Annotated in this window: 53 protein-coding genes and 2 riboswitches (1 of these 55 running past the window's edge); of the genes, 31 read left to right on the forward strand and 22 right to left on the reverse strand. The window is 66.8% G+C overall.

Annotation, left to right across the window (positions count from 1 at the left end; genetic code table 11):
• The 5 genes from BKA23_RS00005 to BKA23_RS00025 form a co-directional block, all read right to left on the reverse strand.
• A partial coding sequence (locus BKA23_RS00005) for a hypothetical protein (RefSeq protein WP_145224347.1) occupies positions 1 to 471 on the reverse strand: 471 nt, incomplete at its 3' end.
• Positions 472 to 623: 152 nt separating this feature from the next.
• Complete coding sequence (locus tag BKA23_RS00010; protein WP_145224349.1) at positions 624 to 1,154, reverse strand: GNAT family N-acetyltransferase; 531 nt, start codon at positions 1,152 to 1,154, stop codon at positions 624 to 626.
• Positions 1,151 to 1,993, reverse strand: coding sequence for a hypothetical protein (locus BKA23_RS00015; protein ID WP_145224351.1), 843 nt, complete (start codon positions 1,991 to 1,993; stop codon positions 1,151 to 1,153). Before BKA23_RS00015 ends, BKA23_RS00010 begins: the two co-directional genes overlap by 4 nt.
• The gene (locus BKA23_RS00020; RefSeq protein ID WP_145224353.1) at positions 1,971 to 3,059 is read right to left on the reverse strand and encodes a hypothetical protein; all 1,089 of its coding nucleotides are present in this window, start codon (positions 3,057 to 3,059) and stop codon (positions 1,971 to 1,973) included. The genes BKA23_RS00015 and BKA23_RS00020 overlap by 23 nt, the downstream gene beginning before the upstream one ends.
• A gap of 186 nt (positions 3,060 to 3,245) precedes the next feature.
• Positions 3,246 to 3,893, reverse strand: coding sequence for a dihydrofolate reductase family protein (locus tag BKA23_RS00025; RefSeq protein ID WP_145224355.1), 648 nt, complete (start codon positions 3,891 to 3,893; stop codon positions 3,246 to 3,248).
• Positions 3,894 to 4,062: 169 nt separating this feature from the next.
• Positions 4,063 to 4,201: riboswitch (cobalamin riboswitch) on the forward strand.
• Between the two features lie 102 nt (positions 4,202 to 4,303).
• On the opposite strand from BKA23_RS00025, the gene BKA23_RS00030 reads away from it, so the two are divergent.
• The 9 genes from BKA23_RS00030 to BKA23_RS00070 all read left to right on the forward strand — a co-directional run bounded on the left by BKA23_RS00030 (position 4,304) and on the right by BKA23_RS00070 (position 15,286).
• A complete protein-coding gene (locus tag BKA23_RS00030; protein WP_145224357.1) occupies positions 4,304 to 5,980 on the forward strand; it encodes a prenyltransferase/squalene oxidase repeat-containing protein in 1,677 nt (558 codons plus the stop codon).
• A gap of 1 nt (position 5,981) precedes the next feature.
• Positions 5,982 to 6,911 carry an ABC transporter substrate-binding protein gene (locus BKA23_RS17540; protein ID WP_170226302.1) on the forward strand — a complete coding sequence of 310 codons (930 nt, stop codon included), beginning with the start codon at positions 5,982 to 5,984 and terminating at the stop codon, positions 6,909 to 6,911.
• A 6-nt stretch (positions 6,912 to 6,917) separates the two neighbouring features.
• Positions 6,918 to 8,075: a CbiQ family ECF transporter T component gene (locus BKA23_RS00040; RefSeq protein WP_145224359.1), complete on the forward strand. Its 1,158-nt coding sequence runs from the start codon at positions 6,918 to 6,920 to the stop codon at positions 8,073 to 8,075.
• Complete coding sequence (locus BKA23_RS00045) at positions 8,072 to 9,685, forward strand: ABC transporter ATP-binding protein (RefSeq protein WP_145224361.1); 1,614 nt, start codon at positions 8,072 to 8,074, stop codon at positions 9,683 to 9,685. The genes BKA23_RS00040 and BKA23_RS00045 overlap by 4 nt, the downstream gene beginning before the upstream one ends.
• Complete coding sequence (locus BKA23_RS00050; RefSeq protein ID WP_246104376.1) at positions 9,678 to 10,739, forward strand: ECF transporter S component; 1,062 nt, start codon at positions 9,678 to 9,680, stop codon at positions 10,737 to 10,739. The genes BKA23_RS00045 and BKA23_RS00050 overlap by 8 nt, the downstream gene beginning before the upstream one ends.
• A gap of 604 nt (positions 10,740 to 11,343) precedes the next feature.
• Complete coding sequence (locus BKA23_RS00055; protein ID WP_145224362.1) at positions 11,344 to 12,072, forward strand: GntR family transcriptional regulator; 729 nt, start codon at positions 11,344 to 11,346, stop codon at positions 12,070 to 12,072.
• Positions 12,073 to 12,225: 153 nt separating this feature from the next.
• Positions 12,226 to 13,488, forward strand: a complete 1,263-nt coding sequence (locus BKA23_RS00060; protein ID WP_145224364.1) for an extracellular solute-binding protein — start codon at positions 12,226 to 12,228, stop codon at positions 13,486 to 13,488.
• A complete protein-coding gene (locus tag BKA23_RS00065; RefSeq protein ID WP_211841545.1) occupies positions 13,485 to 14,387 on the forward strand; it encodes a carbohydrate ABC transporter permease in 903 nt (300 codons plus the stop codon). The genes BKA23_RS00060 and BKA23_RS00065 overlap by 4 nt, the downstream gene beginning before the upstream one ends.
• A complete protein-coding gene (locus BKA23_RS00070) occupies positions 14,387 to 15,286 on the forward strand; it encodes a carbohydrate ABC transporter permease (protein WP_145224366.1) in 900 nt (299 codons plus the stop codon). Before BKA23_RS00065 ends, BKA23_RS00070 begins: the two co-directional genes overlap by 1 nt.
• A gap of 361 nt (positions 15,287 to 15,647) precedes the next feature.
• Here BKA23_RS00070 and BKA23_RS00075 read toward each other — a convergent pair whose 3' ends face one another.
• The 3 genes from BKA23_RS00075 to BKA23_RS00085 are packed head-to-tail and all read right to left on the reverse strand — an operon-like array spanning position 15,648 to position 17,916.
• A complete protein-coding gene (locus BKA23_RS00075) occupies positions 15,648 to 16,496 on the reverse strand; it encodes a 5-oxoprolinase subunit C family protein (RefSeq protein WP_145224368.1) in 849 nt (282 codons plus the stop codon).
• Positions 16,493 to 17,125: a 5-oxoprolinase subunit B family protein gene (locus BKA23_RS00080; protein ID WP_211841651.1), complete on the reverse strand. Its 633-nt coding sequence runs from the start codon at positions 17,123 to 17,125 to the stop codon at positions 16,493 to 16,495. Before BKA23_RS00080 ends, BKA23_RS00075 begins: the two co-directional genes overlap by 4 nt.
• 11 nt (positions 17,126 to 17,136) lie before the next feature.
• On the reverse strand, positions 17,137 to 17,916 hold the full coding sequence (locus BKA23_RS00085; protein ID WP_145224372.1) for a LamB/YcsF family protein: 780 nt from the start codon (positions 17,914 to 17,916) through the stop codon (positions 17,137 to 17,139).
• A 56-nt stretch (positions 17,917 to 17,972) separates the two neighbouring features.
• Between BKA23_RS00085 and BKA23_RS00090 the strand changes: the two genes are divergently transcribed.
• The 4 genes from BKA23_RS00090 (at position 17,973) to BKA23_RS00105 (ending at position 21,523) form a co-directional block, all read left to right on the forward strand.
• The gene (locus BKA23_RS00090) at positions 17,973 to 18,674 is read left to right on the forward strand and encodes a GntR family transcriptional regulator (RefSeq protein WP_145224374.1); all 702 of its coding nucleotides are present in this window, start codon (positions 17,973 to 17,975) and stop codon (positions 18,672 to 18,674) included.
• A 136-nt stretch (positions 18,675 to 18,810) separates the two neighbouring features.
• Complete coding sequence (locus BKA23_RS00095) at positions 18,811 to 19,515, forward strand: DUF969 domain-containing protein (RefSeq protein ID WP_145224376.1); 705 nt, start codon at positions 18,811 to 18,813, stop codon at positions 19,513 to 19,515.
• Complete coding sequence (locus BKA23_RS00100) at positions 19,512 to 20,486, forward strand: DUF979 domain-containing protein (protein ID WP_145224378.1); 975 nt, start codon at positions 19,512 to 19,514, stop codon at positions 20,484 to 20,486. The genes BKA23_RS00095 and BKA23_RS00100 overlap by 4 nt, the downstream gene beginning before the upstream one ends.
• A 5-nt stretch (positions 20,487 to 20,491) precedes the next feature.
• Positions 20,492 to 21,523, forward strand: coding sequence for a DUF2891 family protein (locus tag BKA23_RS00105; protein WP_145224380.1), 1,032 nt, complete (start codon positions 20,492 to 20,494; stop codon positions 21,521 to 21,523).
• Positions 21,524 to 21,572: 49 nt separating this feature from the next.
• Here the strand turns inward: BKA23_RS00105 and BKA23_RS00110 are convergent, their stop codons facing one another.
• Positions 21,573 to 21,926, reverse strand: a complete 354-nt coding sequence (locus BKA23_RS00110) for a hypothetical protein (protein WP_145224382.1) — start codon at positions 21,924 to 21,926, stop codon at positions 21,573 to 21,575.
• Between the two features lie 345 nt (positions 21,927 to 22,271).
• A riboswitch (Fluoride riboswitch) is annotated at positions 22,272 to 22,344 on the forward strand.
• Positions 22,345 to 22,372: 28 nt separating this feature from the next.
• On the opposite strand from BKA23_RS00110, the gene BKA23_RS00115 reads away from it, so the two are divergent.
• Positions 22,373 to 22,855 carry a fluoride efflux transporter FluC gene (locus tag BKA23_RS00115; RefSeq protein ID WP_145224384.1) on the forward strand — a complete coding sequence of 161 codons (483 nt, stop codon included), beginning with the start codon at positions 22,373 to 22,375 and terminating at the stop codon, positions 22,853 to 22,855.
• Positions 22,855 to 23,220 (forward strand): fluoride efflux transporter FluC, encoded by a 366-nt coding sequence (locus BKA23_RS00120; RefSeq protein ID WP_145224385.1) that lies wholly within the window; start codon positions 22,855 to 22,857, stop codon positions 23,218 to 23,220. The genes BKA23_RS00115 and BKA23_RS00120 overlap by 1 nt, the downstream gene beginning before the upstream one ends.
• Positions 23,221 to 23,334: 114 nt before the next feature.
• On the opposite strand, the gene BKA23_RS00125 is transcribed toward BKA23_RS00120, so the two are convergent.
• A complete protein-coding gene (locus BKA23_RS00125; RefSeq protein ID WP_145224387.1) occupies positions 23,335 to 24,537 on the reverse strand; it encodes a benzoate/H(+) symporter BenE family transporter in 1,203 nt (400 codons plus the stop codon).
• Positions 24,538 to 24,602: 65 nt separating this feature from the next.
• Between BKA23_RS00125 and BKA23_RS00130 the strand changes: the two genes are divergently transcribed.
• The gene (locus tag BKA23_RS00130; protein WP_145224389.1) at positions 24,603 to 25,145 is read left to right on the forward strand and encodes a helix-turn-helix domain-containing protein; all 543 of its coding nucleotides are present in this window, start codon (positions 24,603 to 24,605) and stop codon (positions 25,143 to 25,145) included.
• Here the strand turns inward: BKA23_RS00130 and BKA23_RS00135 are convergent.
• Positions 25,111 to 26,031, reverse strand: a complete 921-nt coding sequence (locus BKA23_RS00135; RefSeq protein ID WP_246104377.1) for a pirin family protein — start codon at positions 26,029 to 26,031, stop codon at positions 25,111 to 25,113. The two genes, BKA23_RS00130 and BKA23_RS00135, sit on opposite strands and share 35 nt — an antisense overlap.
• A 349-nt stretch (positions 26,032 to 26,380) precedes the next feature.
• Here BKA23_RS00135 and BKA23_RS00140 point away from each other — a divergent pair, with 349 nt between their 5' ends.
• From BKA23_RS00140 to BKA23_RS00160, 5 genes are all read left to right on the forward strand, one after another.
• Positions 26,381 to 26,824, forward strand: coding sequence for a MarR family winged helix-turn-helix transcriptional regulator (locus BKA23_RS00140; protein WP_145224393.1), 444 nt, complete (start codon positions 26,381 to 26,383; stop codon positions 26,822 to 26,824).
• A gap of 120 nt (positions 26,825 to 26,944) precedes the next feature.
• Positions 26,945 to 28,396, forward strand: a complete 1,452-nt coding sequence (locus tag BKA23_RS00145) for a cytochrome ubiquinol oxidase subunit I (protein WP_145228020.1) — start codon at positions 26,945 to 26,947, stop codon at positions 28,394 to 28,396.
• Between the two features lie 30 nt (positions 28,397 to 28,426).
• Complete coding sequence (cydB, locus tag BKA23_RS00150; RefSeq protein ID WP_145224395.1) at positions 28,427 to 29,506, forward strand: cytochrome d ubiquinol oxidase subunit II; 1,080 nt, start codon at positions 28,427 to 28,429, stop codon at positions 29,504 to 29,506.
• Positions 29,506 to 32,832 carry a thiol reductant ABC exporter subunit CydC gene (gene cydC / locus BKA23_RS00155; RefSeq protein WP_145224397.1) on the forward strand — a complete coding sequence of 1,109 codons (3,327 nt, stop codon included), beginning with the start codon at positions 29,506 to 29,508 and terminating at the stop codon, positions 32,830 to 32,832. Before cydB ends, cydC begins: the two co-directional genes overlap by 1 nt.
• Positions 32,832 to 33,221, forward strand: coding sequence for a BlaI/MecI/CopY family transcriptional regulator (locus BKA23_RS00160; RefSeq protein ID WP_145224399.1), 390 nt, complete (start codon positions 32,832 to 32,834; stop codon positions 33,219 to 33,221). The genes cydC and BKA23_RS00160 overlap by 1 nt, the downstream gene beginning before the upstream one ends.
• 306 nt (positions 33,222 to 33,527) lie before the next feature.
• Here BKA23_RS00160 and BKA23_RS00165 read toward each other — a convergent pair whose 3' ends face one another.
• The 5 genes from BKA23_RS00165 to BKA23_RS00185 all read right to left on the reverse strand — a co-directional run bounded on the left by BKA23_RS00165 (position 33,528) and on the right by BKA23_RS00185 (position 40,190).
• On the reverse strand, positions 33,528 to 33,995 hold the full coding sequence (locus tag BKA23_RS00165) for an SRPBCC family protein (RefSeq protein ID WP_246104378.1): 468 nt from the start codon (positions 33,993 to 33,995) through the stop codon (positions 33,528 to 33,530).
• Between the two features lie 456 nt (positions 33,996 to 34,451).
• The gene (locus tag BKA23_RS00170; RefSeq protein WP_145224403.1) at positions 34,452 to 35,663 is read right to left on the reverse strand and encodes a hypothetical protein; all 1,212 of its coding nucleotides are present in this window, start codon (positions 35,661 to 35,663) and stop codon (positions 34,452 to 34,454) included.
• 143 nt (positions 35,664 to 35,806) lie between these two features.
• On the reverse strand, positions 35,807 to 36,694 hold the full coding sequence (locus tag BKA23_RS00175; RefSeq protein WP_145224405.1) for a M56 family metallopeptidase: 888 nt from the start codon (positions 36,692 to 36,694) through the stop codon (positions 35,807 to 35,809).
• 5 nt (positions 36,695 to 36,699) lie between these two features.
• Positions 36,700 to 38,721, reverse strand: a complete 2,022-nt coding sequence (locus BKA23_RS00180) for a hypothetical protein (protein ID WP_145224406.1) — start codon at positions 38,719 to 38,721, stop codon at positions 36,700 to 36,702.
• An 86-nt stretch (positions 38,722 to 38,807) separates the two neighbouring features.
• The gene (locus BKA23_RS00185) at positions 38,808 to 40,190 is read right to left on the reverse strand and encodes a cryptochrome/photolyase family protein (RefSeq protein ID WP_145224409.1); all 1,383 of its coding nucleotides are present in this window, start codon (positions 40,188 to 40,190) and stop codon (positions 38,808 to 38,810) included.
• A gap of 138 nt (positions 40,191 to 40,328) precedes the next feature.
• On the opposite strand from BKA23_RS00185, the gene BKA23_RS00190 reads away from it, so the two are divergent.
• Positions 40,329 to 41,804: a UDP-N-acetylmuramoyl-L-alanyl-D-glutamate--2,6-diaminopimelate ligase gene (locus BKA23_RS00190; protein WP_145224411.1), complete on the forward strand. Its 1,476-nt coding sequence runs from the start codon at positions 40,329 to 40,331 to the stop codon at positions 41,802 to 41,804.
• A 40-nt stretch (positions 41,805 to 41,844) separates the two neighbouring features.
• On the opposite strand, the gene BKA23_RS00195 is transcribed toward BKA23_RS00190, so the two are convergent.
• Positions 41,845 to 42,570 (reverse strand): hypothetical protein, encoded by a 726-nt coding sequence (locus BKA23_RS00195; RefSeq protein WP_145224413.1) that lies wholly within the window; start codon positions 42,568 to 42,570, stop codon positions 41,845 to 41,847.
• A gap of 178 nt (positions 42,571 to 42,748) precedes the next feature.
• Here BKA23_RS00195 and BKA23_RS00200 point away from each other — a divergent pair, with 178 nt between their 5' ends.
• The 3 genes from BKA23_RS00200 to BKA23_RS00210 all read left to right on the forward strand — a co-directional run bounded on the left by BKA23_RS00200 (position 42,749) and on the right by BKA23_RS00210 (position 45,178).
• The gene (locus BKA23_RS00200) at positions 42,749 to 43,582 is read left to right on the forward strand and encodes a glycerophosphodiester phosphodiesterase (RefSeq protein WP_211841546.1); all 834 of its coding nucleotides are present in this window, start codon (positions 42,749 to 42,751) and stop codon (positions 43,580 to 43,582) included.
• Positions 43,583 to 43,651: 69 nt separating this feature from the next.
• Positions 43,652 to 44,080, forward strand: a complete 429-nt coding sequence (locus BKA23_RS00205) for an ATP-binding protein (RefSeq protein WP_145224415.1) — start codon at positions 43,652 to 43,654, stop codon at positions 44,078 to 44,080.
• Between the two features lie 219 nt (positions 44,081 to 44,299).
• Complete coding sequence (locus BKA23_RS00210; protein WP_145224417.1) at positions 44,300 to 45,178, forward strand: DUF5926 family protein; 879 nt, start codon at positions 44,300 to 44,302, stop codon at positions 45,176 to 45,178.
• Here the strand turns inward: BKA23_RS00210 and BKA23_RS00215 are convergent.
• Positions 45,165 to 47,273, reverse strand: coding sequence for a hypothetical protein (locus BKA23_RS00215; protein ID WP_145224419.1), 2,109 nt, complete (start codon positions 47,271 to 47,273; stop codon positions 45,165 to 45,167). The two genes, BKA23_RS00210 and BKA23_RS00215, sit on opposite strands and share 14 nt — an antisense overlap.
• Positions 47,274 to 47,453: 180 nt before the next feature.
• Between BKA23_RS00215 and pheA the strand changes: the two genes are divergently transcribed.
• Positions 47,454 to 48,422 (forward strand): prephenate dehydratase, encoded by a 969-nt coding sequence (pheA, locus tag BKA23_RS00220; protein ID WP_145224421.1) that lies wholly within the window; start codon positions 47,454 to 47,456, stop codon positions 48,420 to 48,422.
• Here the strand turns inward: pheA and BKA23_RS00225 are convergent, their stop codons facing one another.
• The 4 genes from BKA23_RS00225 to BKA23_RS00240 form a co-directional block, all read right to left on the reverse strand.
• Positions 48,423 to 49,112 (reverse strand): class F sortase, encoded by a 690-nt coding sequence (locus tag BKA23_RS00225; RefSeq protein WP_145224423.1) that lies wholly within the window; start codon positions 49,110 to 49,112, stop codon positions 48,423 to 48,425.
• Positions 49,113 to 49,213: 101 nt separating this feature from the next.
• Complete coding sequence (locus BKA23_RS00230; RefSeq protein WP_145224425.1) at positions 49,214 to 50,719, reverse strand: sodium:solute symporter family protein; 1,506 nt, start codon at positions 50,717 to 50,719, stop codon at positions 49,214 to 49,216.
• Positions 50,716 to 50,976: a DUF3311 domain-containing protein gene (locus BKA23_RS18060; RefSeq protein ID WP_145224428.1), complete on the reverse strand. Its 261-nt coding sequence runs from the start codon at positions 50,974 to 50,976 to the stop codon at positions 50,716 to 50,718. The genes BKA23_RS00230 and BKA23_RS18060 overlap by 4 nt, the downstream gene beginning before the upstream one ends.
• Before the next feature lie 70 nt (positions 50,977 to 51,046).
• Complete coding sequence (locus tag BKA23_RS00240) at positions 51,047 to 51,958, reverse strand: diacylglycerol/lipid kinase family protein (protein ID WP_145224430.1); 912 nt, start codon at positions 51,956 to 51,958, stop codon at positions 51,047 to 51,049.
• Between the two features lie 98 nt (positions 51,959 to 52,056).
• Here BKA23_RS00240 and serS point away from each other — a divergent pair, with 98 nt between their 5' ends.
• From serS to BKA23_RS00265, 5 genes are all read left to right on the forward strand, one after another.
• Positions 52,057 to 53,370, forward strand: coding sequence for a serine--tRNA ligase (serS, locus tag BKA23_RS00245; RefSeq protein WP_145224431.1), 1,314 nt, complete (start codon positions 52,057 to 52,059; stop codon positions 53,368 to 53,370).
• Between the two features lie 120 nt (positions 53,371 to 53,490).
• A complete protein-coding gene (locus tag BKA23_RS00250) occupies positions 53,491 to 53,730 on the forward strand; it encodes a hypothetical protein (protein WP_145224433.1) in 240 nt (79 codons plus the stop codon).
• 42 nt (positions 53,731 to 53,772) lie between these two features.
• Positions 53,773 to 54,555, forward strand: coding sequence for an HAD family hydrolase (locus tag BKA23_RS00255; RefSeq protein WP_145224436.1), 783 nt, complete (start codon positions 53,773 to 53,775; stop codon positions 54,553 to 54,555).
• 4 nt (positions 54,556 to 54,559) lie between these two features.
• On the forward strand, positions 54,560 to 55,372 hold the full coding sequence (locus tag BKA23_RS00260) for a TrmH family RNA methyltransferase (protein ID WP_145224438.1): 813 nt from the start codon (positions 54,560 to 54,562) through the stop codon (positions 55,370 to 55,372).
• Positions 55,373 to 55,403: 31 nt separating this feature from the next.
• Positions 55,404 to 56,006 carry the 5' portion of a VOC family protein gene (locus tag BKA23_RS00265; RefSeq protein ID WP_145224440.1) on the forward strand. It continues 51 nt past the right edge of the window, so the window shows 603 of its 654 coding nt (coding positions 1–603); the start codon lies at positions 55,404 to 55,406; the stop codon falls past the right edge of the window.

A 56,006-nucleotide genomic window follows, 5' to 3' on the forward strand; every position in this document is an offset into this window, starting at 1 on the left:
GTCGTCGATGTAGTCGGATTCATCGACGGTGAACGGATGCTCAGAACTGATCAGATAGATCGGCATGTGGTTGATGCCGGAAACCCGGCGTGCTTTTGGTGGGAAGTCAATTTCGACCCGTCGGGCCAAAATGAGCGGAATGGACCTCCCGTCGGAGCGCGCCTTCAACGTCACGACTCTCCAATCCGGTGTGTCGACAACAGATTTGAAGATCCATCCGACGCCCCAAGGCATCTCTTGGCTCGCTGCATGCGCACCGAACGGTGCGCAGTCGTCGCCCGCGATCTCGACAATCGGCCACGCGGGCACGAGCGCGTAGCCGGGCCGCTTCGGTGGTGCGTCCAACTCACCGGTGGCCGATCGAGGATTGGCCTCCCACTCGTCGAAGGTGTGCTGCCACTCGCGGAGGCGGTCATCAAGGTCGCCGGCCTCACCGTGCGCTTCGACAGACACTTCATCGTCTTCGATCACAACCTCGTCCACGATCACACGAATGCCGTCGATGGTTGTGAGATGCGCTTCCGCCTGACTTGTCGGTCGGAGAGTCACCCGTTGGTTCACGACCCGACCTCGCGACTCGAGTGACTAGAACTCATCGGCCGTCCGTTCTGATCATGAGGTCATCATTCATCCGTGCAGCGATGTCCACCAGCGTTGAGAGTGAATAGATCGCAGAGCGTTTGCGCTTGCACCTCGCGCCCGATGAGGTCGAAGCCAGTCTTCTGCAGCACGGCGCGGCTGGCGGGATTCTCGGCGGCGACGTAGGCATAGAGTCGGACATCAGGTGCGTTCGCCAGATGCCATTTCACGAGGCCTGCAGCGATCTCGGTGGCGAATCCGTGACCCCACAGTTCCCGCCGAATCGTGTAGCCCAACTCCCGTCCACCATCGATCGCGCCGAATCCGGCGCGCCCGACGAGGCGGCCGGTGTGATCGGCGACGCGCCACTTCGTGAACCCGGTCTCGGCCTGCTCGGCGATGTATTCGTCGATGAGAACCGTTGTTTCGCTTCGGCTTTCGGGTCTGCCGTTGCGAACGAAGCGCATCGTTTCGACGTCAGAGTGCACAGCAAGCAGGTCGTCGACGTCAGACGGTAGCCACGTCTCGGTGACCAAGCGGTCGGTCCGCAGAATGCACTGACGAGGCATGATCATTGCAGTGCTCGAAGTAGATCCTGCGCCAGTATCGCCGTGGCCACGGAAACCGTCTCGGGTTCTCCGATTCCCTCCTCTGCTCGACCAGCCATCATCGACACCGTTGCGTCGGGGCCGGCCGCCAGGAGGTCTTGGATCTGCGACAGCGCTTCGGCGGTTACCTCGGCGCTGACTTCGTCGGCGGCGAGACGCTCGAACCCGTCGACCAACTCCCCGGTTTCTATGGCCCTCAAAATCCGGTACATGTCATGCGCGTCTTTGTCGTTCAGCCTGTGCGGGGTGTCGATGCGCTCGGAGAGCTTGTGGATCTTGGCGACAAGCAAAGCGGCTGGCCCGGCGACCCGGACATCGAAGCGCCGGGTATCGGAAGGATCGAGCGCTCGCACCTCTTCGATGCTGTGATCCACGACCGCCGCCTCCAGTCCACGGGCGCGCCTCATGGCTCGCCGGTCGTGTGGCGGTACTCGCGCTCCTCGCCGACCGCCCGTCCCGGCGAGCGCGTCGGGGACCATCAAGTCGACAGGAACTCCGAGGCGACTTACCCATGATCCGGGCTGTCCATCGTCCGGATTTGGCTCGAAACCGGCCGAGCGCATCGCAACTTCGACGCGTGGATCCTCACCGAGCATGCGTGGATCAATCGCGAGGTCGCTGTCCTTCGTGGCTTCTGCGAGGGCTACGGGTGCTGTCGAGGTGCGGAGATACACGGCTTGGGCGCCGATAACGACGACCGCCTCGCGATGATCAGCGAGTGCCGCGAGGGCGTCGAGCATCACCGTGCGCGCGACGACCAAGAGGTCGCTGGGCGGGGTTATCTCACTTTCGCCACGATCGTTCATTTTTCTCCATCCACTGCAACAAGTGCTCCGCCTCAGCCGGGCTGCGACCCGGCCCCGTCATCAGATCGACGACCACCTGTGTCGGAGCTGCGATCTGAAGGCCGGTCGAGGTGGTGAGGCTTCGCTCGTACGCGATGTTGAAGTCGGGTTCAGCAAGCACGACGTTCGCTCCGGCTTCGGTGGGGCGGAGCCCCCACGCAGCGGCGGTTTCATCCGCGTTGACGGTGTAGATCATCGCGGAGCGGGCGGGCGCATAGGCGGCCCACTCGGCCGCGGCCAGTGTGCCCGTCATCGCATAGGTCGGTCCGTCGGAAGTAGCCGCACGCTTCTGCAGATCATCGAGACCCCGGGGCGCAATCCATCGGCTTGTTCGCGCGTTGTCCGCGAAGCTGTAGTCCTGGCTCCATCGCCGGAGAAGTGCCCGCCAGTCGGGGACGGAGATGGTCGACGATTCGCCACGTATGGCGAGGCCTTCTCGTTCCAAGAAGTCGATGACCCGGTATCCGGCTCCGGTCGAAACGCGAGCTACTCCGACGAGTTCGCGGACCTTCCACGCACCTCCGAAGTCGGCAAGCGTCCTCACGACTCGGGCGGCGGGCTCACCTTTAAGAGTTCCCCTAGGCCTACCTGGCCCGCGCCATGGATCTTTGTCCAACCCCTTGTCGGACAGGAACAGGCCCGGGTCGCTGAGCGACAGCTGGACGTTGCCCGTCGCGTCGAGGTAGTTCAACCCAGCCCCTGAAAGTTGGGCACGAACCTGAGGAGTGAGATATCGCGCCGCCACGAGCGGCTGTGCGTTTGGCACAAGCTTCGCGGAGCCGGCGAACTGCTCTGCCAGCCCTGGAACATCTCGACCCTCGACGGTCCCCTTCACCTGTACCGCGAGTGTGGCAGTGCGCCCGTCGGGTGCGGTGATCCGAAAGGCAGCATCGGCGCGTCGTCCGAGCAGGTCCGTTGGATCGAAGGTTTGGAGTGCCCAACGCGCAGGTAGCCGTTCCGTCAGTCCGGCGACAGCCTTACGGAGAATCTCGGTCTCGTTGGGCGGTGCCTCGACGGCGAGGACCATGGCGACCATCTCCTTTCAGTTCACGTAACTATACCTCTCCGCTGCCGGCGGAGAGGTATAGTTACCCGAACGCCCAGGGTTCTTCACGTCGAGCGCTCGCCCGACGGTCGCCACAGTCGTGCGCGAGCGACAAGCACTCGGAAGCCAGCCTGTGCACGACGCCCACGCTAATTTCTGCTGAATCTCCTATCGCGTGAAGGTCACGTGGATGGTGCCGCTCTCCGCGACCTCGCTCATCACCGAGTGTGTGGTCTCGAGTCCGCGCAGGTCGTCCCACACGCGGTTGCCGTGCCCGATCAGGATCGGCGCGATCGCAACGTGCAGCACGTCGACCAGGCCGGCACGCAGGAAGTCGCGCGCGACACCGATGCCGCCGCCGACGCACACGTTCAGACCACCAGCGGCAGTAACGGCTTCGGCCAGCACATCTTCGATCGGCGCATTGCGGAAGTGGAAGGTCGTGCCGCCCTTCATCACCAGCGACGGCCGCGGCGCGGTGTGCGTGAGCACGTATACGGGAGTGCGGAACGGCGGCTCGTCGTCCCACCAGCCCTTCCACTCCGGATCGTCGGGGAAGGAGTGCAGGCCGAACATCGCAGCGCCGATGATCTGTGAGCCGATGCCGTCGAAATGCGCTGCGGCATACCGGTCGTCGATCCCGGTCGTGCCCCGGCCGGTGGTGTCACCGAACACGCGCGACTGCATGGTGCGGGTGGCGGTGTACGCCTGCACCAACGGCCCCCAGTCCTCGCCCATCGGGTTGTCCGGCGACGTCCCCGGCGCCGGGCTGTACCCGTCCAGTGAGATGTTCAGGTCGACTCGGACTCGGGTCACGACGGATCTCCTCCTGTATGACGGTGCTCGGTCGCGTCGCCGCCATTTCGATGTGGACGGCGCCGTTGCGCCCGAGAACTCACCATAGGCATGTGCTGTGACAACCGCAGGTGAACAGCGAACGCTGACCGAGATCGAAACCTGTGCCCGTCGTCCGGCGGTGTTAAGGTCTGCCTCGGCGGGAGGCATCTGCGCTCACGCCGTCGAGATTCATCAGGGGAAGCCGGTTCGATTCCGGCGCTGTCCCGCAGCCGTGGTCCACGCCCAGCGTGGTGAGCCGGAATGCCTGATGCCGCTCGGGCAATCACAGGCTGTCGTGGACTGCAGTCGCGCCGAAACCGCACAACCGTCGCATGCGTCGGTGGCCGGTTCAGCTGGGGTCCATCCGTCATACCGGAGGAGTCCCCACCATGCAGGTGCCGATCAACAGGCGGCTGCTCGCCGCGACCGCCGGGGTGCTCACCGCGTGCGCCGGCACGGGTCTGGCCCATGCCCCGAGTTCGTATGCCGCAGTGGGTGGTTCGCCTCTGGCGACCGCTCCGGGCAATCCGGTCGCTGCGACCGCGGCAAGCACCTGGTTGCGCAGCCAACTCGACAGCACCGGCGCGATGCCCGGTTTCGCACCCGGCTCGCCGGACGTCGGCCTCACCATCGACACCTACTGGGCGATGAAGGCGGCCGGCGCACCGAAGGCGCAGCTGGCCAAGACCTGGTCGGCGATCTCCTCGCACGCGCAGGCGTATGCCGGGCCGCAGGTCTACAGCGGAGTCACCTACATCACGGCCGGCGCGTCGGCGAAGGTGCTCTTTGCCGCTGCGACCGCGGGCGTGAGTCCGGTCCTGACTCAGCCTGGCGGCTACAAGCTCAACATCCTCGATCAAACTCTCGCGCTGGTGAACCAGAAACCCGGTCCTGAGCACGGCCGACTACAGGATCCGGCCGCCGACGGCCCGGACAGCTCGAACCTCTTCAGTCAGTCGCTGGCCGTGCTCGGCTTCGTCGGCATGAACGAGCAGAAGACGACCAAGCGGGCCGTCGTGCAGGATGCCGTGAACTTCCTGCTCACCCAGCAGTGCAGCGCCGGCTACTTCCGGATGTTCTACAACGACAACCTCAGCTGCAACGCGGCTCGACCCAGCGGCAACGCCCAGCCGGACAATGACGGCACCTCGATGGGGTTGCAGGCCCTGATGGCGGCGAAGGCAGCCGGGCTGAGCGTGCCGCAGAGCGCGATCACCCGCGGCGCGGCCTTCCTTGTGTCGGCGCAGAAGGCGAACGGCAGCTTTGGTGGCGGCGTCTCGACCGAGTCACCCAACAGCAACAGCACCGGGCTGGCCGCAGCGACCTTGCAGGCAGCCGGTGAGATTCACGCAGCAGCAAAAGCCGGCGCGTGGATGACCACGGTGCAGGCGATGGAGCCCCGCATCAAGGGCACGCCGCTGGCTGCGGACGCCGGTGCGATCGCCTACGACCAGCCGACGTTCGCCGCCGCGCTGAAGAGCGGTATCGGCAGCATGGTCGGGGTCTGGCAGCGCGCGACGCCGCAGGCGATCTTCGCGTTCGCTCGCGTGCCCTTCATCGACCTGGTCAGCACTGTCAGTCCGACGAAACCCACTCCCACGCCCACACCCACTCCGACCAAGCGCTCGCCGAAGCCGACGCCCTCGCACACCACGACGCCGAAGCCGACATTGCCTGCGAGTCCGGCTGCCACGGCTGTGCGCCCGACCGCAGCGTCCAGCGCGACGTCCGCTGCCGGTGTCGTGGTCGGTGGCTCCGGTGGTGGAGGCGCTGCGGCGGGCTTGGCCGGCTCGAATCTGATCGCCGGAGCTGCGCCGCAGGGCGCGACCGGCGATGCTGCGCCAACCGCGACGGCCTCGGCAACGACCTCTGCCTCCGTCATACCGCCCGCGAGTTCGACGAGCACTCCGCGGGCCACCGGCCAGGCCGACGTGGCCGCCCTCGGGTCGCCGAGTTCGGCTCACGGCGGCACGAACGAGTGGCCGCTCACGATCGCCATCGTCATCGGTGCGCTCGCCGCCGGCGCGTTGCTGGTGACCCCACGTCTGCTGAAGAAGGAGGACTGAGATGCGGCGTCTTGCCCGATCCACCGCGGCAGTCGCGCTGGCGCTCGGCGCCACCGGCACCCTCGGCGTTGCCACCGCACCGCAGGCGCTGGCAGCCGGTTACAACGGCTTCTGCACCACCTCCACCGGCGTGACCGTCGTGGTCGACTTCCAGCAGCTCGGTGGCGGAGTCGTCGTCCGCTGCGCGCCTTCGATCCCGGCCGGCGGCACCGGCCTGGACGCCCTGCAGAACGCAGGCGTGCCGTATGCCGGAGTCGCGCGCTGGGGCGACGCCTTCATCTGCCGGTTGTTCAACAAGCCGTCGGCCACGCAAACGCTTCCGGTCACCGGCGACCCGTCATACAAAGAGGCGTGCGTCAACACCCCGCCGGCCTCGGCCTACTGGTCGTACTGGTTCGCGCCCAACGGCGGCACCTGGACCTACAGCCAGTTCGGTGTGACGAATCGCTCCGCGATCAAGGGCGGCTTCGAGGGCTGGTCGTTCTCCCTGAACGCCACGGCCGGGAGCAACCCGCCGCCGCGCATTGCCCCGGTGCGTCCTCAGACGTCGAGCCCGACGCCCACCCCGACCACGACGAGCACGACCGCGCCCCACAACGGTGGCGGTGGTGGCGGCACCACTCAGGCGACTGCTCCGGCTCAGAACACCGGCTCGACGGCTCTGCCATCGAGCCTGGCTGCGCATGAGCCGGCCAGCCAGCAAGCCGCCGAATCCAAGGTCAACCCCTCGCAGTCCGCCGCCATCGCAGCCGCGGGTGCGGCACAGAACGCCAAGAATCAGGGGCTGATCGTCAACTCCAACGCGCTGAACCAGCAGGTCGCCAAGGAGCAGTCGACCAGTCTCAACCTGCCCACGCTCATCGGCGCCGGGGTGCTCGCATTCCTGGTGGTCGCCGGCATCGGCACGCTGATCCGCCGCCGCGGGCACTGAACGGTCATGCCGGTGCTCGCCGAAATCGGCCGGTGGCTGCGCTTTTCGCGGTTGCCACGCAACATCCATCCGGTGGCGTGGTGGGTGTGGGCGATCAGCGTCGCGGTCGCGGCCACCTGGACGACGAACCCGTTGTTGCTGCTCCTGCTGATGGCGGCCTCGACGTGCGTGGTGCTGCGCCGTCGTGGCGACGCGCCCTGGTCACGGTCCTTCCGTCTTTACGTCATGCTCGGTGCGACGATTGTGGTGCTGCGCGTGTTCTTCCGCATCGTCTTCGGCGGAGGCGAGGGCACCACGGTGTTGCTGCGACTGCCGGACATTCCGCTGCCGCAGTGGGCGGCCGGCATCCGACTGTTCGGCACCGTCTCGGCGCAGTCGGTGCTCGGTGGTCTTTATAACGGGCTGCAGTTGGCGGCGATGGTGCTGTGCGTCGGTGCCGCGAATGCGCTCGCCAACCCGAAGCGCTTGCTCAAGGCAGTCCCCAACGGGCTGTATGACGTGGGAACCGCTGTCATTGTGGCGGTTTCGGTCTTCCCGCAGCTGGCCGAGAGTGTGCAGCGGGTGCGTCGGGCGAGACGCCTGCGTGGTGGTCTGGGCAAACGGCACGCGGTGCGGGCGGTCGTCATACCGGTGCTCGCCGATGCCCTGGACCGCTCACTGCTGCTCGCCGCGGCGATGGACTCGCGCGGCTACGGCCGGCACGGTCGCGACGGTGCACGCGCTGGTGCAATCACCGGCGCCTTGACGATCGTGGGCATGATCGGTGTCTGCATCGGTGCGTACAACATGCTCGGCCCGGACCCGAACTTCTGGCTGAAATGGCCCGCGCTCATCGGCGGGCTGGTCCTCGGCTGCAGCGGACTGTTCGTGGCCAGCACCCGGGTGCGCACCACCCGATACCGGCCTGACCCGATCGACCTCACCGCCGTTCTCGTCGGGGCGTGCGGGCTCGGCACGGTCGTGCTGATGTATGCCGCAAAGCAGTGGCAGCCGGCGCACCTCGTGCCGACGTTGCAGCCGTTGGAATGGCCGGTCATCGACACCCTTCCGCTGCTGGCCGCGCTCGTTGCGATGCTGCCCGCGTGGATTGCTCCGCACGCGCCGATGTCGACGAGCTCAAGTCCGGAAACCGTTGTGCCGCAAGAGATCGGAGTCGCCGCATGATTCGCCTCGAGCAGGTCGGGGTGCGTTACTCCGGTGCGACCGAGGATGCCTTGTCGGACGTCGATCTGAGCATTCCCGAAGGTGAACTCGTGCTCGTCGTCGGCAGCACCGGCGCCGGCAAGTCGACCTTGCTCGGCACGATCAACGGGCTGGTCCCGCACTTCACCGGTGGGCGGCTGCGCGGGCGGGTGACCGTCTTCGACTACGACACCCGCACCCACCCGCCGCGCGAGATGGCTGACGTCGTGGGGCGCGTCGGGCAGGACCCACTCGCTGGATTCGTCACCGACACCGTCGAGGAGGAACTCGCCTACTCGATGGAGCAGCTGGCCGTTGCGCCGAGCACCATGCGCAAACGGGTCGAGGAGGTGCTCGACCTGCTCGGCATCGCGGAGCTGCGGGCACGCCCACTGCACACGCTGTCCGGTGGCCAGCAGCAGCGTGTCGCCATCGGCAGCGCCCTCACCGCAGGCCCCCGGGTGCTCGTGCTCGACGAGCCGACCTCGGCGCTCGACCCGACCGCCGCCGAAGATGTGCTGGCAGCCGTCACGCGGCTCGTGCACGACCTCGGGACGACCGTCGTCATCGCCGAGCACCGGATGGAACGCGTTGTGCAGTATGCCGATTCGCTCGTTGTCGTCACCGGCGACCGGAACGTGCTGACTGGTCCGCCAGCGCAGTTGATGGCGCAGTCGCCGGTGGCGCCTCCGGTCGTCCAACTGGGACGGCTGCTCGGCTGGCACCCGCTGCCGTTGTCGGTCCGCGACGCACGGCGATGCGCCGGACCCGCCCGCGACATACTCGCCGGCCGTGAGCCGCGGAGACGCAGCCGCAGCGGCGACGGATCGGTCGCCTTGCGTGCCCACAAGGTCACCGTCGCGTATGGCGACAAGGTGGCCGTGCGCGAGGTCAGTGCGGACCTGCAGCGCGGCACGGTCACTGCCCTGATGGGCCGCAACGGCTCCGGCAAGTCCTCACTGCTGTGGGCCTTGCAGGGTTCGCTGAAGCGGCACAGCGGCTCGGTCGAGGTGGATGGACGCGATCCCGCCGCGCTGTCGGCGGACAAGGCCCGCGCGCGCGTCGGGCTCGTGCCGCAGTCGGCCTCGGATCTGCTCTATCTGGAGACGGTGTCCGCCGAGTGCCGGGCGGCTGACCTGTCCGCGGGTGCGGTCGGTGGTACGTGCAGGGCGTTGTTGGACGACCTGGTCCCCGGCATACCCGGGGAGCAGCACCCTCGGGACCTGTCCGAGGGTCAGCGGTTGGCGCTGGTGCTGGCGGTGCAGCTGACGGCTCGGCCGAAGGTGGTGCTGCTCGACGAACCGACGCGCGGGCTTGACTACAGCGCGAAGGCGCAGCTGGTGAATCAGCTGGATCTGCTTGCTCAGCAAGGGCATTCGATCATGGTCGCAACGCACGACGTGGAGTTCGTCGCGCAGGTCGCTGATCGGGTGATGGTGCTGGCCGAGGGCGAACTCATCGCCGACGGGCCGACCGCCGAAGTGGTGGCGTCGTCGCCGATCTTCGCGCCGCAGGTGGCCAAGGTGCTCGCGCCGCAACCGTGGCTGACGGTCGATCAGGTCGAGGCCGGGCTGGCGGGTGCGCGTGTCTGACGGGTCGCGGGTGTCGATGAGTTCGGGGCTGTCGCCGTCGGCACAGTCGCCGCAGCCGCAGCCGCAGCCGCAGCCGCAGCCGCAGCCGCAGCCGCAGCCGCAGCCGCAGCCGCAGGTGTCGGCGTCGGCGTCGGTACGGTCGCCGTTGTCGGACGTGAAGACGGACGCGAAGACGGACGCGGAAGCGGGGTGGCCGGGCGGCGGTGGCCTCGGCGATCGGTTGCCGGACTTTGTTGCCGCGCTTGACGGTTCGGCCGTCCGACTGGGCAAACGCTCGATCATCGCGCTGAGCTTGACCTCGGTCGCCGGAGTGATGATGTTCTTTTGGCCGCTGCTGGTGCGGGTCAAACCATCCGGTCTGCAACACGGGGCCGATGCGCCATACATCTTCGTCGCGGTGCTGCCCGTGCTCGTGCTGATCGTGCTCGCCCAGATTTCCGAAGGCGGCATGGATTCCAAGGCGCTCGCGATGCTCGGCGTTTTGTCGGCGGTCGATGCCGCCCTGCGTCCGCTCGGTGCCGGTGTGGCCGGGATCGAGACGGTGTTCTTCCTGCTGATTCTGGCCGGGCGGGTCTTCGGTCCAGGCTTCGGGTTCGTGCTGGGCTGCACGTCGCTGTTCGCGTCGGCGCTGCTGACCGCGGGTGTCGGCCCATGGCTGCCGTTTCAGATGTTGTGCTCTGGATGGATCGGGCTCGGCGCCGGTCTGTTGCCGCGACGCGTGCGCGGCAAGCGGGAGCTGGCGATGTTGATCGGCTACGGGATCGTGGTCGCCTATCTGTTCGGCGCGCTGATGAACCTGTGGTTCTGGCCGTTCATCACCGGTGCCGACGTGCCCTACTACTCCGGTCAGATCTCGTATGCCGCGGGCGCGCCCATCCTCGAAAACCTGCACCGGTTCCTGATTTTCACGTTGCTGACCTCCACCGGTGGTTGGGACACTGGGCGCGCGATCACCGACACGATCGCGCTGATCACCTTCGGTCCGGCGGTGCTGGCGGTGTTGCGTCGAGCAGCCCGCCGGGCGTCCTACGACCCGATCCGCTCCAGTGACTGACGCAACCGGCGCGAGTGTCACGCATGCGCCCGGGAACGCTGCGAGTGTCACGGACGCGCCCTGGGGTGGCGGTGTTGAGGGCAATTGCGTTCCAATGGCATGCGCCGGGGGCGCTGGCGTGCCAGTGGTTGATTAAGTGGTGGTGCATCGTGCGCCACGCCGCGAGTGTCACGGACGCGCCCTGGGGTGGCGGTGTTGAGGGCAGTTGCGTGCCAGTGGCGTGGATCGGGGGCGCTGTCGTGTCAGTGGTGGTCGCGAGTGGCACGTGCGTGCCCGCTGCGGCGCGAGTGTCACGCATGCGCCCTGGGATGTCGTGAGTGTCACGGACGTGCCCTGCTGCGGCGCGAGTGTCACGCAGGTGCCGCGGGGCGGCGGGATTGAGGGCAGTTCCGTGCCAGTCGCGTGCGTTGAGGGCGCTGTCGTGCCAGTGGTGAGCGTGCAATGCCCTAGCGTGCCAGTGGTGAGTGTGGGTGCTCGCGAGTGACACGTGGGCGCCCCGGGGCGGTGCGAGTGACACGAAAGCGCAGTAGTTGGTCTAGACCAATCGCAGATCCCGTGGTTGACTTCGGCGACCAGTCGTCGAGTCGGCCGAAGGGATGTGATCGTGGCCATCGAACCCCACGTGCCCGAGCCGAAGTATGTCGCAGTGAAGCATCTGCTGCTCGACATCATCGCCGAACTTGGCGCCGGCGCCGCGCTACCGACGGAACGTGCTCTGGCGCAACAGTGTTCGACGTCGCGCACCACCGTGCGTCAGGCCATCAACGAGCTCGTCGTCCAGGGTCGCATCGTGCGCCGCCAGGGCGCGGGCAACTTCGTCGCCGACGGCAAGATGAACTGGCCGCTCTATCTGGCCAGTTTCACCGAGCAGGCCGCCGCCAACGGCATGGTCGCGACCTCGCAGACCATCGGCACGAAACGCGAGCGCGCGAATGCCGAAGTCGCCGAACGTCTTGCGGTCGAGCCAGGTGATCCGGTCTATCGACTGGACCGGTTGCGGATCGCCGACGGCGTGCCGATGTGTGTGGAAACCTCTGTGCTGTCAGCGGATCGGTTCCCCGGGCTCAGCCGTCGAATCCGCTCGGTCGGCTCGTTGCACTCGCTGCTGGGCGAGCAGTATGACGTCGAACTCACCCGCGGCGAGGAGACCATCCAGATCGAGCCGGCCACGCCCCGGGTGGCCGGACTGCTGGATCTCGACGTTGGCGCACCGTTGCTGGTGGTGCGTCGTCACAGTTTCGACAAGCGCGGCACGCCGGTCGAGTGGGGGACGACGTGGATGCGTGGCGACGGTGTCGTCTTTGTCGCGCACCTCGAAGTCCGCCGTTCGTGACCGCGCTGCGGCATACAGCTCGGGCCGGACGAAAAGAACTGACAGCCGGTAAACAGTTGATAAATGGTCTAGACCAATCTTGTGATCGCCAGTAGTGTCGCCTGCATCCACCCGGGTGCTCCGGTGGCACGCTCAAACCGGAAAGAAGAACCCATGTCGCGCAAACTCATCGCATCGCTGGCCATCGCCGGCGTCGGATCGCTCGCCCTGACCGCATGTGCGGGAGGCGGCGGGACCAAAAGCACGTCTGCCGGCACCGGTCCCGGCGGGGTGACCACGCTGAAACTCGTGGTCGCCGACTACGGCACCGGCCCGAGCAACACCAGCAGCAAGTACTGGCAGAGCATCATCACCGCGTTCGAAGCGCAGAACCCCAAGATCAAGGTCAACGTGACCGCGATCAACTGGAACGACTTCGACAACCAGGTTCAGACGATGATCCAGAACCACCAGTACCCCGACATCACCGAGGGTGACTACTTCGCCAACTACGCGCAGGAGAAGCTGCTCTATTCCGCCGACCAGGTGCTGAGCAACCCGGACAACCTGCTGCCGGTCTTCAAGAATCAGGGCAGCTACGACGGTGTGCAATACGGCATGCCGTGGACCACCAGCAGCCGCACGCTGTTCTACAACAAGAAGCTCTTCGCCGAGGCGGGCATCACCACGCCGCCGACCACGTGGGCGCAGGTACAAACCGACGCGACCAAGATCAAGGCCACCGGCAATGTCGGCTACGGCCTGCCGCTGGGGCCGGAGGAGGCCCAGGCCGAGGCACTGCTGTGGTTCCTCGGTAACGGCGGCGGTTACCAGAACGCCTCGGGGCAGTACGACATCAACAGCACGCAGAACGTGCAGACACTGGACTTCCTCAAGAGCTTCGTCGCATCAGGCGTCACCGAGCCGAACCCAGCCTCCAAGAACCGCACCGACCTGTGGCAGCAGTTCGCGTCCGGCACGATCGGCATGATCAACGGCTCGCCGGCGCTGATCCCGATCATCAACAGCGGCGGCAAGCTGACCAGCAGCGACTGGGCCTCCGTGCAGATCCCCGGCAAGAACGGTCCGCTCAACACCACCCTCGGTGTGTGTGACAACGTCGCGGCGTTCAACGCCAACGGTCACCAGGCCGCCATCAAGGCCTTCCTCGACTTCGCCTACCAGGACAAGTACCAGCTGCAGTTCGACAAGGAATACGACCTGCTGCCGGCCACGACCTCCGCGACCCAGGCGCTGTCGTCCGACCCGATCTTCGGGCCCTTCCTCAAGGCATTGCCGCAGTCGGTGCAGTACCCGAGCACGACCAGCTGGGCCAACACCAAGACGCAGATCCAGCAGACGATCGGCACGGCGTTGACGGGCAACCCCAAGTCGGTGCTCGACCAGATCCAGCAGACCGCCACCAAGAGTCAGTGAGCACCAACGTCCCACGGGCCAACCCACTGCGGCGGTTCACGCCGCTGCTGTGGGTGGGCCCGGCCGCCGCGCTGATCATCGGCGTCGTCATCTGGCCCGTCGTGGTGATGGCCACGACATCCACGCTCAACATCAGCCCGGACGGCTTCAACCTCGGATCAGCGGGCCTGGGCAACTACCGAGAGCTTTTTCAGGAGATCGCGCTCCCTGGCGTGCTCATGCGCACTGCCGTCTGGGTGGTGGGCGTCGTGGTCGTCACGATGGTCGTCTCACTGTTGCTGGCGCAGTTGTTCAACCAGGCGTTTCCTGGCCGCCGGGTTGCGCGGTGGGCCCTGATCGCGCCGTGGGGCGCGTCGGTGATGATGACGTCACTGATCTTCCGGTGGGCGCTCAACGCTCAGAACGGCGTCGTCAACGTCATACTGCACGACCTGGGTCTGGTGAATCTCGGCACAGATCAAGCAGATTGGCTGGGTCGGCCGGTCGCGGCATTCGTCTGGATGATGGCGGTCGCCGTCTTCGTGTCGCTGCCGTTCTCGACCTACGCGATCCTCGCCGGGCTGCAGACGATGGACTCCGCGGTCTACGAAGCGGCCCGCGTCGACGGCGCCAGCCCGTGGCGGATCTACCGCTCGATCACCCTGCCGCTGCTGCGCCCAGCGCTGATCGTCGCCACCCTCATCAACGTCATCAACGTGTTCAACTCCTTCCCGATCATCTGGGAGATGACCCGCGGCGGCCCCGGCTACTCGACCAGCACCACGACGACATTCATGTTCATCCTGAAGCAGAGCTACATCGGTGAATCCGCGGCGCTGTCGGTCATCAACTTCGCGATCGTGGTCATCGTCGCCCTGGTGTTCCTCAAGGTCGCCAAATGGAAGGACCAGGTCGACTGATGAGCTCCATCGCAGAACCTCTGCCCGCCGAGACGTTGTCCGGAGAATCGTTGCCGCCCAAGCGTGTTCGGCGCCCACGTGCGCCGATCACGACGCGCAAGCTGATCCTGTCCGTCATCGCGTATGCCGTTGCTCTCGTCTTCGTGCTGCCGTATGTCTTCATGGTGCTGACCGCCATGCGACCGGCGTCGGACATCTCGGCACCAACGCTGCTGCCTGACCACTTCGACTTCTCCAACTTCACCTCGATCTGGAGCACCGGCTTCGGCAGCAACCTGGGCGCCAGCCTCATCGTCGCCGGTGGCGCGACCGTGCTGGTGCTGCTCGTCGCGGTGCCGGCGGCGTACTACTGCGCACGACGCCGATTCCGTGGGCGGATGCTCTTCCTGGTCATGGTGCTGGCCACGCAGATGTTCCAGCCGGCCGCGATGCTGGTCGGCATACAGCGGGAATTCATCCAGTTCAACCTGCCACCGCTGGTGTCGCTGATCCTGATCAACGGCGGATTCAACATGGCCTTCGCGATCTGGATTCTGACGGCATACTTTTCGTCGATCCCGGCCGAGCTGGAGGAAGCGGCCATGGTCGACGGGTCGAGCCGGCTCGGGGCGCTCGGGCGGATCACCCTGCCGTTGGCGATGCCCGGCATCATGACCGCGCTGATCTTCACCTTCATCGCGGCGTGGAACGAATTCATCGTCGCGCTGACCCTCACACTGGGGCAGTCCTCGGGCAACACCCCGCTGACCGTCGCGATCAACAACTACATCGGGCAGTACTCCATCGACTGGGGTCACCTGTTCGCCGGTTCGGTGATCGCGACCGTGCCCGTCATCATCCTGTTCGCGGCCATCGAAGGACGAGTGGTCGGCGGACTGACCGCCGGTTCGATCAAGTAACGGCGGGCGAGCCGTGGGAACGCTGCGAGTGTCACGGGCGTGCTGCGGTGTGGCGTGAGTGTCACGGGCGTGCCCCGATGTGCAGTTGCCGAAGGCCATTCCGTGCCAGTGGCGTTCACAATGGGCGCTTCCGTGCCAGTGGCTTTCACTGGGGGCGATTTCGTGCCACACGGATCACTGCAGTCCTCGGCTGGAGTGCCCGCAGCGACGCCGCGCGTCATACAAGGCAGTGCGCGGTCCACAGTGACGGCGCGCGTCATACAAACGGCAAGGACGCCGGACCGCCCCACCAGAGATCGCGGGGGCGCGAACACGGTCAGCTGGTGCGGAATCTCACCCGGTCGCCGGGGCGCGAACACCATCAGCTGGTGCGGAATCTCACGCGGTCGCCGGGGCGCACTTGCGCCAGGCGGTCGACGTCGGAGTCGCGCACGACCGCGATCACGGGGTAGCCACCAGTCGTCGGATGGTCGGCGAGGAATACGAGGGGTTGGCCGTTCGGCGGCACTTGGATTGCGCCACGGACCATGCCCTCGCTCAGCAGTTCATCGAAGCGTGCGCGTTGCAGCGTCGGCCCGGTGAGCCGGATGCCGACCCGGTCCAACTCGCCCGTCGCAGACCATGCCGAGTGCGTCAGTATGTCGATCGCGACGTGCGTGAACCAGTCGTCCCTCGGCCCGAGTATGACGCCGACCTCCACGTCGCCGATCCATCGTCCGGGCTGAAACGCCTGCGGTTGAGGCGAATTCGTCGCCTCTCCGATCGACAGGTGATCACCGGGTGCAAGTGGCGCCGGTCCGAGACCGGCCGCGGGTGAAGACGCTGCGCTTCCGTACAAAAGCGGGGCTTGAACTCCGCCGCGCACGGCCAGGTAGGTGCGCAAACCGACCTGCGGCACACCGATCGAAAGGGTCTCACCGGCGCGCATGGTCAGGGCTGCACCGAAGGCAACCGGCCGACCGTCGACGCGCACCTCGGCAGGTGCACCGGTTACTGCGACCAGCCGGCGGCTGGTGGCGCGCACGGTCAGTCCGCCCATCAGCAATTCGATGCCGGCAGCGCTGATCTCATTGCCTACCAGGCGATTTGCGGCGATGACGGCGGCGCGATCGGCCGCTCCGCCGGGGGTCACTCCGACCTCGCCATGACCTGGCCGGCCGAGATCCTGGATCGTCGCCAGCGGCCCTGCCCGCAGCACCTGCAGACTCATCGCACGGCTTCGAATCGGATCGCGCGGCCCGGCGTCAGCAATGCGGGCGGCTGACGGGCGGCGTCCCACATCGGCATCTCGGTGTGGCCGATCAGTTGCCAGCCGCCCGAGGTGGCAGTCGGATAAATGCCGGTCCAGGCCCCGGCGAGCGCTACCGAGCCCGCAGGCACGCGCACGCGTGGAGACTCCAGTCGCGGCACCTGACGAGGGTCGATCACGTTGTCCTGCAACAGATATCCGAAGCCGGCGGAGAATCCCGCGAAGTCGAGCCGCCACAGGTCGCCGGTGTGCCAGCTCACGACCCCCTCCATGCTCAGGCCGAAAAGGTCGGCCACGGTCGCCAGGTCGTCACCGTCGTAACGCACCGGTATGACGAGCACGTCGTCCTGGGTGGCGACGTGTGCGTGAGATGCCCCGGCATCGATGGATGTCAACGCGTCTTGAACGAGCGCCAGTTGGGATGCGTCATGCACGCGCACGAGCACCGTGCGTGCCGCGGGCACCTGCTCGACGACGGCGCCGGCCAGTGGTGCCGACCGGCGTGCGACCCGCAGGGCCGCATCCCAGGCGCGCCGGGTGGCCTCGTCCGGCAGTTCGACGAGCAGCGCCCGGTCGCCGCACGGCAGCATCCGCACGGCGGTCAGCCCGCGCTCGCGGCGGCGAAGGGCGTGATCTCGATGCCGGCGTCGGTCAGAGCGGCGCGCACGGCCAGGGCCATACCGACCGCATCCGGTGAATCCCCATGGATACAAACAGAATCTGCGGTCATCCGTATGGTGGATCCGTCGATCGCGGTCAGTTCGCCAGTCGTCACCAGGCGCACGACCCGCCGCGCCACATCGGCCGCATCGTGCAGCACCGAGCCGGGCTCCCGCCGCGACACCAGGGTCGCCTCGCTCGTGTAGGCACGATCGGCGAAGGCCTCGGCGACAGTGCGCAGACCCGCCACCTCTGCCAAGCGCAGCACCTCCGATCCCGGCAGCCCCAGGATCGGCAAGGTGCGGCGCCGATTGCCGTATGCCGCAACGGCGTTCACCACTGCTTGTGCTTGTTCCGTGTGGTGCACGATCGCGTTGTAGAGCGCTCCGTGCGGCTTCACGTAGGCCACCTCGCCTCCGACCGATCGGGCGATCCCGTCGAGAGCCCCCAGTTGATAGAGCACATCGGCATACAGCTCGTCGGGAGCGACGTCGATGAAGCGCCGGCCGAAGCCGGGCAGGTCGCGATAACCGACCTGCGCACCGATGATCACGCCACGCTCCACCGCCGCGGCGCACGAGCGCACCAAGGTGGCCGGATCGCCCGCGTGAAACCCGCAGGCGACATTCGCCGAGGACACCACGTCGAGCATCGCCTCGTCATCACCGAGAATCCAGTGACCGAAGGATTCACCGAGGTCGGCGTTGAGATCGATCTTCATGCAAGGATTGTTCAACAGAATCTCCTCGTGTCAACCCGTAGGCGAAGAAGGTGGCTATGGCCGGAATGGCAGTCAGTGGTCTTGTGGAGGCACTGCGACAGGAGATCTTCGATGGACGGCTACGACCCGGCGACCGTCTCGACGAGGTCACTCTGGGGCGTCGATTCGGAGTCAGTCGCAACACGTTGCGTGAGGGCTTCCGGGTCTTGGCGCAGGGGCATCTGGTCGAGCACCGCCCCAACAGGGGGGTCTTCGTGCGCAGCTTGTCCGTCTGCGAAGCGCGTGACATCTATCAGGCCCGACGCATCGTCGAGTGCGGCGCGCTTCGTGAGGCAGCACTGCGCGGTGCACAATTCCAGGCGGACGGAGACGATGCCGATGATGATGCCTGGAAGGCTGAAATCGGCTCAATAAGAGCGGTTTTGGCCGACGGAAGAGCCGCCGCTGAGTGCGGTGACTGGGACGCCGTCGGCAGCAGCAACAGTGCCTTCCACCTGGCGCTTGTCGCACTGGCCGGCAACCACGTGCTCGACCGGACCATGCGGCAGTTGCTCACCGAGATGCGCCTGCTGTTCGTCGTCGTGGCCTCGGCACGCGATGTGCACGAGCCGTATGTGGACCTCAACGAGCAGATCGCGACGTTGATCGAGGCCGGACAGATCGTGCGTGCCGCTGTGGTGCTGGAGGAGTATCTGATGCGCGCGGAGCGGCACCTGCTGGATCGCTATGCCAGCAGCGTCGATGGCGCCTCCAGGTGAGGGAGAAGAAACTTACCGCCCGGGAACCCTTGTCATAATTGTTCAACAATCATAAGGTCGCTCGTCAGGTGCAGGCACTCGGCCACACCCACCGGCGCTGCGTCGCCGGGTCTCCCGCCGAGGTGGTAGCTATCGCATGTGGGTCCTTCTCGCCGTCGTCGTCGTAGTCGTCGGCTTTGCTCTCAAACTCAACTCGATGCTCGTGGTCACTGCGGCCGGCATCGTCGCCGGCCTGATTGCCGGGCTGAGTCCGGTGGCGATCGTCGAGGCGTTCGGCTCCGGATTCGCCGGCTCACGGTCGGTCACCGTCTTCGTCGTCGTGCTCCCGGTCATCGGCCTCATCGAGCGACATGGCCTGCAGGAGCAGGCGCGCACGCTCATCGCGAAGTTGCGGGGGCTGACGACGGGACGACTGCTGGCGTCATACCTGTTGATCCGCCAAGTCACTGCCGCGCTCGGTATGACGTCGATCGGTGGACCCGCCCAGGCAGTGCGCCCGATCGTGGCGCCGATGGCCGAAGCTGCAGCAGAGCGCGAGCACGGGCCGCTCACCGAGCAGATGCGCGAGAAGACCAGGTCGTATGCCGCATCCGCTGACACTGTCGGCGTCTTCTTCGGCGAGGACATCTTCGTTGCGGTCGGTTCGATTCTGCTGATCACCGGATTCGTCGATGCGACCTACGGACTCACGCTCGACACGCTGCAGGTGGCGCTCTGGGCGATCCCGACGGCGATCTGCGCGTTCCTGATCCACGGCTACCGGATGCTGCGCTTCGACCGGCAACTGGCACGTATGGCGGCCGCAGGCGGCGCCATCGACGGCAAAGCGGCACTGCGATGATCAAACTCGAGTGGGTCCTGTGGCTGGTAGCCGCGCTGTTCCTGGCCAATGCAGTCATCCGGTTGACCGACAGCACCGACCGCAAACATGTTGGCGGTGCTGCCTTCTGGGCGGTCCTCGCGTTCACCTTCGCCTACGGCGGACAGGTGAAGAAGACTGGTGCCAGTGCCTTCGTCGAAGGCATCGCCGTGCTCGCTCTGGCTGTCCTGGCGGGGGTGGGATTCCCCGGCAAGGGCACCCGCGAACTGGTCACTGATGACGAAAAGGTTGCAGGAGCAAGGAGGTTCGGCAACAAGCTCTTCCTGCCCGCGCTGCTGATCCCGATCATTGCAGTGATCTTCGGATCAGCATTGTCCAAGGTGCACATCGGCAAGCAGCTCCTGTTGGAAGACTCGTCCGCAACGATCATCGGCCTGGGGGTTGCATCCGTCGTCGCACTCTTCGTCGCGATGGTGCTGTTCAAGGTGAAGAGCCCGGCGACGCCATTCCGGGAGAGCGACCGGCTGCTCGGTCACATCGGCTGGGCCGCGATTCTGCCGCAGTACCTCGCCACGCTCGGGATCCTGTTCACCGCGGCCGGAGTCGGCAAAGCCGTTGGGAAGATAACGGGTTCGGTGCTGCCCAAGCACTTTCTGCTGGCGGCAGTGATCGTCTACTGCCTCGGGATGCTGGTGTTCACCGTCATCATGGGCAACGCCTTCGCGGCCTTCCCTGTCATGACGGCAGCGGTGGGCTGGCCGATTCTGGTGCAGCAGTATCACGGTCACCCGGCCCCGATCTTCGCCATCGGCATGCTTGCCGGATTCTGCGGAACGCTCATCACACCGATGGCGGCGAACTTCAATCTTGTGCCCGCTGCGCTGCTCGAACTGAAAGATCAATACGGCCCGATCAAGGCGCAACTTCCGACGGCGATTCCTCTCTGGATCTGCAACGTTGCCCTGATGTACTTCCTGTGTTTTTCGAGGTGACAACGATGACCGAACAACCGAACTCCGATTGGCGCGCGACCTACGCCGGGCAGTGGGCATCGCGCCTGCCTGACTTGCTCGCTCGTACGTATCCGTATGCAACACAACATGTTTCAGGTGGTCCGGACGACTGTGACGTCACACCGTGGAAGTTGCACCCGAGCTTCCACGGCTGCTTCGACTGGCACTCGTCCTGCCACATGCTGTGGTCGTCGGTGCAACTGCTCACTCTGGCACCGGACCACGTCGACGATGCCGCCCGGCACGGACTCATCCGGCTGCTCGATGACCGCCTCGACCCGGCGAAGATCGCAGTCGAGGTCGACTACCTGCGTGCGCATCCGAGCTTCGAGCGCCCGTACGGCTGGGGCTGGGCCGCGATGCTCGCCGCCGCGGCCGACCGGTGCCCACTGCCCGAAGCGCAGGTATGGCGCGCGGCCACCCGTCCGTTGTTCGAGGTCGTGATCGAACTGGTCGGGAACTGGCTGCCGAGGCTGCGGTATGCGGTCCGTTCCGGCGAACATTCCAATGTGGCCTTCGGCCTCGGCCTCGTGCTCGATGCCGGCGCCATACTCGGCGAGGAGTCGTTGCGACCGCTGGTGACCGAACGGGCACAGTTCTGGTTCGGTGAGGACCGGAACTACCCGGCCGCCTGGGAGCCAGGTGGATCGGACTTCTTGTCACCCGCGCTGACCGAGGCGGATCTGATGCGACGGTTGCTGCCCAGGGCGGAATTCCGGGATTGGCTGACCGCCTTCCTGCCCGGGCTGGATGTGCCGGGTCACCCGTTGACGCTGCTGCCGGACGTGGTCGATCCGACGGACGGCAAGGGAGCGCACCTGCTTGGCCTGGCGTTGTCTCGCGCTGCGGCGCTCCGGTCGGTGTCAGTGGCGTTCGATGCCGACACGCGCGAATCCTTGTGGGCCACCACCCATCAGCACGTCGAAAGCACTGCCGGACACATCGTGGACGGAGACTTCATGGCCACACACTGGTTGGTGTCGTTCGCAATCCTGGCGCTGACAGCAAACGCCTGACCCAGGACTCTGGGTCAGGCGTGCGTGTTCCTTCCGGGTGCGGCTCCGCTCAGTCGAGCCGGGCGTGCGTCAATTCGATGAAGCGCTCTTCGGCGTAGTCGAAGTCTTCGATGCACGGGTTCTCGGCGGCGAGGGCGTGGGCGCACAGCATGGCGACCTTGCGGCCATCGGGCAACTCGCCGATGACCGGCGAACCCTCGTCGCAGATGCGCCATCCGGCGGCGAGCAGCTCGTACAGCATCGCTGTGTAGTCCGACTTCTGAAGGGAGGACACGTGCTCCTCACCGTTGGGCAGCAGGTCTGCCAGATGGAGGTCTGCCTCGGGGTCCGGCAGGACCAGGAATCCGGTGCCACTGGTGGGGTGGAGATAGGCAGTGTGAGCCGCAGTCTGAAGCCTGAGCATGGGTATCGAGTCCTTGACGAACGCCGCTGGAAGAACACTGACGGGGTGAGCAAGTTGAAGATTAAATGAACGCTTGGTTAGCCCGCAAGTTGAAGTGACCAATTTTACGAAATCCACAGGTTCCTGATGGGAAGCAGCTTGCTTATAAGAATGCTTGCAGATAGCAATCCTTTCAGCCGTTGTGGATTTTGTATTCGTATCTATTGATAGTTATGCAACTCGCGGGTAGCTGTTGCGAGCCGTGCCACGGACCCGCTCGCGCACAACCGTCGCGCTGACCGCAACGACTGACGACGACGCGGTCGGCCGGTGCTGCGACATACGATCTCGGCCGTGAGCGGGTACATTTACCCCGGCGATGGATCTCGCCGGGCTCATCGAGCCGAACCGCCGCATGGCTGATAGGTCCTGCTCCCACCGTTGTATTACGTGAGGCAGGTTTCGTCATGCGTTCGCGCGACTTCAGCAAGCTTCCACTGGATCCCGACGTCGACGTCGTCTCGCGACCACTGCACCTGCGCTGGCGGGCCGTCGCGGTGGTCTTCGTCGGTGGATTCTTCGGCACCGCAGCCCGAGACCTGCTGCAGAAGGCCTACCCGCATCACGACGGCGGCATCCCCTGGGCAACCTTCGCCATCAATGTCGGCGGTGGGTTCATCTTGGGCCTGTTGCTCGAGTCGCTGTTGCGGGCAGGCCCGGATGACGGCTGGCGTCGCCGCCTCCGGTTGCTCGCCGGAACCGGCTTCTGCGGGGCCTTCACGACATACAGCTCGCTCGCCTCGGACACCAACACGTTGCTGCTCGCGTCCCGTCCTGGCAACGCCATCGTCTACTCCGTCGGCAGCGTTGCTGTCGGAATCGTTTCCACGTGGTGTGGAATCCGCATCGCCGCTCTGTTGCCCGCCGCTTCACGAGGCGAGGTGGCCTGATGGGACTGCTGTTCGTGACGTTCATCGCTGGAGCGCTCGGATCGGTGTCGCGTTTCGTGGTCGACGCCGAGATCCGTCGCCGGTGGCTGCGGTCGGGCCCATGGCCGACGGTCGTGATCAATGTGACCGGGTCGCTGGCGTTGGGCGCGCTCGCCGGCTGGGCGCACATCTCGCACGCCGGAGCGACCGTCGACACGATCCTCGGCACCGGATTCTGCGGTGGGTACACGACCTTCAGCACGGTCAGTTTCGAAACCGTGCGGCAATTGCAGGAACGCCGGTATTCAGCAGCTGGTATGACGGCGGTCGCTTGCCTGGCGCTCTCCGTCTGCGCGGCGGTCGTCGGTTGGCACCTGGTGGCTTGAGGCTCGCCGGCCGCCCGTCGGCCGCGGCCTGCCGCTGCTCGCGCGTCGCGTATTCGGCGACGGGGCGGCTACTCCGGCCGGAGGGCCGAATACCGGGTGACTGCCGTTGGATAGTTATTCAGCACTCAGCAGCCAGCCGCGCACCAGCAGCCCGATGACCAGCGCCCAGAATGCGGATCCGACTCCCGCAACTGTGATGTCGGACGCCGCTACCGCGAACGTCACGATCGCCGCGATGCGCTCGTATGACGCTCGCTCGTCGCCCCGTCCGGTGCCGCCGAGCGCGCTGTGCAGCGCACCCGCGAGCGTCGTGAGCAGCGCGATACCGGCAACGGTCTCGGCGACGCCACTCGGTGCGAGCGCGATCAACGTCGCCAGTGCCGCCGAGGCAGCGCCGAGCACCAGGTAGGTCACCCCTGCGGAGCACGAGGCGATCCACCGGCGATCGCGGTCGGCACCAGCATGCGGCCCGGCCGCGAGCGCCGCGCTGATCGCCGCCAGGTTGATGGCGTGGCCGCCGGCGGCGGCACCTACCACGGTGCCTACGCCGGTCACTGTCATGGCCGGTCGCCACGGCACCGCATAGTCGAACGACTTCATCACCGCGACGCCGGGAATGTTCTGTGAAGCCATGGTGACGATGTAGAGCGGCAATGCGATGCCGATCATCGCCTGCCAGGTGATGTGCGGCATGGTCGGATCGAGGCGCGGCAGCAATTCCGCTGTCGCAATGTGGCGATGCTCGTGCACGAGGCTGACGGCGATGACGCAGGCCGCCACGACAAAGGCCGCAGGCACTGCCCACCGTGCCGCGAATCGCTGAAAGATCAACCAGCACAACAGGATCGGCAGCACGGCCTCGGGGTTGTGCGCCATCGCGCGCACCGGCTCGAGACAGATCGGCAGCAGCACGCCGGCCAGCATCGCCTGCGCGATCGTGGTCGGGATGCGCCGGATGAGATCGGCCAGGCCGCTCCACACCCCGGTGACCAGGATGAGCAGGCCGGTCACCACGAAGGCGCCGACCGCGGCCGGCCAGCCACCGGTGACGACGCCTGCCGATACGAGCAGGGCCGCGCCCGGTGTCGACCAGGCGAGCGTGATCGGGATCCTGAAACGCCACGCCAGGGCCACCATTCCGACGCCTTGCAACACCGTGACGGCGAGCAGCCCTGACGCGGCCTGCAGGGGAGTTGCCCCGACCGATCGGAGGCCGGTGAGCACGACGGCGAACGACGACGTGAAGCCGACGAGTGCGCAGGCCACCCCGGCGGTCACCGGGACTGTGGTCGGTGTCGCAGCTGCGGTTACAGTCATGAGTCCCACTAGGTTCTGTAAACGGAACGTTCTGAAAACGGAACGATAGCAGCGGAGGAACGTGTATGCCGGCAGGTGACGGATCGCGGGCAGTTGCGCAACGTCTACGTGCGCTGCGCGCCGAACGCGGCCTCAGTCTCAGCGAACTCGCCCGGCGGGCCGATGTCGGCAAGGGCAGTCTGTCCGAGATCGAGTCGGGGCGGCGCAATCCGACGCTGGAGACGCTCTATGCCTTGTGCGAGCCGCTCGGGGTGCCCCTGACCGCGCTCATCGGTGAGGCGGACGGAGCGGCTGCGCTCGCGGAGGGTGGTATGAGCAGCGTGCTTCTCGACGTGCGGCACCACGACGGCGTCACCGTCGAGGTCTTCCGGTTGCAGTTCCCGGCCGGCGCACGGCATACCTCCCCGGGGCACGGTCCCGGTGTGCGCGAGCACCTGCTGGTGACCCGCGGTCGGCTCCGCGTCGGCACGCGTCCGGCGGTCGAGCTGGCCACCGGCGAGGCCCGCGACTGGGACAGCAGCCGGCGACATACCTATGCGGTCGTGGGGGATTCGGCTGAAGCGATTGTCGTGATCACGAGTCCGAGCGGCGTGCCCTCCGAGGCTTGAGGTGCACCTGCGGCAACGCGGGAGCGGGCAGCCGGTCGACCGGCCCGGCATACCCGGTGACGGCGCCGAAGCGATCCGAGTGCGCCTCCCACGCGTTGCGCGCCGCGACGATCTCGTCGTGATCGCGCGCGACGAAGTTCCACCACATGACGATGTCCTCGCGCAGCGGTTCACCGCCGATCAGCAGGATCCGTGCGCTCTCGGTGCCGCTCGTGAGCCGCAGCGAGGAAGTGCCGGGGTCGATGCATGCCAGGTCCCCGTGGTCGAGGTCGATGCCGTCGACCGAGACCGAGCCGCTGTCGAGCAGCACGGCGTGCTCGAAGCCCGGAGTCACCGGCAGGTCGATCGAGCTGTATGCCGCAAGCTGGATCTCGGCTCCGACGCTCGGAGTGTGCACGGTCACCGGCGAGTCGGCGCCGGCGAGTGATCCGATGAAGACCCGCGCGGTCGCCATACCATCCGAGCCGGGTATGACGACGGAATCCGTTGCGAAATGGTCGAATTCGTGGCCGGCATCGCGCGTCGCGTCGGGCAGGGCGATCCACAACTGCACTCCGTGCAGGCCAGTGGTGGTCGAGACCTCCGAGTGGCAGATGCCCGCGCCGGACGTCATCAGGTTGACCTCGCCGGGACGGATCGTCTGCACATTGCCGGCGCTGTCGCGATGCTCGACCTCGCCCTCGAACAGCCAGGTGACCGTCTGCAGGCCGCAGTGCGGGTGCGGCGCGACATCCATCGCGGCGGCGGACGGGCCGTAGTGGTCGACGAAACACCACGGGCCGACGAGGGTGCGATCGCGATGGGGCAGGGTGCGGCGCACATTCATCGAGCGAACGCCACCCAGGGGCACTTCGCGGGGGTGGAGAACGTGGATCGCATCGGTCACTGCACCGACGGTAGCCGCCGGCCAGGCGTCTGTGGTCCGAGCCGGGCGCACGAGGTGTCGGGATGCGCCGGTTTGCGGGAACGTTTCCGCCCAGGATTGACCTCTCGTGAGCGGACTTGGCTGAGCGTCATACGTAACTCGCCGAATCGGCGAGTTACGGGTGGGCGCCATCTAAAAGTCGCCGATGCGGTCGATTCGCGCGCCACATCCGTCACTAGTGATTCAGTGGTCTCATTCGTCACACATAAGTCGCCGATTCGGCGGGTTGCAGGTGGGCGCCATCTAAAAGTCGCCGATTCGGCGGGTTCCGCGCGGGGCGGTACGGCGCATCCCGGATACCTTGTGTCGTATGCCGCAGCGTGTCCAGACCTGGCGTGACTACCTGGAGTCCAGCATCCTGCTGCAGACCGCGCTGGACGATCAGTTGCGCGCGGACTCGCAGATGTCGTTGCTGGAGTACCACCTGCTGCTCCTGCTGTCCGAGGCCACCGACCGGCGGCTGCGCATGGGCGACCTGGCCCGGGAGATGGTGTTCTCCAGCAGCCGGCTGACCTATCAGGTCGGGGTCCTCGAGAAGCGCGGTTGGGTGCGCCGCGACAAGGACACCACCGACGCTCGATCCACCTGGGCATGCCTCACCGACGACGGCGTCGACGTGTTGCGCCAGGCGTCCCGAGGGCATCTGCAGGCGGTGCGTTCGCTGTTCCTCGACGCGCTCGATGACGATGAAGTCGCAGTATTGGGGCGGGTTTTCGCGCGCCAGCGACAGCGGTTGCGGGAGCTCGGCGTCTGACCGCACCGAGCTTCGCGGCGTGTTCGCCGTCTCACTTCGGCGAGAGCGGAACTATCTACTACATTTCGTAGTACTCTCATTTACGACAGTTCGTAGTAGATGAGCAAAGGGGACCCCGCTGTGGACGCCTTGGATCTTGCCCGATGGCAGTTCGCCATCACGACCGTGTACCACTTCCTCTTCGTGCCGATCACGATCGGGCTCTCGGTGGTGGTGGCCGGCTTTCACACGCAGTACCTGCGCAAGCGCAACCCCGAGATGCTGCGCCTGTCGAAGTTCTTCGGCAAGTTGTTCACCATCAACTTCGCGCTCGGCCTGGTCACCGGCATCGTGCAGGAGTTCCAGTTCGGCATGAACTGGTCGGCATACAGCAAGTTCGTCGGTGACATCTTCGGTGCGCCACTGGCCTTCGAAGCGCTGCTCGCGTTCTTCATGGAGTCGACCTTCCTCGGCCTGTGGATCTTCGGCTGGGGCCGGCTGCCGGAGAAGATCCACGTCGCGTGCATCTGGATGGTGCACATCGGCACGGTGCTGTCGGCATACTTCATCCTCGCCGCGAACTCGTTCATGCAGCACCCGGTCGGCTACAAGTACAACGCCGCGACCGGCCGTGCCGAGATGACCAACTTCGTCGCAGTGCTCACCAACAAGGTGCAACTGGTGACCTTCCCGCACGTGCTGCTGGCGTCATACATGTGCGGCGGCGCGATGGTGATGGGCGTCGGCGTGTGGCTGCTGCACAAGAAGAAGGCCACCATCGACCGCGACATGTACCGCAAGGCCGCCCGCGTCGGTGCCGTCGTCACCATCGTGGCCGGGCTCGGTGTCGCCATCAGCGGCGACACCCAGGGCAAGGTCATGACCGAGGTGCAGCCGATGAAGATGGCCGCCGCGGAGGCGCTCTACACCACGCGCGACAGCTGCGCCGAGTTCTCCCTCTTCACCGTCGGATCGCTCAACGGGCAGAAGGAGAAGTTCGCGGTCACGGTGCCGTGTCTGCTGTCGTTCCTTGCGACCGGGTCGTTCAACGGTGAGGTCAAGGGCGTCGACCAGCTCAAGAAGGAGTTGCCGGCGCAGATCGACGCCGCGGCGCAACAGCGCGGCGAGCCGCTGAAGTACGTGCAACCTGCCGACGCGGTCTTCACCCCGAACATCCCGCTGGCCTACTGGTCGTTCCGGTTGATGATCGGCATCGGCATGTTCGCGGCGCTCATCGGCGTGGCCGTGCTGTGGCTGACCCGCAAGGGCCGGTTCGCGACCCCGCGCTGGCTGGTCTGGGCGTGCATCGCCGCGCCGCTGCTGCCTGTGTTCGGCAACAGTTTCGGCTGGATCTTCACCGAGACCGGTCGTCAGCCGTGGCTCGTCTACGGCGTGCTGACCACGAGTTCCGGTGTCTCGCCGACGGTTTCGGCGGCAACCGTGCTCACCTCGATGGTGGTCTTCACCGTTCTGTATGCCGTGCTCGCCGTCGTGGAGGTGAAGCTGTTCCTCGACTACACCAAGCGCGGGGCTGAGCCCTTCCACGAGGTCGAACAGCGTTCGGATGACGACACTCTCGCCTTCTCCTACTGACACCGACGACGCGAAAACAAGGAATCTGTCATGACACTCGAAACCTTCTGGTTCATCGTCATCGGTGTCCTGTGGACCGGCTACCTGGTCCTCGAGGGCTTCGACTTCGGAGTCGGGATGCTGCTGGCGGTGATCGGCCGCGGCGAGGATGCCGCCGAGACCAACACCCGCCGACGGCTGATGCTCACCACCATCGGCCCGTTCTGGGACGGCAACGAGGTGTGGCTGCTCACCGCCGGTGGCGCGACCTTTGCGGCCTTCCCTGCTTGGTACGCAACGATGTTCAGCGGCTTCTATCTCGCGCTGCTGCTAGTGCTGGTCTCGTTGATCCTGCGCAACATGGGTCTGGAATACCGCTACAAGCGCGACAGTGAGGCGTGGCGGCGCGGCTGGGATCTGATCATCATGGTCTGCTCGTTCCTGCCGCCGCTGCTGGTCGGTGTCGCATTGACCAACCTGGTGCACGGAGTGCCGATCAACGCCGCGGGAAACTTTACCGGCAACCTGTTCACCCTGCTGAACCCGATGAGCCTGCTCGGTGGTCTGACGCTGGTGGCGGTCTCGCTGACGCACGGCGCGTTCTACCTCGCGCTCAAGACAGACGGTCCGGTGCGTGAGAAGGCAGCCTCCTTCGGTGACGTGAGCGGTCCGGTCGCCGCAGTGCTCGCCGTCGTGCTGCTGGTGTGGGTCAACATCCACACCGGTGACGCGGCGTCGTGGATCGCCAGCGCGATCGGTGCGATCGCGCTGGTCGTGGCGATCCTGGCCAACCGGGTCCGCCGTGACGGTATCGCCTTCCTCGGCACCTTCCTGGCGATCGCCGGCACCGTCGCGACGTACTTCCTTGCGGTCTTCCCGAATGTCATGCCGAGCACGACCGATGCGGCATACAGCCTGACCGTGCACAACGCGGCCAGTTCGCATCTGACACTGCAGATCATGACCGGTGCGGCCCTGGTGTTCACCCCGATCATGCTGATCTACACCGCGTGGACCTACTGGGTGTTCCGCAAGCGGCTGACGATGCACGTGATCGCACCGCAGACCGACCCGCTCGCGCCGATCGACGTGCCTGCCCACCCGGCCGGCGCCGACGAGGCGACGGTCTGATGCGACCTTTCGATCCCGCCCTGCTGCGAGCGGAGCCGGCGACCCGTCGCCCGCTCGCAGCACTGGGAGTCCTTGGCGTGGTCAGTGGCGTGCTGGCCATCGCCCAGGCGATCTCGATCGCCGCCCTGGTCGTCGCCGTCGTGCGGGGGCACTCGCTGCTGACTCCGGCGGTGGTGGTGCTCGTGGTGCTCGCACTGCGCGGAGTGGTCGCCGGATGCACCGAAAGCGTTGCTGCGTGGGCAGGTTCGCGGGTCGCAGGGCTCGTGCGGCGCAGCGCTTTGGCGCGCTGGTTGGCCCAGCCGGTCGATGAACGACCCGACGAGACCGTCATGCTCACCCGTTCCACCCAGGGCGCCCAGGCGATCGAGCCGTATGTCGCGAGGTATCTCCCGGCACTGGTCGCCGCGGCTGTCGTGCCGGTCCTGGTGCTGGTCGCCCTGACAGTCACTGACTGGGTGAGCGCGGTGATCGTGATCTGCACGTTGCCGCTGCTGCCGTTGTTCGCAGCACTCATCGGCATGTACACCCGCGACGAGACGCAGGCGCGATGGGTCGAATCCGACCGTCTTGCAGGGCATTTCATCGATGTGATGCGCGGCCTGCCGACACTGGTGGGTTACCAGCGCGCCGAGCATCAGGTGTCGGTCGTGGCGGCGGTCGGTGAGCGTCACCGTGGCGCGACGGTCCGCACGCTGCGCACCGCCTTCCTCAGCTCGGCCGCCCTCGAGATGCTCGCGACCATTTCTGTCGCCATCGTCGCCGTCGCGGTCGGTCTGCGACTCGTGCACGGTGAGATGGGGCTGCAGGTCGGGCTGACCGCGATTTTGCTTGCGCCAGAAGCGTATTGGCCGATCCGGCGGGTAGGGCAGGAGTTCCACTCGGCGGCCGAGGGCGTCGAAGCACTGGACCAGTTGCTCGATCTCGGGGCGGGCGCTGAGGCACCTGCGCCTGCCGCCACGACTGCTACGGCCGGGGCCGGCGCTGCCGATGTGGCGTTCGGAGGCGATGCCACGGTCCGCGTGGTCGGGCTCGGGTACATCTATCCACGCGGGCGCAGCAGCGTCATACGTGATCTGGATTTCGTCTGCGGCATCGGGCTGACCGTGATCACCGGGCCGTCCGGCTGCGGCAAGACCACCCTGCTCGAACTGCTGGCGCGGGTGCGTCGGCCGGTCGCCGGCAGCGTGCGCCTCGAGGGTGGCGTGCACTACGTCACGCAGCGCCCGTTCCTCGCACCGGCGACGCTGCGGGCAAACCTCGAACTCGCCGGCCCGCTGCCGGGCGGCGACGACTGGCTGCCCGCGCCGCTGCGCGAACTGCCCGACGGTCTCGACACGGTCATCGGCGACGACGGCTTCGGGCTCTCCGCAGGACAGCGCGCCCTGCTGGCGATCACCCGCGCGCAGCTGTCCGACGCGCCGATCGTGCTGCTGGACGAGCCCACCGCGCACCTCGACAGCGAGTCGCGCGAACAGGTGCACGACCTCATCCGCACGCTCGCGCAGACGCGCACGGTCATCATCGTGTCGCACAGTGCAGAGCTGATCGCATTGGCGGACAGGCAGATTCAGCTCACGCCGGTCGCAGACCTCGACACTGCGGTTGCCGCGGCATCTCTCCCGGTTGCCGATTCCATGCCCCGGTCGACCGAGCCCGAGCCCGTCACTGCACGGCTCGAGTGGACGTCGCTGTGGCGACCGGCCCGAGGTGTATGGCGCGCCGCCTTTGTCGGCGCACTGGCCTCGATCTGCGGCGTGGCACTGACCGCGACCTCTGGATGGTTGATCGTGCAGGCGAGCACCAAGCCACCCGTGCTGACGCTGTTGGTCGCGATCGTGTGCGTGCGCGCGTTCGGCATCGGGCGTCCCGTCTTCCGCTACTTCGAACGCATCCGCTCGCACGACGCCGCACTCGGCGATCTGGCGGAGCGGCGCACCAGCCTGTATGCCCGGCTGATCCCGCTCACACCGGCACGGCTGGGGCGCCGTCGGCGCGCCGACGTGCTGACCGCTGCGGTGCGCGACCTCGACGACGAGGTCGACGTGCAGGTGCGTGCGCTGGTGCCGTTGGTCGCGGCCGCGCTCGCGGCGCTCATCGCGGTCGTCGTCGCGCTGTTTCTGTCGCCGCTCGCAGGGCTGGTGCTGCTCGCGGTCGTGCTGGCCGCCGGCTGCATCGCCTGGCTGGACCTGCGACTGGAGTGGGCCGGTCAGCGGGATGCGCTCGAGGCGCGTGCCGAGGTCGGTCGCCGCTCGCAGTTGATCGCCGCGAATGTGTCTGGTCTGCAGGCTATTTCGGCCGAGGCATCGGCATTGGCCGACGTCGACCGTGCGCAGCGTGCCGCCGAGCGCGCCACCTCTCGACAGGCGCGCGGTCGTGCTTTCGGCATCGGTATGACAACCGCACTCATGGGAGTCGCGGTCGTCGCAATGGCCGGTGTCATGCACGACGCCATCTCGAGCCGCTCGCTCGAAGGCCCTGTCGCGGCGCTGCTGATCCTCGGGCCGCTCGCGCTGACCGACCTCTTCGGCACGCTGCCCGACGCAGTGGGCGCGCTCGCTCGCGGGCGTCAGGCTCGCGCCCGGCTGCGCAGCCTGGTCGATCAGGAACCAGCGGTCCGGGGAGCCGGCGCTGCGGCATACACGCCGGGCGTGGGGGTTCCGCGCCTCACGACGCAGGAGCTGACCGCGTCGTGGGACGGCGAGCACCGCGATCTGGATGCGACGACGCTCACGGTCGAGCGCGGCGAGCACCTGGCGCTGGTCGGACCCAATGGCGTCGGCAAGTCGACCCTGCTCGCCGTGCTGGCGCGGCAGCTGGATCCGATGTCCGGCAGCTACGAGGTCGACGACCGCGAGGTGCGCACCATGACGCTGGATCAGGTGCGCGAGCGCATCGCCATCGTCGACGACGAGCCGCATGTCTTCGCCGGGAGTCTGCGCGCCAATCTCGTTCTGGCACGGCCGGATTCGACAGATCAGCAGATCGCAGCCGCGCTGGTGGATGCCGGCCTCGGCCGTTGGCTCAGCCAGTTGCCGGAGGGGCTGGACACCCTGCTCGGTGGTGGTCGTGACATCTCCGGCGGCGAGCGTGCCCGGCTGTCGATTGCTCGCGCGATCCTGTCCCGGCGGCCGGTCGTGCTGCTCGACGAGCCGGTCGCGCACTTGGACCAGCCGACCGCACAGGCGGTGATGGACGACCTGCACACAGCGACCTCAGGTTCATCTGTTGTGATCGTCACCCATCAGGTCAGCGCCGAGAGAGGATGTGACCGCACGATTCGTGTGGGTGACCGGCGAGCTGAACAAATGAAGGTGGAGGTGGGCTGATGGCACGCAGATCGACCAAACCGCTCGGTGATCTGGAGCGCGCGGTGATGGAGCAGCTGTGGGCGCTTCCGACCGGCGACGAGCTCACCGTCCGCGAAGTGCACGAGGCGCTCGCAAACCGCGAACTCGCTTACACGACAGTGATGACCGTGCTCGATCGACTGGCCAAGAAGCAACTGGTCACGCGGGTGCGCGACGGGCGGGCCTGGCGTTATCAGGCAGCCGCCAGTCGTGAGCAACTCACTGCCGAGACATTGCGGACCAGCCTTGCTCCGTTGGATGCCGGTGACCGGCAGACCGTGCTGATGCACTTCCTGCAGGATGCGTCGGATGCTGATCTGGCCGCGCTGCGCGCTGGTCTCGCGGAGGTCGAACTCCGCCGCAGCTGAGGATGAGGCGTGTCGAGCAAGGTCGGCACGAGGTGACAAGGCTGCGTGACTTCAGATGTCACCTGTACGCGCAGCAGTCCCGGGCTCGCCGCTACATCGATGGAATGAGCACGGGCAAGCAGAGAGACGCGTGCTTGGGCGGGCAGAGGGGTGTCGCTCAGCGAGCGGCTGTCGGAGTGCTGCGGCTTCATTGCGAAAGACGCAGGAGACTACGCGTACGAAGTGCTCTTGCCACGGTGACGCGCGCTTGCGCCCCTTGTGGCGAGCGTCGAACGAGATTCCTGCACGAGTGGTTCGGGCGAAAACTCAGACGATCTGCATCGTCTTGTATACGGGGCTCAACTCATTCCAGCGTGTGTTCCATATTGACGGTTTGCCGGCCAGTGAGCGGGCGAGATCTTCGAGGTGCGCCTGCCAGCCGGCGCCGTGAAGGTGGAGTTCGGTGAGAGGGATGCGGCGATTCTCGACGACGAGGCGGGTCCTGTCGCCGTCGGCGGTCAGCCACGCCTCGATCTGTTGCTCGTCGTCGGTCTCAGGGAGCATCACCAGCAGCAGATGGTTGGGCGGGTCGCACGCTTCAATGCGTCCGGCGCCCGCGCCAGTACTGGTGAACGTCGCGTAGAAGGTACCGCCGACCTGCAGATCGCCGTCGACGTCAGCAATCCAGCGCGCAAGGCGGTCGGGGTCGGTGCACGCGTTCCATAAGTCATCAATGCCGGTGTCGTAAACATCCTCCACGCGCACCGCGCCATAGTGTCCGTCGAGCGCGTGCATCGTACCTATGGTGTTCATCAACAGCTCATTCTCTCGGTTGGGACGCGCTGCCGAGTGATCTCGGTGTGCAGAGCGTCGAGTCGGTTGCACTTCAGCAAGTTCGCCAGCGGCTGCCGGATGGTGGCGCAAAGTGTCGAGCACGGTCCGCGGTGGCTATCTGCCAGAGCGCGCATGACAATGTCGTCCACGGGAAGTGAGTTTACCCAGATGGATACGTAACCACAAGGTTACACAAAGGTCGCGGGACGGCGACATGATCACTGCGAGGACTCAGACGGGGTCTGTCCACCGCTGCCTACCAGGCATTCCTCACCAACTGCATTGAGCTACCCGGCGCATCCGGAGAAGCCACGGTGAGAGGGTGCAAGTCGTGGACGGCAAGCCGAGCATGCCGTTTTTCCGGCTGGGGCGGACACGCGCTGCTGACGCGGAATCGTCGTTCCGGGATTCTGGGAGTCAGGTCGGCTGCGGTTGCATGCGTGCTTCGAAGCGGACGGCTGCTTCGCGGATCGCCCAGTCGGGCGAATTCGTCAGAGCATTTGCGGCTCTCAGCAGCACCGGTCGGTAAGGGCTGGCGCGGATCAGCATTCCGGAGTGGTGTCGTCGGTCGATGAAGACGTTGGTGAGGGCTTCCATCAGCAGGCGTTCCAGCATCGGATCGGCGAAACCGCTCTCCGCGCGGGCGGATGCGACATACGTGCTCAGACCTGGAGCATTGCGTAGGACGTCGGCGACGGTGGCCGGCCGCAGCAGTGGGGTCGTTCTGGGGGTGTAGAGCGCGACCAGGTTGCGCGCTTGCTGGCCGGAGGGGTTGGTCGGGTCGGTCGCCAGCTGCGACATCGCGAAGGCGTTCAGGCGCGCCAAGTGTTCGTGGGAGGCGAGCCCGTGCGCCACTTGGCTGGTCATGGCCAAGGCAGCGCCGAACTGGCGGGAGCCGTCCATCTGTTCCAGGTCGATCAGCAGTGAGTCGATCATCCCGGTGCGGGTGGAGTCGCCGAGCACATCGAGCAACAGGTTGGCCTGTTCGGTGTCGGGCTCGGCGGCGACCTCACGGATCACCGACTCCATCACGTCGGAATATCTCGGCGTGGCGATGAGCAGGCTCATTGCTTCCATCCGGGCGGCGTATTCGAAGACGCGAGAATTGGGCAGCTCTCGGGTGAGTTGCTGGAACCACTTGTCGACGACCCGTCGCGGAATCCATTCTGCGCGGCGGTCTTTGAGCAGATCGGCCAGCTCCAGCCAGTCGGCGCCGCGGGCTGCGCCTTGCTCGATGCGGTCGTCGATGCTGTCGAGCATCGTGGCACCATCGCGCGGAGAACGCTGCGGTAACTCGGCGGGGTTCTGGGAGCGGGCCATCCCGTCGCAGCAGGCGCGCAGGCTGCCCGGCGGCAGTTGCAGCAGCGCCTCGTAGCGGGTCAGGACCGCTGTGGAGGCGACTTCGTTGCCGAGTTCGATCCGGCTGACCTTGGTGTCGTCCATCTTTTCGCCAGGTATGGCGAGCAGTTGCGCCCACTGTGCTCCGGAGCAGTCGCCGTAGTCGGACGCCCACCTGTTGATCCGTAGCAGCCACGCGGTGCGTTTGGTTGCGTCGACGCGGTGGGTGTCCAGTGGTGTGGTGTCGATCGGGATGCGTCGGGGTGCCCCGCGCAAGGTGCTCCAGGTCATGACCGCGTCCCCTCTGGCCGAGCCGGTGGTCCGCCCTGATCGATCACGCGCAGCTGAACTCACCGGTCGTTTTCCGCTGCTGCGGGGAGCGTAGCGCTGGGGCGCGCCCGTGACGAGATGTTCGGCGCGTCCAGGAGGGGTGCTCAGAGCCAGGCGATGAGGGAGCCCCACGCGAGGACCCCAGGCACTGCGATCGTCACCACGGCCGCAAGGAGCACGATCGTCGCGGTGGCACGGTGCCGGCGCGGGTCGGCGAGCCGGGCCAGTCGTCGCTCGGCGCTGAGGCCGCCTGCCCCCAACGTCGCGTCCGGCACACTTCCGCTCGCCAGCGCGACCAGCGCCCGCGCCACCGCCACCGGGCCGACCTCGGTGACGGCCACCTGATCCGCGAGCAACTCGATCAGCACGCTCACCTCGACCAGCCCCCGGTCACTGCGGATCCGCTCGGGCACGGCTGTGTGCAACACGGTGAAGAACTCCAGCACCAGGTCGTGCCGCTGCCGCAGGTGCGCGCGCTCGTGCGCCAGCACTCCTTCGAGCTCGTCGGTGGGCAGCGCCGCGATGGTCCCATTGGTCAGCACGACTCGCTGATGCCGGCCGGGAATGCAGTATGCCGTGGGCGTCGCGTGTGCCAGCACCGTGAAGTGCTCGCTGCCCAGGTGTGCCGTCGGTTGCTCCAGCCCGAGTGTGTCGACCAGTTCGGCGTGCTCACGTCGACTGCGTCGCAGGCCTCGCCCGACCCGGTCGCCCTGCAGCAACAGTCGTCCGATGAACAGCGCCGAGATCGCCAGACCGAGAACAAGCAGCGGCAGGTTGGTGCGTGGGTTCGGTATGGCGGTGCCATGACGAACGAACTGCAGAAAGATCAACGGGGCCAGGCAGACACCGGCGAAGACCGCCGACAGCGACACCGCCTGCCAGAGGATCAGCGCCGAACCGGGACACCGGTCGAGCAGCTGCAATCGAGGCAGAAGTCGCGGCACAGGCCAGGTCAGCACGACGGCCACGACGACCAGTGGAGCGACCAGCACGAGTGTCAGCCCTCGGTGTTCCCGGCCGGCATCGGCAATGCGTAGAGAGTGGAGCTTTGGCCCTGCGACGCCACCGCGAAGGTGAGTTCGCTGGTGCCACCGCGCGGCAAGGCCGTCTGACCTGTCGGATCGGTCGACGCACCCAGGGACCGCCCGGTCTTGTCGGCGGTGAGCACGCTCGTGCCGATCTTCGCCCACGTCAGGCTCGGCGAGATCGCCAGCGGGCTCCACAGCGCCGTGATCACGTGCGATTTGCCCTTCGTCATGTCGATCCAGGTGTTGCCTGCGACGGCCCAGGTCTGGTCCGGTGACAGCAGGAAGGTCGCGGCTGTCGGAGCCTGCAACGGTTGGGTCGTCGTCTGCGGAGTGAAGCCGGGAAGCGTGAAAGAGCGCACCATCGCCTGCTTCTGGTTGCCGGAGGGAACGAAGGCTGTCACCAGAAGTGTCGCAGTCGCGGCCAGGAAGGCACCAGGTGTGGTGCCCGCCGGCGCCGGCAACTGCGTCGCCACAGGAGCGTTGTTCGGATCGGTGATGCGCCAGGCGCGTCCGTCGTTCGTTGCCGCGACAAGCGAGCCGTCACCCAGCACGGCGACCGGCGTGCTTCCGGACGGGAGGGCCCGTTGGGCCAGCGCACCGTCATACAGGACGAAGGCGTGAGCGGTGTCGCCCGACTTCTGCACGATGACGCCGGAGGCGGTGAGGGTGACCGTGTCCTTGGCGGTGACCTTCCAGACGGTCGGGCTGCCGCCGGTCGTCGGCCAGGCGAAGATGCGGGTCGGCGTAGCGAGCACCACAGTGGGTTTGCCGCCGATGGGCATCATGGTCGGCCCGCTCGAGACGACGAGTGCGGCGGGCAACGAGTAGGCCCACTGCCGCTCGCCGGAGGTCGCGTCGAGTGCTTCGAGTCGCATGCCGCCGGTCGCGGTGTTGGCAGTGGTGCAGAAGACCTGGGTCTGGGTGGTCGCGATCGTCGAGCCCTGCCCGACCAAGCCGCCCACCGACCACGCGAAGGTGTCCGGCAGACCGACCGGCGCGTTGATGCCGGTGGGCAGCGCATTGGCCCCGGTGCGTTGCATCGTCGGCGTCGCGACGACGCTGCGGTGCTCGTGCCGTCTCACCGCGATGTATGCCGCAGCCGCCCCTCCGCCGAGCAGCGCCATGGCTGTGGCACCCGCCGCGACGCCGAGCAGCACATCGCGGCGGCGTGGCCCGTCCGTCTCGTCGTCGCCTTCGATCTTCGAAACGGCTTTTTCCGCAGTGTTTTTCGCGAGGCTGCCATCGGTGTCCGCGGGTCGCGGAGCCGGACGGGCCTCACGTGGCACGGGCCGCGCGGGTGTCGGTATCGACGGCGTTGTCTTGGCGAAGCCGTTCGCCGGTCGCCCGACCGGACGTTCGGCCAGTGCTGCGACCGCGGCCGTGAGAGTGGCATCCGGCTCCGGCACCTCGATCTCGGGGATGTCGACCGGCACGGGCACGTTGGGGTCGACGGGCGCGGTGGCGGCGCTCGGGGATTTCACCGAGGCAGCCGGTATCGCATCGTCAGCCTCGTCGGCCGGTTCCAGATCCGGTTCGGCGGCCACGGCCGGTTCGGTCGCCTCAACCTGCTCGGCGGCGACCGGCTGTTCCAGCGCAGGTTCAGCAGCAGCCGGCGTCAATGCCGAGATGGGCGCCAATGCGGAAACGGCTGGAGCAGAATGGTTTTCGACATACTTCGGGGTCACCCGCGCCGGCACGGGCGGTGGTGACACAGCCCACGCCCGGCCGTCGGGACCGATGGCCATGTGGAAGGTCTGACCGTCGGGGGTTGAGCCGATGACCCGGATCACCGAGCCGGGGGAGGTGCGATCGGACGCTCGTCGTGCGGCGCGGATCAGCGACTGATGCGGGCTGGTGCCGGGCGTCAGCATGACAGGTTGGTCGTCCAGCCAGGCGGACTCGGTGCCGTCGGGCTCCGCCCGCACACGAAGCACGTGCGCGGGACGCTCGGGCACCCCGGCCGAGGGCGCAGAGGTCTGCTGGTCGCTCATCTGTGCCAGATTACGACGCGCCGGCACCGACTCGGCGGATCCGACGCGCACGGCGAGTGGCCGGATTCGCCACTGCCGCCACGGGATCAGCGAGTTGCGGCCTCGTAGCGCGACAACGCCTCACGACGCTCGTCGGCATGATCGACGACCGGTTCGGGGTAGTCGTGTGCGTATCCGTCGGCGTGCTTCCACGGCTCGTGCGCCGCCTTGCCCGCCAGATGCGCCAGTTCCGGCACCCACCTGCGCACGTAGTCGCCGGACGGGTCGAACTTCAATCCCTGCGTCACCGGGTTGAAGACCCGGAAGTATGGCGACGCGTCGGTCCCGGTGCCCGCAACCCATTGCCAGCCATGGTTGTTCGAGGCGACGTCGCCGTCGATGAGGTGGTCCAGGAAGTGACGCGCGCCGATCGGCCACCAGATGTGCAGGTCCTTGGTCAGGAAGCTGGCGGTGATCATCCGGACCCGGTTGTGCATCCACCCGGTCTGCAGCAGTTGACGCATCCCCGCGTCCACGATCGGGAAGCCGGTCATCCCCGAGCGCCACGCGTCGACGGTGTCGTCGGGTCGGTCGTAGGCCATCCGGCCCAGGCTGCCGCGCAGGTCGTGCCAGGCCGAATCCGGTTGGTGATGCAGCACATCCGCGTAGAACTCGCGCCACGCCAGCTCGGTCTCGAAGGTCTCGGCGCCATCCTTGTCGCGTCGGTTGCCCAGCCCGGCGAGGTCTGCGAGCAGCGTGCGCGGGTGCAGCACGCCGAGCTTGAGATAGGGCGACAACTTGGACGTGCCGTCCTTCGCCGGCAGGTCGCGGTCGGTGCCGTAGTCGCCGACACGTTCCAGGAACTCACGCCACCGTTTCAGTGCCGCGGCCTCACCCGCCTCTGGCAGGTCGTCCTCGAGCTCGTGCGCGATCGCTTCGTCCAGCAGCTTCGCCACCGTTGCGTCCGAGTCCACGTCGAGCAGGTCCAGCGCGCGCGGGTTGAGGGCCGGCTCCGGCCAACCGTGCTCGCGCCACGCCCGCGCGAACGGCGTGAAGACCTTGTACGGATCCCCGCTGCCGTTGCGCACCACCCCCGGCCCGATCGCGTATGGCGTGCCCGTCTCGACCCACGCGATGTCGTCGTCGGCGAGCATCCGCGCCGTCTCCGCATCACGGCGCACGCCGAACGGCGTCGTCTCGCGCGTGACGTGCACCGACGCCGCGCCGATCTCCGCAGCCAGCCGCGGGATCACCGTGCGCGGATCACCGACACGTATGACGAGCCGCCCGTCATACGTCTCGTTCGTCGCGCGCAACGTTTCGGCGAGCCAGCGCCGCCGCACCGGCCCGCAGTGCTCCCACAGTTGCGGATCGATCACGAAGGCCACCGCGACGCCTGCATCACCCGCGGCCTCACGCGCCGCCAGCAGGGCGGGGTGGTCGCGGCGGCGCAGATCGCGCCGCAGCCAGAGCAGTGAGGTGGCGGTCATCCCGCCAGTCTCGTCCATCGCCATCGGTAGCATGCTCTAAGCATTGCTAGTAAAAAAATTAGACACCCCGAGAAAGCCCGATCGACGGTGGCGGGCGCCGACCGGCGCAGCACCGGATGCGCTCGGTAGGCTCCTGCGGTGCCTTTGGATCAGACCGCCGTCGCGCGGGTGCTCGGCGTCGACGTGCCGCCTCTGCCGCGACCGATCGTCGCCGTCACCCACGACTCGCGTGCGGTCGTGCCGGACGGCGCCTTCGTTGCCATCAACGGATTCACTTCGCGCGGCAGCGATTTCGTGCCTCAGGCGCTCGCGAACGGGGCGACGCTCATCGTCGCCGAGGCACCCATCGAGGGCGTTCCGACCGCCGTCGTGCCCAGTGACCGCATCGCGCTCGCGGCATTGGCGACCGAGTTCGCCGGCAATCCGTCGCACGACCTGACGGTCTACGGCATTACCGGCACCAACGGCAAGACGACCAGTTCGTATGTGCTGCACGCGATCCTGACGGCCGCCTACGGCGAGAGCGCCACGGGTCTGATGACCACCGCCGAGATCATCGTCGGTTCGGAGCACGAGACGGCAATTCGCACCACCGGTGAGGCGCCACAGGTGCAGGGAAACCTCGCCCGGATGCGCGACGCGGGCGTCACGCACGTCGTGCTCGAGACCAGCTCACACGGCATACATCTGCACCGGGTCGACGGAACCCGTTACGCCGCAGCGCTTTTCACCAATCTGACGCGGGATCATCTCGACCTGCACGGCACGATGGAGGACTACTACCTCGTCAAGCGCCGCCTGTTCGAGTGGACGGCCGGCCCGAAGCTGAGCAATGCCGACGACGTGTATGGCGCCCGGTTGGCCACCGAGATCGAGGGCACGCTCACCTTCGGCCTGGCTGCCGAGGCGGATTACCGCATCAGCGGTGAGCGCACCGAGGGCACGCGCACGGTTTTCGAGCTGCACACCCCCGGTCACGGGGACCTGACCCTGAGCATCCCGCTGCTCGGCGACTACAACGTGCACAACGTCGCGGGCGCTGCCGGTCTCGCCCTCGAGATGGGGATGTCGCCGCAGTTGCTCACCTCCGCCGTGAGTGAAATGGCTCAGGTGCCAGGGCGATTCGAGCGTGTCCCGGCTGCGCAGGAGTTCGGCTTCGAGGTCGTCGTCGACTACGCGCACACCGACATCGGCCTGCGCGCCGTGCTCGACGTCGCTCGCGACGTGGCCGGCGACCACCGGGTGATCTGCGTCTTCGGTGCCTGCGGCGCGCGCGACAAGGACAAGCGCCCCAAGATGGGCGCCGCCGCCTCCGAGTTGGCCGATGAGGCGATCATCACCACCGACGACGCCTACAACGAGGATCCGGCCGCCATCGCCGACGAGGTGTATGCCGGGGCCGACCCTCGGCATACAGAAGTCATCATCGACCGCAGGGCGGCCATCGATGCGGCGCTGGGGCAGGCGCGTCCGGGTGACGTGGTGGTCGTCGCAGGCAAGGGCCACGAGACTGTGCAGCATCTGCCGACCGGTGATGTGCCCTTCCACGACACGACCGTGGTCACCGAGTTGTTGACGGCGCTACGGGCATCGTCCAGCGCCACCACCGACTGAAAGTCGCTGTCACCGAACAGTTTTCGAGAGGCGTTGGACGTCAGCTGCTTAGCAGCCCTTGAACGCCGATGGTCGCGAACATGAGCAGGAGGAATCCGACGATGTTGACGCCGAGCGCCTCCCAGCCGTTCCAGCGACCGGGGCGGGGCTCGGGGTCGGTGAGTCGTTCCTGCACGGCGAACCACAGGACGCCGATGCCGAGCGGCAGGTTGAACGTCCAGAACCAGAACCAGCGCGTGCCACGCCGCGGTGCATCTCCGCCGAGCATGGCGCCCAGCGCGAACAGCAGCAGCATCAGTTGCGCCAGACCGACGGGTGCCCAGTCGATGCCGGACCGGAAGTGTGTGTTGTTGAAGACGTAGCTGCCCGCGGCACTCAGGTAGTCCTGCTGCCCGCTGCTCTGCTGAACAGTGCCGAGGCTGTACAGATTGGTCCAGTGCTGACGGTGGTCCGTGCTGGTCCACACGACGTACTGACCCTCATTGCTGGTCGGCACACTCTGCTTGTCGAACAAGAATGCGGACGCTGAGAACTGCGGCTGCGAGTCGACCTGACGTGAATCGATGACCCGGCCGTGCTCGAGCGCGCTACGTAGCTGAGTGGCGGAGGCTTCCCGGGGCGTCGCCCAGACGGTCGCCGCAAGCCAGACGACCCACAGGGCCAGGATCGTCAGCCCGGCCAGGTGGCGCCACGCCCAATTCTTGCGCGGAGCGGGAACGATGACCGCATCAGCGGATTCGTGCCGCACGCCCCCGTATGTCGTCATACCCCACAACCCCCATGTGTCTGCATGGTTGATAGTGGCACGCACACGACCGCAGTGACCAGGGTTCCGGCATGCGCCCGTTTCCGGAGTCGGTGCGCCGGAGAACAAGGGACACGGTGTCGAATTCGTGCGCCGGGTCGCGGGTCATCCGATCGCGGGTTCGGCAACAATGGAGCACGTGCGCACAGTCGGCTCGCCCCTGGGCGGTGGACCTCCGAAGGTCATCGCCCACCGCGGATCCAGTCACATCGAACCTGAACACACGCTCGGCGCCTATCTGCGCGCCATCGACGAGGGCGCCGACGGCGTCGAGTGCGATGTGCGCCTCACCGCCGACCGGCACCTGGTCTGCGTGCACGACCGCCGCGTCAACCGCACCTCCACCGGCCGCGGTGTGGTCTCTGCGCTCGAACTCGCCGATCTCGAGGGTCTGGACTGGGGCAGCTGGAAGCTCGCGCACGCCGACGACCACGAGGTGCCTGATCGGTTCAACGCCAACATCCTGACGCTGCGGCAACTCATCCGCACCATCGTCGAAGCCGATCGCAAGCTCGACCTGGTCATCGAGACCAAGCACCCCACACGATGGGCCGGCGAGGTCGAGCGGCGGCTCGTCGGGCTGCTTGCGGAGTTCGATCTGCTGCGCCCGACGTCCGGTCGGCCCACCGTGCGGCTGATGTCGTTCTCCTCGCTGGCCGTGCAACGTATGGCGAAGCTGGCTCCGCACCTGCAACGTGTGCAGTTGATCGAGGTCGGCACGTCGCCGTTCTTCCGCGACGGGCTGCCGGCGAATGTGGCCATCTGCGGGCCGCGCGTCGGAATCCTGCGGCGCAACCCCGAATTCGTGGCACGTCAGCACCACCACGGCCACCAGGTGCACGTCTGGACGGTCGACACCGAGGAGGACATCGAGTTGTGCCTGCGACTCGGTGTCGATGCGCTGATCACGAACCGTCCGGCGCTGGTGCGTGCGGCCGTCGATGCCGCCTACCCGGACGCGGTCGATCGCTGACCGCCCCGGCGATGCGAAGATGCCTGCGGCATACGTACGCATGGAGCAGGTGAACGGGGAGTGGCAGGAATGGCCGACAAAGAAGCAGCCGAGCCGTGGGTGCGCACGGTGCGCCTGCCGTGGTTGACCGATGCCGTCCCGGCCGCACGTGCGGAGATCGTGCGTGACCTGATTCGTGGCGGGTTGTCCGAGCAGGTTGCTCAGGAGGCCGAAACGGTCGTGGCCGAACTCGTCGCCAACGCGATCCTGCACGGTCGCCCGATGCCCGATGGCAGCGTCCGCGTGCACTGGCGCGCGCGTCCGCCGCGCGTCGAGGTCGAGGTCACCGACGGTGGTTCCGAGAAGACGCCGACTCCGAAGCCGCAGTCCGATTGGGCGCTCAGCGGCCGCGGCCTGCGGATCGTGCGCTCGCTCGCGTACGAGTGGGGCGTCAGCAACGACGACGGCCACACGACGGTGTGGGCGGCGCTCGGCGGCCCGTCGCGTCGCCGCGTCTGAGCCACGAGAACTCGGCCACCCCTCCACCGCCCAGGACGCGCACGGTAGCCCTCGCCACCTTCTGCAGCCCCGACACGCGGACTTCGCCCCGCTTCACCGGCACTCTGCGCTGCCCCGAATGGCGGGGCAGCGCAGAGTCTTTACCGAGCATGTTCGACGAGCGTGACCTCTTCAGCCCCGTCGCGGTGCGAAGCGGTGCCGTCACTAGGGTGGCTGGCCATGGGTAAGGCTTCCAGGCGCAAAGGCGCCGCAGCAGGTGCGACCGGCAAGACACGCAGGGCCCGGGTGCCGTTCGCGGCGCGGCCGTTCGAGGGCCTGGCGGGTGAGACCGAGTGGGTCGCGATGCGCGAGCTCCTCCCGGCGGCGACCGCGCGGATCCAGTTCACGTATGACGGTGCACCCCGTTCGGCGACTGTCGCGACGGTGCTCCCCCTTGTCTGGCCGGCACTGCATCGCGCCGACGGCGAGGTGCTGGTGGCCATGCAGTTCGGTGGGGGATCCGGCGATCTGAGTCGCGATCTCGCTGCCGCGCTGCTGGCCGGCGCCGCTGCCGAACCTGGTCAGCCGGTGACCGCGGCCCCGACCGTCACGGCCGAGACCCCGCGACTGCAGGACATCCTCGTCGACGGCGCGTTCGAGGCCGAGTTGCACGACGGCTTCGATTTCTGGGTCGGCGACCAGGAGCTCGACGAAGAAGGCGCGGCCTCCATGCAGGCGGCGAACGAGTCCGTTCCGCCGACAGAAGCGCTGCCCGCGGCACCCTCGGCATACTGGTGCCAGATCGGCGAACGTACCTACGTGCGCTGGATCCTGCCGTATGACGAAGACCTCGCCACCTCGGCGCTGGCGCGTCTGCACGCGGCTGGTGAAGGTTCGCTCGGGCGGGGTCGTCTGCTGGGTGCCTTCCGCACCTGCGGACTGCTGGTGCCGGTGTGGGAGGTCGACGCCGCAGCAGAACCCGCGTCATACGACAGCGAGATGGGGCAGCTGCGCGAGCGGTTCGAGGGCGCGCTCGCGTCGCTGGAGTCGTCTCCGCTGACCGACGACGAGCGGCGCGCTCGGGCCGGCCTGGTGAGCCGGCAGATCACGATTCGCTGAGCGGCTCCGAAGGCTCCTTGGTGTGGTGCACGGCCATCAGGATCAGCATTGGCGCGACGATCACCATGCCGGTCGGCGGGATCGAGGTGCCCGAATCGTTCGACAGGAATCCGAGCAGCCAGCACACGGTCGTTGCAGCAAGGCCTTGACCGAGCATCGGCACCTGATCCACCAGCGGGGTCAGCAGGCGCCCGGGCCACAGGTGCGGCAGGGCCAACGCGAGGATCACCAGCGCCAGCAGAATGGGCACGAGCATCGTGTACCAGGTGCCCGTGAGCATGGTCCAGTTCGCCTGCCAGATGCGCTCGACGCCGGTGAGTTCGCCGTGATCGCGCAGCGCAGCGATGAAGTCACCGAGGTGGGTGCGGTATTTCGGCGGGCGCAGGTAATCCAGCACGGCGAGCGTCCCTACGATGCCGACGCTGGTCGCCAGGATCACGATGACCCGGCGCCAGGTCAGGCGCAACCCCGCGGCATTGAGACCCAGATAGGCGAACGCCGGGAACATCGCCAACGGTCCTCCGCCGTCGGCGCCCCACGTGGGGTTGCCGTCGACGGCGAGGGCGGTCAGACCGATGAGTATGACGGTGGCGAGCGCCAGTCGCCGATGATCGCGCGATTCCAGCTGGCCGGCCAGCACTGCGGCGAGCATCAGCGCACTCGTGGCCAGCAGGGCGTAGCCCACGTTGCCCATGCCGAAGAAGCGGCCGCCGTAGACCGGTTGCAGGCCCATGATCGAGGTGAGTTGCAAGGCGGAGCCGTGCGTGGTGTCGAAGACGATGGTGAGCATGGTCACGGCCGCTATGAACAACGCCGCCCCGAAACGCCACCGGCGCCACGGCCCGAAGACCGCAACCACGGCGAGCAGCACCATGATCGCGGCGATGCCCCAGCCGAGCGCCACACCGCTGTGGTCGAAGTGCCACCAGCGGAACAGGCCGATCAGCCACGTCGCCACCGGGAAGCAGCCGCCGGCCGCAGCCACCAGGGACAGCCACATGCGCAGCGGGGCGCTGAGCGAGTGGCCGCGGCGGCGAAGCATCAACCACCAGACACCACCGATGATCAGCCCGACGCCGACGCCACCGAGGCAGCGCAGCATGATCGGCGCGACCAGTGCGTGCTCGACCGAGAACTGACGCGCCAGCGTGCTGGCGTCCACGATTGCGCTGTCGCCTGCGGGGCGCGGTTGCACCACCGGAGTGCGGCCTTCGGGCAGGTGCGGCGCCTTGGCGCCGAGTCGGCTCAGCACCAGCGCTGACAGATCCGTCGTCTGCACCAGTCCGGGCTGCTGGGTGGAGATCGAGGTGAGCAGCCCGTGCGGCACGCCGGGACCGGAAATGACGACCGTGTGCATGACCTCCGGCCCCCACGCGTCGGCGAAGCCGGCCACCACGATGGTCGCGTTGGCGGGAGCTCGTTTGAGGAGTTGGCCCAGCAGGGTGTCGTCGGGCGTGGACATGCTGATGAACGTGATCGGGCACGCGCTCAGGTCGACGTTCGTGACATCGGGCGTGTAGTGCTCGACGACGCCTGCGTGGTTGGCGGCGCCGAGGGCGGCGTCCGGGCCGGCCGCGGTGATGCATTGCCCGATGGCAGGCAGGCTTGTGCCGAGGCGACCGATGTCCGCCGGTTGCGGGCGGCTGAGCGTCAGATGACGCCACTTGGCCCACAGCGGGTAGTTCGCGGTCGCGGTCTGTCCGGCTGCCGGTGCGCCACCGGGCTGATCCGGAACCAAAGTCGCCGCACACGGCTTGGGTTGCTTGCCCGCCGGCGTCGCTGGGACCGAGAACCCGATCGTCGTACGGGCGCCGGCCGAGAACGTCAGCCAGGACTGGTTGGAGCAGCTGTGCTCACTGAGATCGCGAGTGGCCAGCGCACCGACCGCGCCGCGTTCGGCGAGTGACCACAGCGCCGGGGTGCGGGCAGGACTGACGTCGTTCCAGCTCAGGGTTGGTTGCGAGATGACGATGATCGGGCCCGGCTGCGTGATCGACACAGCGGCCGGCCACGCGGTGATCCACGAGATCGCATACGAAGCGCCCAGGACGACTGCTGTCACGGCTACGACCCACGCCAGCCATCGTCGGAGCATCGGACAAGGCTACGCGGTGGGACTTCATGCTCGGTGCACGGCGGCCGTGTGGCGCCTGAACGTCCGATGGGCACTGTCAGAATGTCGTGTCCTGTCCTCGGACGCCGCGTTGCCGGAGCGTCGTCACGCCGTAATCTCGCGGTGGTGATCGTCGTTGGGGCGCGGGAAGAGTGAGGCGCAATGAAATACGGATTCCTCGGGCCGGTCGGCACCTTCACCCAGGCGGCGCTGCTCGCATGGCGGCCGGCGGCGAGCGCCGAGCACGTGGCCTGCCCGTCGGTGAACGTAGCGCTGGCACAGGTGCGCTCCGGCGAGCTCGACGCGGCGATGGTGCCGATCGAGAACTCCGTCGAGGGCGGAGTGTCGGCAACGCTGGACGCACTGGCCGCAGGTGAGCCGCTGCGGGTCATCGGCGAGGTGCTCGTGCCGATCACCTTCGTCCTCGCAGCTCCCGAAGGAGTGGAGTTTTCCGAGATTCGCGCGGTCGGCACGCACCCGCACGGCTGGGCCCAGGTGCGCGGCTGGATGGCGGCCAATCTGCCCGACGCGGTTTATGTCCCGACGCTGTCGACGGCTGCCGCCGCGACGGATCTGCTCGCGGCGCACACCGACACTGCCCCGGCGTATGACGCAGCCGTGTGCGCGCCGGTGGCCGCGGCCGGTCTCACGGTCCTGGCTGACGACATCGGTGACAACAAGACCGCGGTGACGCGATTCGTGCTCGTGGCTCGACCGGGATGGCTGCCGACCCCGACAGGGGCCGACAAGACCACGATCGTGGTCTACCAGCACACCGACCGCTCCGGTGGTCTGCTCGAACTGCTCGAGCACTTCGCCGCTCGTGACATCAACATGACCCGCCTCGAGTCACGACCGACCGGTGCAGCCATGGGCAGCTACTGTTTTTCCATCGACTTCGAAGGCCACGTGCGCGACGAACGCGTCGGTGAGGCGCTCATGGGTTTGCACCGGGTGGCGGCGCAAGTGGTCTTCCTCGGGTCGTATCCCCGCGCGGACGGGCAGGCCGCTGCGACCACTGAGGCTGCGAGCAATGCGCGCTTCCGACAGGCGCAGGACTGGCTGCGCGGATTGCGCGATGAGCCCGCAGAGGGCGCGACGAGCGGACTGCGTCGGTCCGGTCGCTCGTGATCAGGCGGGTTTGGTCCAGACCACGTAGTTGTTGAGGTGGTGCCCGTCGATCATCGGCGAGTCGATGTCGCAGGTGATGAGCGTGACGACCGGGGTCGAACTGCCGCCCCACACCCGTTGGTCGGTGGTCAACTGGGTTTTGGGAACCGACTGTTCGCTGGTCACGACGAGATTGACCACCTTGCCGTTGCTGCAGCTGACCACCACGCTCGCGCCGATGGCGGTGTTGCGCAGGTGATAGAAGTTGTCGGGCCCGTCATACGTGACGTGCCCGGCGATCACGGCGATGCCGTCCTGGCCCGGCTGCGTGGATTTGTCGTACCACATGGTCGTGTGCGCGGGCGGGTAGATCTGACCCTGGGCGTTGGTGCCCATCGCGATGACCTTCTCGTTGATCCCGACGGACGACACCGTCAGGTGATCGGGGATGCACGCGGCTCCGGCGGGATTCGCCGCCAATGGAGTGCTGTGCGAGGTCGGATTCGGCACGACACCGGCTGATGAGGAGCCGGATGTGGAGCCGTTCGGCGGGGTCGCGGTGAAGTTCGTGCCGCTGTCAGTGGGAGAGTTCGTGTCGCCGCGCAGGCCGAGGTACATCGCTCCGGTTCCCACCAATGCAACGGCGACACCGATCGTGACGACGACGGACCCGCTTCTGGTCTGCCTGTTTTTGCCGTCGTGCTGCGTCATTCCTGCGCCTTCGCCGTCGTCGGGTGGATCGGCTTCGATTATGACTGTTGCTTTCCGACCGGCAGCGGCGAGTCAGCTGTGAACCGGGTGGGTGGCTGCGTTCAGGCTCCGGCAGCGACCGGCTCCTGTGGTCGGACACGTGGGGTGACGGCAGACACCGCAACCATCACGATGATGTTGGCGACCAGGGCTACGAGACCGATGGCGACGTGGTGCATCCCGCTCGGCAGGAAACCGAATGTCGTGACGCCCTTGTCGTAGATCGCAGAATCCAGCGAGAACCACGTGACCAACAGTGCACCGACCACCATTCCGGAGGTCGCTCCCCACGCGCTGATCGGGTTCTTCTTCAGCAGGCTGGCGAGCATCGACGGAAGCAACTGCGTGACGAACGCGTAACCGAGCAGCAGCAGGTTGACGATCGCCTGACCCCCTTGGAACAACAGGTACAGGGAGACGAGGGCGACGACCGGCACAGAGGCTTTCGCCACGACGGACGTCGATGTGGCGGTCGCCTTCGGAAACAACGGTTTGTACAGATTCGAGGAGATCAGCGTGCCGCACGTGGTCAGCAGCATGGCGCCTGGGACCAAAGCGCAGAAGAGCCCTGCCGCACCGACCAGACCGACGATCCACTGCGGCAACTCCTGGGTCACGATCTCCAGCAGGGCATTGTTCGCGCCGCCGGCCGGTGCGGATTTCAGTGCCAGCGCCGCCGTGAAACCAATGAAGAAGACGAACAGGATCACGAGCTGATAGAGCGGCAACAGGACGGCGTTACGGCGGAACGTCTTGGGACGTTCGGCGGCATACACGGCTCCGAAGTAGTGCGGCCACATGAAGAAGCCGAGGGTCGACATCAAGATGTTGCTGATGAACCAGCCCATGTCGTAACCGGGCTCGCTCAGATGGAGTGACACCCCGTTGTGTGACCAGGCCGCAGGAAGACCGTCGCCGTCGAGGTGATGGAACAAATGCTCGAAGCCTCCACCGATGTGCAGCGGGAGGTAGATCCCGAGGATCACGACGATGACCAGCACGATGACGTCCTTGACGATCGCGTTGGTAGCGGCAGCGTGGATGCCGGACACCACGACATACGCAACGAGCGCCACAGCTCCGCACCATTCGGCGGTGGTCGTAGAGATCTTTCCGTACGACGTGGCGTTGACGATGATGCCGAGACCGGCCAGTTGCAGCTCCAGGTAGGGGACCATGGCCACGATGCCGACGATCGCCACGACGGTGCCACTCGTGCGCGACTTGTATTTCGCGACCCACCAGTCAGGTTGCGACAGCAGGCTCATCTTCTTGCCATAGCGCCAGATGGCCGGAGCCAGCCAGTAGGAGATGACGTAGGCGAGACTGCCGTAACACAGGATGTAGTAGGCAGCACCGCCATGGGCGTAGGCCCATCCGGATGCGCCGAGAAAGGTGAACGTCGTGTAGATCTCGCCGGCGAGCAGGAGGAAGACGATGAGAGAACCGAAATTCCGGCCGCCGACACTCCAGCCTTCCAGATCCATCTTCTTGCCGCGGCGAGCCCACAGTCCCAGCCCGAGGGAAAGGGCGAAGAAGACGATGAGTAGCGCCAGCGCCGCATTCATGCGTCGTCCTCATCGTCGGTGTTGGCCGGATCAGTCTTGTAGACGATCGCCATACAGACCGAGGTCAGTACGACGGAAATGGTGATCCACGTGAGTAGGAAAGGGAAGCCGGCAATCGTCGGTGAGGTGCGGTTGACGAATGGAGCGCACACCAGCATCAAGATGAAGGGGATGGCGGCAAGGGCTATGTGCAGCTGATGGATCCGGGGGCTAGGCGCGTGCGGGGCTGAGTCGGTTCTACGTGATTGTCGAGACATAACGCTCCCAATTCCGCATTATGGAAAAAGCATTTCGTCCCGAGATTGAATCCGTATCGCGTCAGACCTGTCAAGGACAGCAGACCACGAGCGCACCGGGATCGACGCTGAAGCGCACCGTTCGCGCCGGCCCCAGCACGTCCCCGTCGACCTCCACCAGGCATGACCGGTCGACCGACACCGTCAGCTCGCGAACGCCATGGCGCTCCAATGCCTGCGAGCCGCGCTTGGAGCGCACGATCACCTTGGTGATGACAGGTGCCCATCGCAGCCCGCCGCCGCGAAGCACCACCGCGTTGAGCAACCCGTCGTCGACGACGGCATCCGGCATCAGCTTCACGCCGCCGGCGAGCAGTCCGCAGTTGCCCACGAGCACGCTGCTGACATCGCGCTCGAGGTGGGTGTCGTTGTCGAACTGCAGACGCGCGGTGATCAGGTCGTGCATGAAATGCCGCAGCCCCACCAGCGGATACGCCAACCAGCCGACGCGTGATTTCAGCCGGTCATCGGTGGTGTCCATGATGTCCGCGTCCAGGCCGATGCCACCCATCACCAGGCTGATGTCGTCGGGGCCGAAGTCACCGTCACCGTCGACATCGCGCGCGACGCGCATGACGTCGATCGGGCGTTGGGTGCCGTTCAGCGCAGCTTCGAGACCGGCAGCGAAGTGGCCGACTGGCAGTTTCAGCTGGCGGGCCAGCAGGTTGCCGGTTCCACTGGCGAGCACCGCCAGCGGCGTGCGTGAGGCCAGGAGTCCGGCTGCGACATACCGAACGGTGCCGTCACCGCCAAGGGCAGCCACCAGATCGACGCCCTCGGCGACCGCAGCGACCGCTTGTTCGGTGCCCGGCGACTCCACGGTGGTCTCCCACCACAGCGGGTCAGCCCAGCCGTGGGCGTGGAAGACGGCGGTGAGCTGGTTGCGCAGCTCACGGGGACGCTTGATTTTGCTGGGGTTGACGATGACGGCGGCGCGTTGCATTCGCGGTCACCGTCCTCGTCGTTCCTCGCGTGCGGGCAAAGCCTTGCCGACAGATATCGGTTGCAACCTACCGCCCCGGCCCGCGTAGCCTTCCATTCGTGATCGACATCAAATTCTTGCGGGACAACCCGGAGGTGGTGCGTGCCAGCCAGCGCGCCCGCGGGGCGGACGAGGGCCTGGTCGACCAGATCCTTGCAGCGGACGAGAAGCGTCGGTCCTCCCTGGCGGAGTTCGAGAGCATGCGCGCCGAGCAGAAGTCGGTCAGCAAGAACGTCGGTGCCGTCATGGGCCGAGTCGCCGCAGCTCGCAAGCAGGGCGCGCCCGATCTCGCCGCGCTCGAGGCTGACGCCGACCAGGTGCGTGCCCGTGCCGGCGAGCTCGCCGCTGCGGTCAAGGAACGTGAGGCCGCGGCCGATGTCGAAGGCGCGGAGTTCGAGTCGCTGCTGAAGAAGCTCGCCAACGTCATCATCGACGGCATCCCGGCCGGTGGTGAGGACGACTACGTCGTGCTCGAGCACGTCGGCGAACCCACGACTTTCGATTTCGAGCCGCTGGACCACCTGGCGCTGGGCGAGAAACTCGGCGCCATCGACATGGAACGCGGCGCGAAGGTGGGCGGCGCCCGGTTCTACTTCCTCTCCGGCGTCGGCGCCCGTCTCGAGCTCGCACTGCTGCAGATGGGTATGTCGCAGGCCATCGAGCACGGCTTCACCCCCATGATCACGCCCACGCTCGTGCGTCCGCAGATCATGGACGGCACCGGTTACCTCGACGCCCACGAGGACGTCTACCACCTGCCGGACGACGACCTCTATCTCACCGGTACGTCCGAGGTCGCGCTCGCGGGCTATCACGCCGGCGAGATCCTCGACCTGTCCGGCGGTCCGAAACGCTACGCCGGCTGGTCGGCCTGCTACCGCCGCGAGGCCGGCTCGCACGGCAAGGACACCCGGGGCATCATCCGCGTGCACCAGTTCCACAAGGTCGAGATGTTCGTCTACTGCGATCCATCGCAGGCCGAGGCGGAGCATCAGCGGTTGTTGGACTGGGAGAAGGACATGCTCGCCAAGGTCGAATTGCCCTACCGGGTCATCGACACCGCGGCAGGCGACCTCGGCGGCTCGGCAGCGCGCAAGTTCGACAGCGAGGCCTGGGTGCCCACCCAGGGTCGCTACCGCGAGCTGACCTCGACCTCGAACTGCACGACCTACCAGGCGCGCCGGTTGAACACCCGCTTCCGTGGCCCGGACGGTCGCACCGAGCCGGTCGCCACCCTCAACGGCACCTTGGCTACGACTCGCTGGCTGGTCGCGATCCTGGAGAACCACCAACAGGCCGACGGCTCCGTGCGGGTTCCCGTGGCGCTGCAGCCCTTCCTCGGTCTCGAGGTGCTGGAGCCGGTGGCCCGGTGAATCCGGTGCGACCGCCAGGTCCGGCGCCGGGCACGTTCGTCCACGGTGTCCTGTTCGCTCGCACACTCACGTTCGAGCAACCTTCGGCGCCGGCCGTCCGCGGGCGGGATCCGCGTCGTCATGCGTGAGGTATGGCGCCGGATGTTCGGCGGCTCGGACGTCGATGCACAACTGCAGCGTGAGTTCGGCGATGCCGGTCAGGCTCGGGCGGCCGGTGTCGCGTGGGCGCGCAACGTCATACAGCACAGTGGAATCGATGCGCGTGATGCTCCGGTGGCTGCGGTCCGGGAGTTGCGCCGGGCGCGCCCGGGGCTGAGTCTGCTGGCGGCCAAGACGCTGGTCGAGGAACTCGACGCGTGAGCGCTGCGGCCGACTGCTGTGTCCGCCGCATAGGGTGACGTCGTGACGCGCAAGCTTGTAGCCCTCGACATCGACGGCACCCTGCTCCATCACGACGGCACGATCAGCCATGCGGTGCGCTCGGCAGTGCGCGCGGTGGCCGATGCAGGTCACCACGTTGTGATCGCGACCGGTCGCTCGGTCGTCGGCGCGGCACCTGTTCTCGAAGCGCTGTCGTTGCGCGACGGCTTGGCGGTCACGTCCAACGGCGCTGTGACCTCTCGGCTCTCCGGCGGTGAGTGGGACATCATCGAGACGGTGACCTTCGACCCGACATCGGTCCTCGAGGTGCTGAAGGATGCATGGCCCGATGCCGTTGTCGCTGTTGAGGATCCAGGCGTCGGCACCCGGATCAGCGCACCGTTTCCGGACGGCGAGATCATGGGTCCGGTCGAGGTCGTCGGCTGGGAGGGTCTCGCGCAGATTCCGACGACGCGTTTGACCTTCCGCTCGCCCAGCGGCACGTCGGAGGACTTCGAGGAGCTCGTCGAGCGGCTCGGCCTGCACGGGGTGAACTACGCGGTGGGTTACACCGCATGGCTCGACATCAACCCCGAGGGAGTGTCGAAGGCAAGCGCGCTGGAGCAGGTGCGTCGATCGCTGCAGGTGGAGCCCGCCGACACGGTTGCGATCGGTGACCACCGCAACGACGTCGAGATGCTCGAGTGGGCCGCTCGCGGTGTTGCCATGGGGCAGGCGCCGGATGAGGTCAAGGCCATCGCAGACGAGGTCACGGCCACCATCGACGAGGATGGCGCGGCCGTCATACTGCGCGAATTGGTCTGAAAACATGCAAGATTCGCTGATCACTTCACCAAGCAATCCACGATTGAAAGCGCTCGTCGCGTTGCGCCGACGTCGCCAGCGGGAGGACAGCCGCCTGACTCTGCTCGAAGGGTATGACGAGCTTGGTCTGGCGCTGGCCGCCGGCGTCAGACCGCGCGAGCTGTACTTCTGCCCTGAGCTCATGCTGGACGCTGCAGAGCAACGCGATGTCGTCGAAGCGGCGAGATCGGTGGGAGCGCAGACAATCCAGCTGAGCCGATCCGCCTTCGAGAAGGTCGCCTATCGGGAGGGCGCCGACGGATTCCTGGCTGTTGTTGCGAGCATCGAGCGGTCGCCGGACGAACTGAGCCTGCCCGAGCGGCCGCTGGTGCTGATCGCCGAGGGTGTCGAGAAGCCCGGCAATCTCGGCGCGATGCTGCGGACCGCCGATGCTGCCGGAGCTGACGCTGTCGTCGCGGCCGAACCGGTCACCGACTGGGGCAATCCGAATGTGGTGCGCGCGTCGAAGGGCACGGTCTTCTCGGTGCCGGTCGCCGCGGCCACGACGCGGGAGACGCTCGGGTGGGCGGGTGCGCGCGGCATACGGGTCGTGGCGACCACGCCCGACACCGACACGCTGCACACCGAGGTCGACCTGACTGGTCCGGTGGCCATCGCGGTCGGCACCGAGAAGTACGGGCTTACCGACGAGTTCCTCGTTGCGGCGGACGTACGTGTGCGAATTCCCATGGTTGGCAAGGCGAATTCGCTGAATGTCGCGACGTCTGCGGCGATCGTGATGTATGAAGCTGTCCGGCAGCGGTCCACCCGCCTCTGACCACCGTGCAACCAAGTGGCACGATCAGCACATGCGAGTCGATCACCTGGTTTTTGCCGCGGAGCCGGACGGCCTTGTTGCTACGGCCAAACGACTGGGCGACGCACTTGGCGTCGAACCGAGTGACGGGGGTGTGCACCCGCGCTTCGGCACCCGTAACTCGGTGATTCCGTTGCTGCGGCACCGGTTCGTCGAGGTCGTCGAAGTGCTCGACCACCCGGCGTCCGACAAGGCTCCGTTCGGTCAGGCCGTGCGGGCGCGTTCCGAGGCCGGTGGTGGCTGGCTCGGCTGGGTCGTCGAGGTCGACGACATCTCCGGCCCCGAGAAGCTGCTCGGTCGTCAGGCGGCGCCCGGCAACCGTCACCGCCCTGACGGCACCGAGATCACCTGGAAGCAGCTGGGTGTTCGCGGCGTCATCTCGGACCCGCAGGTCCCCTTCTTCATCGAGTGGACCCCGGGTCAGGATCACCCGTCCAGCGTCGGCACGACGACCGCGTCGCTGCAGGGTCTGCAGATCGTCGGTTCTCCGGACCGTATCCGCGAATGGCTCGGCCTCATGGGCGAGCCCGGCGTCGACCGCGAGGACTGGGAGCCGGAACTGGAGTTCAACTTCGTCGCCAAGCACGGCACCCCG

Source organism: Rudaeicoccus suwonensis, from assembly GCF_007829035.1.
GTDB classification, from domain to species: Bacteria; Actinomycetota; Actinomycetes; order Actinomycetales; family Dermatophilaceae; genus Rudaeicoccus; species Rudaeicoccus suwonensis.

Bases quoted from the DNA above. Each gene is read 5' to 3' on its own strand.
- BKA23_RS00010 (WP_145224349.1), bottom strand. From the start codon at position 1,154: ATGATCATGCCTCGTCAGTGCATTCTGCGGACCGACCGCTTGGTCACC.
- BKA23_RS00015 (WP_145224351.1), bottom strand. From the start codon at position 1,993: ATGAACGATCGTGGCGAAAGTGAGATAACCCCGCCCAGCGACCTCTTG.
- BKA23_RS00020 (WP_145224353.1), bottom strand. From the start codon at position 3,059: ATGGTCCTCGCCGTCGAGGCACCGCCCAACGAGACCGAGATTCTCCGT.
- BKA23_RS00030 (WP_145224357.1), top strand. From the start codon at position 4,304: ATGCAGGTGCCGATCAACAGGCGGCTGCTCGCCGCGACCGCCGGGGTG.
- BKA23_RS17540 (WP_170226302.1), top strand. From the start codon at position 5,982: ATGCGGCGTCTTGCCCGATCCACCGCGGCAGTCGCGCTGGCGCTCGGC.
- BKA23_RS00040 (WP_145224359.1), top strand. From the start codon at position 6,918: ATGCCGGTGCTCGCCGAAATCGGCCGGTGGCTGCGCTTTTCGCGGTTG.
- BKA23_RS00045 (WP_145224361.1), top strand. From the start codon at position 8,072: ATGATTCGCCTCGAGCAGGTCGGGGTGCGTTACTCCGGTGCGACCGAG.
- BKA23_RS00060 (WP_145224364.1), top strand. From the start codon at position 12,226: ATGTCGCGCAAACTCATCGCATCGCTGGCCATCGCCGGCGTCGGATCG.
- BKA23_RS00070 (WP_145224366.1), top strand. From the start codon at position 14,387: ATGAGCTCCATCGCAGAACCTCTGCCCGCCGAGACGTTGTCCGGAGAA.
- BKA23_RS00075 (WP_145224368.1), bottom strand. From the start codon at position 16,496: ATGAGTCTGCAGGTGCTGCGGGCAGGGCCGCTGGCGACGATCCAGGAT.
- BKA23_RS00080 (WP_211841651.1), bottom strand. From the start codon at position 17,125: ATGCTGCCGTGCGGCGACCGGGCGCTGCTCGTCGAACTGCCGGACGAG.
- BKA23_RS00085 (WP_145224372.1), bottom strand. From the start codon at position 17,916: ATGAAGATCGATCTCAACGCCGACCTCGGTGAATCCTTCGGTCACTGG.
- BKA23_RS00090 (WP_145224374.1), top strand. From the start codon at position 17,973: ATGGCCGGAATGGCAGTCAGTGGTCTTGTGGAGGCACTGCGACAGGAG.
- BKA23_RS00095 (WP_145224376.1), top strand. From the start codon at position 18,811: ATGTGGGTCCTTCTCGCCGTCGTCGTCGTAGTCGTCGGCTTTGCTCTC.
- BKA23_RS00100 (WP_145224378.1), top strand. From the start codon at position 19,512: ATGATCAAACTCGAGTGGGTCCTGTGGCTGGTAGCCGCGCTGTTCCTG.
- BKA23_RS00105 (WP_145224380.1), top strand. From the start codon at position 20,492: ATGACCGAACAACCGAACTCCGATTGGCGCGCGACCTACGCCGGGCAG.
- BKA23_RS00110 (WP_145224382.1), bottom strand. From the start codon at position 21,926: ATGCTCAGGCTTCAGACTGCGGCTCACACTGCCTATCTCCACCCCACC.
- BKA23_RS00115 (WP_145224384.1), top strand. From the start codon at position 22,373: ATGCGTTCGCGCGACTTCAGCAAGCTTCCACTGGATCCCGACGTCGAC.
- BKA23_RS00120 (WP_145224385.1), top strand. From the start codon at position 22,855: ATGGGACTGCTGTTCGTGACGTTCATCGCTGGAGCGCTCGGATCGGTG.
- BKA23_RS00125 (WP_145224387.1), bottom strand. From the start codon at position 24,537: ATGACTGTAACCGCAGCTGCGACACCGACCACAGTCCCGGTGACCGCC.
- BKA23_RS00130 (WP_145224389.1), top strand. From the start codon at position 24,603: ATGCCGGCAGGTGACGGATCGCGGGCAGTTGCGCAACGTCTACGTGCG.
- BKA23_RS00140 (WP_145224393.1), top strand. From the start codon at position 26,381: ATGCCGCAGCGTGTCCAGACCTGGCGTGACTACCTGGAGTCCAGCATC.
- cydB (WP_145224395.1), top strand. From the start codon at position 28,427: ATGACACTCGAAACCTTCTGGTTCATCGTCATCGGTGTCCTGTGGACC.
- cydC (WP_145224397.1), top strand. From the start codon at position 29,506: ATGCGACCTTTCGATCCCGCCCTGCTGCGAGCGGAGCCGGCGACCCGT.
- BKA23_RS00160 (WP_145224399.1), top strand. From the start codon at position 32,832: ATGGCACGCAGATCGACCAAACCGCTCGGTGATCTGGAGCGCGCGGTG.
- BKA23_RS00165 (WP_246104378.1), bottom strand. From the start codon at position 33,995: ATGCACGCGCTCGACGGACACTATGGCGCGGTGCGCGTGGAGGATGTT.
- BKA23_RS00170 (WP_145224403.1), bottom strand. From the start codon at position 35,663: ATGACCTGGAGCACCTTGCGCGGGGCACCCCGACGCATCCCGATCGAC.
- BKA23_RS00180 (WP_145224406.1), bottom strand. From the start codon at position 38,721: ATGAGCGACCAGCAGACCTCTGCGCCCTCGGCCGGGGTGCCCGAGCGT.
- BKA23_RS00185 (WP_145224409.1), bottom strand. From the start codon at position 40,190: ATGACCGCCACCTCACTGCTCTGGCTGCGGCGCGATCTGCGCCGCCGC.
- BKA23_RS00195 (WP_145224413.1), bottom strand. From the start codon at position 42,570: ATGACGACATACGGGGGCGTGCGGCACGAATCCGCTGATGCGGTCATC.
- BKA23_RS00205 (WP_145224415.1), top strand. From the start codon at position 43,652: ATGGCCGACAAAGAAGCAGCCGAGCCGTGGGTGCGCACGGTGCGCCTG.
- BKA23_RS00210 (WP_145224417.1), top strand. From the start codon at position 44,300: ATGGGTAAGGCTTCCAGGCGCAAAGGCGCCGCAGCAGGTGCGACCGGC.
- BKA23_RS00215 (WP_145224419.1), bottom strand. From the start codon at position 47,273: ATGCTCCGACGATGGCTGGCGTGGGTCGTAGCCGTGACAGCAGTCGTC.
- pheA (WP_145224421.1), top strand. From the start codon at position 47,454: ATGAAATACGGATTCCTCGGGCCGGTCGGCACCTTCACCCAGGCGGCG.
- BKA23_RS00225 (WP_145224423.1), bottom strand. From the start codon at position 49,112: ATGACGCAGCACGACGGCAAAAACAGGCAGACCAGAAGCGGGTCCGTC.
- BKA23_RS00230 (WP_145224425.1), bottom strand. From the start codon at position 50,719: ATGAATGCGGCGCTGGCGCTACTCATCGTCTTCTTCGCCCTTTCCCTC.
- BKA23_RS18060 (WP_145224428.1), bottom strand. From the start codon at position 50,976: ATGTCTCGACAATCACGTAGAACCGACTCAGCCCCGCACGCGCCTAGC.
- BKA23_RS00240 (WP_145224430.1), bottom strand. From the start codon at position 51,958: ATGCAACGCGCCGCCGTCATCGTCAACCCCAGCAAAATCAAGCGTCCC.
- BKA23_RS00250 (WP_145224433.1), top strand. From the start codon at position 53,491: ATGCGTGAGGTATGGCGCCGGATGTTCGGCGGCTCGGACGTCGATGCA.
- BKA23_RS00260 (WP_145224438.1), top strand. From the start codon at position 54,560: ATGCAAGATTCGCTGATCACTTCACCAAGCAATCCACGATTGAAAGCG.